This is a genomic window from Streptomyces sp. NPDC048001 (genome assembly GCF_043203115.1).
GTDB classification, from domain to species: Bacteria; Actinomycetota; Actinomycetes; order Streptomycetales; family Streptomycetaceae; genus Streptomyces; species Streptomyces sanyensis.
In genome coordinates this window covers 112,680-170,350 of record NZ_JBIDBN010000009.1, presented here as the reverse complement: position 1 = coordinate 170,350, position 57,671 = coordinate 112,680, and the positions used below count along the sequence as shown (strand labels likewise).

Here is a 57,671-nt window from a genome sequence, read left to right as displayed (position 1 = left end):
CTACACCGAGGTCTCGGCCTTCGCCTCCGCCATCCGGTCGGCCGCGGCCGGACTGTAGGACCGGCCCGGCCCCCGTGTCCTGTTCGGGGCGGGGCGGCGCCCCAGCCGCCGCGCCCCCGGCGCGGGGGCCGCGGCCGCGGTGCCGGGGCGGGCGGCGGCCCGCCCCGGCTCGTGCCGCCCCCGACGCGTCCCGGAGCCCGGGCACCCGAAGACCGCGCCGGCTCTTCGACGTAAGCTCGCTGACCATGACCACGAAGGACATCGACGAGAACGTACGCGCCGAACTCAACCGCCTGCGCGAGAGCATCGACAACATCGACGCCGCGGTCGTGTACATGCTTGCCGAACGCTTCAAGTGCACCCAGCAGGTCGGCCACCTCAAGGCCGAGCACCAGCTCCCCCCCGCCGACCCGGCCCGCGAGGCGCGCCAGATCGAGCGCCTGCGCCACCTCGCCGAGAGCGCGCGGCTCGACCCCGCCTTCGCCGAGAAGCTGCTGAACTTCATCATCGCCGAGGTGATCCGCCACCACGAGACCATCGCGGAGAACGTCCCTCCCGGGGACGGCTGACACCCCCGGGCCGCCGGCGGTGCCCGCGGCCGCCGGCGACCCCGCGAGCCCCGCCCCCTCGCCGCCCGCCCCGTCCCCGCGGCACCCGCCCGCACCCCCCACGCCCCGTCCGCGGCGCCGGAGCGGCCCCCTCCGACCTGCCCGTGCGCCCCCGAAAGGCCCCCGTCGCGCCTGTGCGCCCGCCCCGTGCGGGCCTGTGCGCCCACAGCGCACGGCACCCCCGTGTACCCGGCGGCACTCATCGGGCAGCATGACCCCATGTCCGTACTGACGCGCGACGAAGCGCAGACCCGAGCCCAGCTGATCGACGTGCACCGCTACGCGATCGACCTCGACCTCACCACCGGGGACGAGACCTTCGCGTCGAGGAGCCTGATCCACTTCACCGCGCGTTCCGCCGGGGACACCTTCGTCGAGCTCAAGCCCTCCGCGCTCCACTCCCTCACGCTGGACGGACACGCCCTCGACCCCGAAGCCCTCGACGGCAACCGGTACCCGCTGACCCTCGAACCCGGCGAGCACCGGCTCCAGGTCGAGGCGCTGATGGACTACTCGCGCACCGGTGAGGGCATGCACCGCTTCACCGACCCCAGCGACGGCGAGACCTACGTCTACAGCCAGATGTTCATGGAGGACGTCCAGCGGGTCTTCGCCGCCTTCGACCAGCCCGACCTGAAGGCCGTCTTCGAACTCGCCGTCACCGCGCCCGAGGGCTGGACGGTCCTCGGCAACGGCGTCGCCGCCCACCACGGGGCGGGCCGCTGGAGCTGCGCCGCCACGCCGCCGATCTCCACCTACCTGGTCGCCGTGGCCGCCGGCCCCTGGCACTCCGTCCGCACGGAGCACGCGGGGCTGCCCTTCGGACTGCACACCCGCCGCTCGCTGGGCCCCCACCTCGACGCCGACGCCGACGAACTGTTCGAGATCACCCGCCAGTGCTTCGACCGGTACCACGAGAAGTTCGAGGAGCCCTACCCCTTCGACTCCTACGACCAGGCGTTCGTACCGGAGTTCAACGCCGGCGCCATGGAGAACCCGGGACTGGTGACCTTCCGGGACGAGTTCGTCTTCCGCTCCGCGGTGACCGACACCCAGCGCCAGACCAGAGCCATGGTCATCGCGCACGAGATGGCCCACATGTGGTTCGGCGACCTGGTCACCCTCGCCTGGTGGGACGACATCTGGCTCAACGAGTCCTTCGCCGAGTACATGGGCTACCAGACCCTCACCGAGGCGACCCGCTTCACCGACACCTGGGTCGACTTCGGCATCGCGCGCAAGGCATGGGGCTACGACGCCGACCAGCGACCCTCCACCCATCCCGTGGCACCCGACCCGGACGCGGTCCCCGACACCGCCTCCGCCATGCTCAACTTCGACGGCATCTCCTACGCCAAGGGCGCCTCCGCCCTGCGGCAGCTGGTCACCTGGCTCGGGGAGAAGGACTTCCTCGCCGGGATCAACACCCACTTCCGGCGCCACCGGTTCGCCAACGCCACCCTGGCCGACTTCCTCGACTCGCTCGCCGCCGCCACCGACCGCGACGTCCACGGCTGGGCGAAGAGCTGGCTGCGCACCACCGGGGTCGACACCCTGACCCCGCAGGTCACCGACGGCCCCGGCGGCTGGACCCTCGCCGTCGACCGCGACGGCGGCCGCCCGCACCGCATCACCGTCGGCGCCTACGACCGCGACCCCGTCCGCCCCGGGTCCCTCGTGCTGCGCGACCGCATCGACGTCGACGTCCCGCTCACCGGGGGCGAGCCCCACCCCGGCCGCCGTCCCGCACTGGTCCTCCTGAACGACGGGGACACCACCTACGCCAAGGTCCGCCTGGACGCGGAGTCCTGGGCCACCGCCCTCGGCTCCCTCTCCGGCATCCCCGACCCCCTGACCCGCGCCGTGGTCTGGAACGCGGCCCGCGACATGGTCCGCGACGGCGAACTCGCCCCGGCGGCCTACCTGGAGGCCGCCCGCGCCCATCTGCCCGGGGAGACCGACCTCGCCGTCGTCCAGGGCGTCCTGTCCTTCGCCGCGACCCAGATCGCCGACCGCTACCTCGCCCCCGGTCGACGGCCCGCCGCCCTCTCCCTCCTCACCGACACCTGCCGTGCCCTGCTGCGCCGCACCGAGGACGGCAGCGACCCGGGCATGCGGCTGACCGCGGTGCGCCACTTCGTCGACGCCGCCGCCCACTCGGCCTCCATCCAGGAATGGCTGACCGACGGCAGCGTCCCCGGAGGCCCCGAACTCGACCCGGAGCTGCGCTGGCGCATCCTCACCCGGCTCTGCGTGCTCGGCGAGGCCGGGGAGCCCGAGATCACGGCCGAACTCGCGAGGGACCCCAGTGCCACCGGCCGGGAGGGCGCCGCCCGCTGCCGCGCCGCCCTGCCCTTCGCGGAGGCCAAGGCGGCCGCCTGGACACGGATGTTCGAGGGGGAGGAGCTGTCGAACTACCTCTTCGCCGCCACCGCCCAGGGCTTCTGGCAGCCCGAGCAGGCCTCCCTGACCCGGGAGTACGTGGGCCGCTTCTACGCCGACGCGGTGGGGCTGGCCGACCGCCGGGGGCCCGCCATCGCGGAGGCCGCAGGGCGGCACGCCTTCCCGGCCCACGAGGTCACCGCCGAGGCCCTGCGGCAGGGGCGCGACTGCCTGGAGGGCACCGGGATGCTGCCCGCGCTGCACCGCAAGCTCGCCGACCAGCTCGACGACCTCGCCCGGGCGCTGCGGGTGCGGGGCGTCTGAGGGGCGCCCGGACCCGCAGCGGCGTAGCGGCGGCGGCCCCGGGACGGGGGGGGTGCGGGCCGCTCGGCAGGCCCGGGACGGCGGGGGGTGCGGGCGGTCCGTACCCCCGTGCCCGAAAGGCGTCGGCCCCCCGCCGGCCGGCGCCTTCGGCCCGCGCCCGGCCCCCAACCGCGCGCCCCGGCCGTGCGCGGCACACCCCGGCACACCCGGTGCACCACCCTGTGCGCCGTGCGCGCCCCGGCGGGCGGGCGCCGGGCCGGTACCCCGCCGCCCCCGGCTCGTTGGGCACACGGGACGCCGAGTGCTCCGGGTCCCGCCCGCGACCGCCGAAGGACCCCGATGCGCGCAGAGCCCCCGTCCCCGCCGCCCCTCGCCGGCGGGACCGACGGCCCCGCGGCCCTGCGCCCCCTGGTCCGCACGGTGCTCGACGCCCTGGGCTCCGGCGCGAGGAGCCGCGGCGGCCCGCTGCCCCCCGGCGGCCCCGAGGCCGTCGACTCCGCCCTCGCCCGGGCTCTCGGGGACCCGCTGCCCGAAGACGGCCTGGGCCCCGACTCCGCCCTCCGGGACCTCGTCGAGGCCCTCGCGCACGGCTCGGCGGACCCCGCCGACCCCCTGTGCGCCGCGCATCTGCACACCCCTCCGCTGGCGCTCGCCGCCGCCGCGGAACTCGCCGCCGCCGCGCTCAACCCGTCGATGGACTCCTGGGACCAGGCACCCGCCGCCTCCGCCCTCGAAGCCGCCGTCGCCCGGTCCCTGGCCCGGGAGGTCTTCCCCGGCGGCGCAGCCCCCGACGCCCTGGTGACCGGCGGCGGCACCGAGTCCAACCAGCTCGCCCTGCTCCTGGCCCGGGAGCGCCGGGGCGCGGTGCAGGTGCTGTGCGGCGAGGACGCCCACCACTCCGTCCACCGCGCCGCCTGGCTCCTCGGCCTGCCCGCCCCCCGCACCGCGCCCCTCCGGGACCCCGCCGCGCTCGACCGGGCCCTGGCCGCCGCCCCGGGCCCCGTCCTGGTCGCCGCCACCGCGGGCACCACCGACAGCGGCCGGATCGACCCGCTCCCCGGGATCGCCGAGACCTGCGCCCGCCACGGCGCCGCCCTCCACGTCGACGCCGCCTACGGGGGCCCGCTCCTGTTCAGCGACGCCCGCCGCCATCTGCTGGCCGGGCTCGACCGGGCGGACACCGTCACCCTCGATCTGCACAAGCTGGGCTGGCAGCCCGTCGCCGCCGGGCTCCTCGCCGTCCGCGACGCCGCCCTCCTCGCCCCTCTCGGCCACACGGCCCACTACCTGAACGCCGAGGACGACACCGAGGCCGGACTGCCCGACCTCCTCGGCCGCTCCCTGCGCACCACCCGCCGCCCCGACGTACTGAAGATCGCGGTCACGCTCCGGGCGCTCGGCCGCCGCGGGTTGGGGGACCTGGTCGACCGCGTCTGCTCGACGGCGCAGGACCTGGCCGACCTCGTCGAGAAGCACCCCGCTCTCGACCTCCACGGGCGGCCCGCGCTGTCCACCGTGCTCTTCCGCCCCCGCGGCGCCTCCGACGAGCGCACCGCAGCGATCCGCAGGACCCTGCTCCTCTCCGGCCGCGCGGTCCTCGGCCGCGCCCGCGCCGACGGACGCGTCTGGCTGAAGGCCACCCTGCTCAACCCCCACACCACCCCGGACCACCTGCGCACCCTGATCACCCTCGTGGAAGGCAGCACCCCCGATGACGGCGACGCCCGCACCCGATCCCGCTCCTGACGCGGCAGCCCCCGGACCCGACCGGCCCCTCGACCTCGTCGGCATCGGCATCGGCCCGTTCAACCTCTCCCTGGCGGCCCTCGCGGACCGCGTGCCGGAAGGGCCGGCGACCGCCTTCTACGAGCAGCGGCACGAGTTCCGGTGGCACCCCGGACTCCTGATCGACGGCGCCACGCTCCAGGTGCCCTTCCTCGCCGACCTGGTCACCCTCGCCGACCCGGCCAACCCCTACTCCTTCCTGTCCTACCTCCGGGCCCGGGAGCGCCTGTTCCCCTTCTACTTCGCCGAGACCTTCCACATCCAGCGCGCCGAGTACGAGTCCTACTGCCGGTGGGTCGCCCGGTCCCTCCCCGCACTCCACTTCGGCCACCAGGTCGACGCCGTGCGCTGGAACCCCGAACGCGACCTTTTCGAGGTCGACTTCACCCAGCTCGACGCCGCCGGCGGGGCCGAGGCGCTCTGCCGCACCCACACCCGCAACATCGTCCTCGGCATCGGCACCGAACCCTGGGTCCCGGAACCCCTGCGCCCCCTCGCCGACGCCCCCGGCGTCCCCGTCGTCCACTCCGCCGACTACCTGGCCCACCGCGAGGCACTGCTCGCCGCGGGGCATGTGACGGTCATCGGCTCCGGGCAGTCGGGTGCCGAGGTCTTCCTGGACCTGCTGCGCGGCCGCCCCCGGGGGGCGGAGGGGCTCCACTGGCTGGCTCGCACGGAGGCCTTCGCCCCCATGGAGTACTCCAAGCTCGGACTGGAGCACTTCACCCCGGACTACACGCGCTACTTCCACGCCCTGCCGGAGCGGGTGCGCGACGCACTGCTGCCCCGCCAGTGGCAGCTCCACAAGGGCATCGACGCGGCGACCGTCGAGGCGATCCACCGCGAGCTGTACCGGCGCAGCCTGGACGGCGGCTGGCCCGAGGCGGTGATGACCCCCGGGGTGCACGTCCGCACCGCCGGCCGGGTCGCCACCACCAAGGTCGAACTCCACCTGGAGCACGTCCAGCAGGGCACCCGCTCCCGGCTCACCACCGACGCCGTGGTGCTCGCCACCGGCTACCGCGAGCGCCCCCTCGGGCGGCTCCTCGCCGGGCTGGACCCCTATATGCGGCGCGACGCCGGGGGCCGCCCGGTCATCGACGCGCAGTACCGGATGAAGCTCGACCCCTCCGTCACCGGGTCCGTCTTCGTGCAGAACGCCGAACGCCACAGCCACGGTGTCGGCGCCCCCGACCTCGGACTCGCGGCGTGGCGGAGCGCGTCCATCCTGAACACCCTCACGGGCACGGAGCCCTACCCCCTGCCCCGGCGCACGGCCTTCACCAGTTTCGGACTCGACAAGCGGGAGGCCCCGGTCATCCCCGGCCAGGCCCCCGCCCTCACCCCCCTGGAGGCCTGACCGGCCCCGGACTCTGCGCAGCGTCGACCAGGCGCGGCGCGCTGACGGGTACGGGCTGTACGCGTGGGCGGTGGGCTTGTGCGCGGCGCGGGGCGTGTCCGATGTCCGCGAGCGCAGGTTGGGCCGGGGTCGGTGGCTGTGGCGGTGGTACGGGAGGAGCGGCGGCGTGAGCGACGAGGATCGGCAGCCGGAGGGCGAGGGAGCCACGGGCCTGCTGTTCGTGTTCGGGCGGCAGTTGAAGCTGTTCCGCGAACGGGCGGGGATGGACCGTGCGGGCTTCGGTTCGCTGACCGGGTACTCGGCCTCCACCATCGCGGCGTTCGAGCAGGGGAGACGCATTCCCCCGCCGAGGTTCATCGACCAGGCGGACGAGGTCCTGGGAGCGGGTGAGGTCCTGCGCGCGGGCAAGGAGGAGGTGGCGCGCGCTCAGTACCCTGCGTTCTTCCGCGACGCGGCCAGGCTGGAGGCCGAGGCCGTCGTTCTGCACGTGTACGCCACCCAGGCTGTGCCGGGGCTCATGCAGAGCGAGGAGTACGGGCGCGCGGTGTTCGCCATGTGGCGACCGCAACTGGAGGAAGAGGTCATCGAGCAGCGTCTGGGTGCCCGATTGGCGCGGCAAGGGATCTTCGACCGGCGGCCGTCTCCGTATCTCAGCTTTGTGATCGAGGAGGCGGTACTGCTGCGTCCACTGGGTGGTCGGTCTGTATGGCGGGGGCAGCTGGAGCAGCTCCTGTTGATCGAGGAGAAGCGGAACGTAGAGGTTCAGGTGATGCCGCTCTCCCGTCGGGAACATGCCGGATTGGCTGGCCCGTTCACCTTGATGGAGATGAAGGATGGGCGCAGGATCGCGTATGCGGAGGTGCAGGGCGACAGCCGGGTTCACACGCAGCGCCAGAAGGTCCGGGAGCTTGAACGTACGTACGGGTCCCTGCGCGCGCAGGCCCACACTCCGGCAGAATCGCGTGCGTTGATCGAGAAGCTGCTGGGAGAGAGATGAGCGGGGAAGAGACCGGGCTTGACCTGGACCAACTGGCATGGTTCAAGAGCAGTTACAGCGCCGGTGACGGCGGCGAATGCGTCGAGGTGGCCGCCGCCCCCGGCCGGGTCCACGTCCGGGACTCGAAGGACACGACCCGCGCCGCACTGGCCGTGGACTCCACCGCATGGACCGTGTTCGTCCGGTTCGCGGCACTCTGACCGGGCAGGGACCTCGGCGGCCCCCCGCTGCCGGGGCCCGCACCTGTCCGCCGTGCGCAGCACCCGGCGCAACATCCCCGTGCCGCGTTTGCGGCCTTCGCCCAGGCGGAGGCGGGAGGGTCCCCAAGCGGCACCGGAACCGCCCCTGGATCCTGGCGCAACGGCCCCGCCGTACGGAAGGGTTGGCCGCACACACGGCCCGCGCACCCGCGCGGCCCGCACGCCGACCCGGGAGGGCTGCATGACCGGCGCCACCGACGACCACTCCGCTTCCCCCGGCACGCCCGGGGCCCCCCGGGTCGCGGTCCGCGGCGAGGCGCGGCACCGGGTCGACCCGGAGGTCGCGACCCTCGGCGTCCACGTCACCGCCCGCGGCCGCGACCGGCGTGCCGCGCTGGAGGACCTCACGCGGCGCAACACGGCCGTCCTGGAGCTGATCCGCTCCTACGGGGACGCCGTCGAGAAGCTCTCCACCGGCTCCTTCTCCATCAGCCCGCAACTCGCCCAGCACGGGCGGGGCGAGCGGGTCCGCGCGTACCACGGCGGTGTCCACATCACCGCCCGGCTCACCGACTTCACCGCCCTCGGCGAGCTCGTCACCCGCCTGGCCGACCTGGAACTCACCCGGGTGAGCGGTCCCTGGTGGTCCCTGCGCCCCGACTCGCCGGCCCATGCGGAGGCGCGCCGGGCCGCCGTCCACGACGCGGTGCGCCGGGCGCGCGAGTACGCCGAGGCCCTCGGCGGACGGCTCGACGCGCTGCTCGAACTCGCCGACATCGGCGCGGAGGCGCACGACCCCTACGGGGGCCACCCGGCGGCCGCGGCCCCGCGCGGCTTCGGAGGGGCGGTCCAGGCGGAGGCGGCTCCCGCACTCGACCTCGAGCCGCAGCAGCAGACCGTTGTCGCGCAGGTGAACGCGCGGTTCACGATGACACCGCCGAGCCTGTGAGAAATGCTCATCGGAGCACCCCTCTGCACAATTCAACAGTTGTCAATAAGCCTTCATGCAAAGGTTGTTGGGCGGACACGAGAGGCTGATTCTCTACCCGCCGGTAAGCCATAGGCTCGAATCATGCGCCGAGCAAAGATCGTCTGCACCCTGGGACCCGCCACCGACACATACGACCAGATCAAGGCTCTGGTCGAAGCAGGAATGGATATCGCCCGCTTCAATCTGAGCCACGGGGCCCATGCCGACCACGAGCAGCGGTTCCGGCACGTCCGCAAGGCGGCCGACGAGACCGGCCGCAGCGTCGGCGTGCTGGCGGACCTTCAGGGCCCGAAGATCCGCCTCGGCCGGTTCCTCGAGGGCCCGGTACTTCTCGAACGCGGCGACGAGTTCACCGTGACCGTCGAGGACGTCCCCGGTGACCGCGGCATCTGCGGCACCACCTACCGGGGGCTCGCCGCGGACGTCGCCCCGGGCGAACGCATCCTGGTCGACGACGGCAAGGTCGCCCTGGAGGTGACCCGGGTCGACGGCCCCCGCGTCCACACCACCGTCGTCGAGGGCGGGATGGTCTCCGACCACAAGGGGCTCAACCTCCCCGGCGTCGCCGTCTCCGTACCGGCGCTCTCCGAGAAGGACGTCGAGGACCTGCGCTGGGCCCTGCGGACCGGTGCCGACGTCATCGCGCTGTCCTTCGTGCGCAGCGGCCGGGACATCGAGGACGTGCACCGGGTGATGGACGAGGAGGGCCGCCGGCTCCCCGTCATCGCCAAGGTGGAGAAGCCCCAGGCCGTCGAGTGCATCGACGACATCGTCGCCGCCTTCGACGGGATCATGGTGGCCCGCGGGGACCTCGGCGTCGAGATGCCCCTGGAGCAGGTGCCCATCGTCCAGAAGCGCGCGGTCAAGCTGGCCAAGCGGAACGCCAAGCCGGTCATCGTCGCCACCCAGATGCTGGACTCGATGATCGACAACAGCCGTCCCACCCGCGCCGAGGCCTCCGACGTGGCCAACGCCGTCATCGACGGCACCGACGCGGTGATGCTCTCCGGCGAGACCAGCGTGGGCAAGTACCCGATCGAGACCGTCCGGACGATGAGCAGGATCGTGACGGCGGCCGAGGAGGACCTGCTGGCACGCGGCCTGGCGCCCCTCACCGAGCGGAACAAGCCCCGCACCCAGGGGGGTGCCGTCGCCCGCGCCGCGGCCGAGATGGGCGACTTCCTCGGGGCGCGGTTCCTGGTGGCCTTCACCCAGTCCGGCGACACGGTCCGCAGGCTGTCCCGCTACCGTTCGCCGATCCCGCTGCTGGCCTTCACCTCCGACCCGGCCACCCGCTCGCAGCTCAGCCTGACCTGGGGCGTGGAGACCTTCCTCGGGCCGCATGTGGACTCCACCGACGCGATGGTGGCCCAGGTCGACGAGGAGCTGCTGCGGATCGGGCGCTGCCGGCCCGGCGACATCGTGGTCATCACCGCGGGCTCCCCGCCCGGGGTCTCCGGTTCCACCAACCTCGTGCGCGTCCACCGGATCGGGGAGAGCGTGCGCTGAAGGGCGGTCCCGTCATCGCCGGCGGTTCCGGCCCGCGCGGGGGAGCTGGTCCGCCGCGCGGGGGAGGCGGCGCGCCGCCTCCGTGACGGCCCGGCGGGATTCCGGCCCGCCGCCGCGGGGGCGCTCACACCTTCGTGTGAAATGGCCCGGGGTGATGTGCGAGGGCTCGCCAGGGCGGGGATTCACCCGACCGAAGGTGACCTTGGAAAGCGAGATAAAGTACCCCGGGTCGGATTCGAACCGACGCTGGATGGTGTTTGAGACCATTGCCTCTACCGCTGGGCTACCGGGGCTCCCTTGGAAATGAAGGAACAAGCAATCCGCTCGTCCCCCAACCATACAGGAGCTGGGTAGGCTCATGAGGAGCACCCTGATTGAGAACGAGGAGCCTTCCGTGACCGCCCCCGAGTCGCCCCAGCCGATCGCCGACGACACCGCGCACGTACCTCCGATGACGACCCGTGTGGTGATCGCCGAGGACGAGGCGCTCATCCGGCTCGACCTGAAAGAGATGCTGGAGGAGGAGGGCTACGCGGTCGTCGGGGAGGCGGGGGACGGGCAGCGCGCCGTCGAGCTCGCCCGGGAGCACCGGCCGGACCTGGTGATCCTGGATGTGAAGATGCCCGTCCTGGACGGCATTTCGGCGGCCGAGAAGATCGCCGAGGAGTCCATCGCCCCGGTGCTGATGCTGACCGCCTTCTCCCAGCGCGACCTGGTGGAGCGGGCGCGTGACGCGGGTGCGATGGCCTACCTGGTGAAGCCGTTCTCCAAGAGCGACGTGGTCCCCGCCATCGAGATGGCCGTCTCCCGGTTCACCGAGCTCAAGGCCCTGGAGAAGGAGGTCGCCGACCTCGCGCAGCGCCTGGAGACCCGCAAGCTGGTCGACCGCGCCAAGTCCGTCCTGCAGACGCAGTACGGCCTCACCGAGCCCGCCGCCTTCCGCTGGATCCAGAAGACCTCCATGGACCGGCGGCTGTCCATGCAGCAGGTGGCCGAGGCGGTCATCGAGGACGCGGAGGAGAAGAAGGCCGCGAAGGGGCAGTAGCTCCCGCTCCGGTTGCCGGGCGGTCCCACCGGACCCCGGGCGTCGGCCGCCCGCCTCGTGGCGGCCCCGCCGGGCCCCGGACTCCGGCCGCTCGCCTTCCCGTGCCGTACCGGCAGGCCCGGCTCGGGGTGCCGGGCGCCTTCGGACCCCCGCCGCGCCCGTCGGGTGCGGCGGGGGTCCTGCCGGTTCCGGGTGTGGAGAAACCGTGGAGACCGTGAAGGGGCGGGGGCCGGGCGGCCGGCCGGAGTGCCTCGCCGCGCCGCCGCCGGGGTCCGCGGCCGCCTCGGCGCTGACTCCGTGTAGCGGCACGGGCGCCAGGGCGCCCGCCGGGCCCGGTGCGGAGGTGCGGCGGGCCCGTGTCGCCGGATGAGACGGCGGCTCCACCCGAACAGGACGTCCGCTCTCCGGACAGGGGGAATTCGGCCATTTACCGGACGCGGGCCCGCCGGTCCGCATACCGTGGTCCCCTCGGGGGGTACGGCTCTGAGCTGCGAGGTTGCCCCGGGGTCGCCGAACCGCGGCGGCCTGCCGGCCCGTCGGCTCGCGAGCGTGAGCGAGTTGTCGGGATCTTGTGGATCCCGGATGACATGTCCGGTCGCCGGTAAGGAGTGTTCTGTTTCCGGCGCATGACTCAGGTCACAGGGCGATCACACATCGTCTCCTCACCTACCCCTGCGCCCGAACGCGCGATTACATTCCCGGCACACCGCGCGGACAAGCGGTGTCCTGCGAGAGGCGACTGCAACTGCCCTCGTAGACAAGATCGTTCGGGCGGCTCCAAGGGGTTCGTAGTGCTGAACAAGACCATCGTCAAGCTGGCCATTCCGCTCGCCGTGGGCGCTCTGGCGTTGACCGGATGCGGCTCTGACTCGGGCGGCGACGGCGATGCCGTGAAGATCGCCTTCCAGGGCCCGCTCTCCGGCGACAACGTCGCGCTGGGCGAGAACATGCAGAACGGCGTCAAGCTGGCCATCGACCAGGCGAACGCCAAGGGCGACCTCGACTTCACCCTCGAGTACGTCCCCGGTGACGACCAGGGCCTGCCGGACAAGGCCACCGCCACCGCTCAGAAGATCATCGACGACGAGAGCGTCCTCGCCGTGGTCGGCCCCGCCTTCTCCGGCCCGACCAACACCGCCTCCCCGCTGTACGCGGAGTCGGGTCTCGTCACGGTCTCGCCGTCGGCGACCAACCCGAACCTCACCGACGAGGCGAACGGTTTCACCTCCTTCCTGCGCGCTGTCCCCAACGACAACCAGCAGGGCGCCGGGATGGCGACCTACTACGCCAAGAAGGTCCAGGCGAAGAAGGTCTACCTGATCGACGACAAGACCGACTACGGCGTGGGCCTGGCGACCGTGGCCGAGAAGAACCTCAAGGACGCCGGCATCGAGGTCGTCAAGAAGTCCGTCCCGCAGAAGACGCCGGACTACTCGGCCACCGCGAAGGACGTCGTCAACTCCAAGGTCGACGCGCTCATCTACGCCGGCTACTACCAGGACGCCGCCCCCTTCGCGAAGAAGCTCGCCGAGGCCGGCTACAAGGGCGCCGCGATCTCCGGTGACGGCACGAACGACATGAAGTTCGTCGAGCTCGCCGGCGACGCCTCCGAGAACTGGTTCCTCACCTGCCCCTGCACCGACGCCACCGTCGAGGCGGGCACGAAGAAGTTCGCCGAGGACTACCAGAAGGCCTTCGGCCGGGCGCCCGGCACCTACTCCGCCGAGTCCTACGACGCGGCGAACATGATCATCGAGGAGATCCGCAAGGCCGGCGGGGACGTCGACCGCGAGACGCTGCGCGACACCCTCAAGAAGGCGTCCTACAAGGGCCTGACGAAGACCTTCTCCTTCGAGGCGAACGGCGAGTTCAAGGGCACCGACGTCTACCTGTACCAGGTCAAGGGCGGCAAGATCGGCTACCAGGGCAACATCAACGAGCTGGTCGGCTGACACCGGCTCGCATGACCGGGGGCCGGGAGACGGCAGTTCTCCCGGCCCCCGTCCATGAAGCAGGGCCCCTCTCCCCGCCCTCTTCGCATCGATCGTTCCGCCCGCGGGCCGACCCCGTCGCCACGAGCGCGCGGGTCCGCTCGGCTCCCACAAGGAAGTCTGCTCCATGTCCCTTCAGGAATTCTGGGACTACCTCGTCCTAGGGGTGATGCTCGGCTCGCTGTACGCCGTCATCGCCATCGGCTACACCCTCGTCTACGGCGTGCTCCAGCTGATCAACTTCGCGCACAGCGAGGTGTTCATGCTCGGCGCCTACGGCAGCCTCATCGTCCTTCAGCTCGTCAGTCCGGGGGACAACCCGTCCGTCATGGCGTCCATCGGCTTCGTCGCGCTCGCGATGGCGGGCTCGGCGCTGTTCGGCGGTGTCACGGCGTACGGCCTGGAGAAGGTGGCCTACCGGCCGCTGCGCAGGCGCGGTGCTCCGCGCCTGATCTTCCTGATCACCGCGATCGGCGCCTCGTTCTTCCTCTACAACCTGGCCGGCAAGCTCTTCGGGCGCGACCCGCTGCCGCTGCCGGAGATGTACGAGAACCGCGAGATCTTCTCGCTCTTCGGCGCAGGGGTGAACATCACCCAGCTGCTCCAGTTCGCGACCGCGGTGGTCATGATGGTCCTCCTCGACCTCGTGGTGAACCGCACCAAGCTCGGCATGGGCATCCGCGCGGTGGCGCAGGACGCCGAGGTCGCGGGCCTGATGGGGGTGAACATCGACAAGGTCGTGTCGCGCACCTTCATCATCGGCGGCGTCCTGGGCGGTGTGGCGGGCTTCCTGTTCGCCAACCTCAACCAGGTCTCCTACACGATGGGCTTCATCCCGGGCATCACCGCCTTCGCCGCCGCCGTCGTCGGCGGCATCGGCAACATCCGCGGTGCGATGTTCGGCGGCGTCCTGATCGGCATCGTGGAGACGATGACGGTGCCGCTGCTCGGTGACGAGTGGCGCAGCGTCTCCGCCATGGTGGTCCTGATCCTGGTGCTGATGTTCCGCCCGATGGGCATCCTCGGCGAGCGAGTGGGGAGGGCGGCATGAGCACGGTGGACACCTCGCAGAACCTGACGCCGTCCGCTGCGGCGAAGCTGCGCCGCACGGCGTGGTACCGGACCGAGCGCTACACCCGCCTGTGGGCGATGGTCGCACTCGGCCTCCTGCTGGCCCTGGTCACGGGCGAGCAGGGCAACACACGGGACATCTTCTACTCCATCACCCACACCCTCACGGGCGTGAACCTGTGGGTCTGCCTCGGCGCCACGGTGGGCGTCTGGGCCCTGCGCGAGTTCGCCGCCACGCCCATCAAGAGCGCGGTGTCCGCGGCGCGCGGCTCGGCCGCGGCCGCGGCCGGCGGCCCGGCCGGCTCCCTCCGGGCGCGCTTCCAGGCCGACAAGCGGCTGCGCCTGGGCGCCTACGGTGTGCTGCTGATCCTGGTGCTCGTGGTCCCTTCGGGCCTGGAGCGGAGCTGGCAGACCGTGCTGGTCGACCAGATCGCGATCTTCGCGCTCCTGGCCATCGGCCTCAACGTGGTGATCGGCTGGGCGGGCCTGCTCGACCTCGGCTTCTTCGCCTTCTTCGCGGTGGGCGCCTACTCCACCGCCTTCTGGACGGGCCGGCTCCCGATCGAGCCCCCGGTCGTCCTGAACAACTTCTGGGTCATCCCGGTCGCCGTGCTCACCTGCCTGGCCTGCGGCGTGCTGCTGGGCGCCCCGACCCTGCGGCTGCGCGGCGACTACCTGGCCATCGTGACCCTCGGCTTCCACGAGATCATCTACCTGGTCGCGAAGAACGCGGACGGCATCACGGGCGGCCCGCAGGGCGCCCGCCTCATCCCGGACTTCTCCATCGACTTCGCGGGCATCGAGTACACGTGGTCCATCAAGCCGCTGCCGTACTGGTACCTGCTCGTCTTCTTCATCGTCCTGGTGATCATCCTCTTCTCGCGGCTGGAGCACTCCCGGGTGGGCCGCGCGTGGACGGCGATCCGCGAGGACGAGATCGCGGCCGCGGCCAACGGCGTCAACACCGTGCAGTTCAAGCTGATGGCCTTCGCGATCGGCGCCTCGACCTCCGGCGTGGCGGGCGTGATCTTCACCAGCAAGTACGGGTACATCAACCCCGAGGTCTTCCCGCTCCTGCAGTCCATCCTGATCCTCGCCTACGTCATCTTCGGCGGCATGGGCTCGATCCCGGGTGTGCTGATCGGCACGGCGATCCTGGTGTGGCTGCCCGAGGCGCTGAAGGACTGGGTGGACCCGTCCGACCGCTACATGTACCTGGGCGCACTGCTCGTGGTCATGATGATCTACCGGCCGCAGGGAGTCTGGCCGTCCCGCCGGAGACAGCGCGAGCTGAAGTTGGCCGAGGAAGGCAGCGGCGACGCGGTCGCGACGTCCGAGCCGGCGGGAGGCAGGAACTGATGGGCACCGAGGTGAAGAACGACACGGCGGCCGCATCGCCCTCCGGGGCGGAACCGGACCTGGTGCTGAAGGCGTCGGAGCTGACCCTGCGGTTCGGCGGTCTGACCGTGCTGGACAAGGTCGACGTGAACATGCGCCGGGGCGAGGTCCTGGCGGTGATCGGGCCGAACGGCGCGGGCAAGACCTCGCTGTTCAACTCCCTCACCGGGGCGTACACCCCGCAGGAGGGGAAGATCGTCTTCCGGTCGACGGACGGCGGCGAGAAGTCGCTGCTGGGCAGCAAGCCGCACATCGTCAACCGGATCGGTCTGGCCCGCACCTTCCAGAACATCCGCCTGTTCTCGGCGCTCACGGCGCTGGAGAACGTCAAGATCGCGGCGGAGACCCGGCTCAAGGCCGGTCCCGTGTCGATCATGCTGGGGCTGCCGAGGGCCCGCAAGGCCGAGCGGCTCAGCGACGAGCGGGCGCACAAGCTCCTGGCCTTCGTCGGGCTGGAGGAGAAGCTCAACGAGATCGCCGGCAGCCTCTCCTACGGCGACCAGCGCAGTCTGGAGATCGCCCGGGCCCTGGCCACCGAGCCGCAGATCCTGCTCCTGGACGAGCCGGCGGCCGGTACCAACCCCACGGAGAAGCTGGAGCTCGAACGGCTGATCCGCCGGATCAACACCGAACTGGGCGTCAGCGTGCTGCTCATCGAGCACGACATGCGCCTGGTGATGTCGGTGGCGGACCGGGTGATGGTCCTCAACTTCGGCAAGCGGATCGCCGAGGGGGAGCCGGGCGAGGTGCAGCAGCACCCGGCGGTGATCGAGGCCTATCTGGGGGCGTCGGCCGACACGGAGCAGGTGGCCCAGGCGGTGATCGCCGAGCAGCGCTCGCCCGCCGAGGGCGAGTCCGTCCCGGAGGAGCCCTCGGCCGGGGATGCCGGGGATGCCGGGGATGCCGGGGATGCCGGGGATACGGCGGACTCCGGGGGTTCCGGGGATTCAGGCGACTCCGATGACTCCGGTGACTCCGGGGACACGGCGGGTTCCGAGGGCTCGGGCGACTCCGAGGGCTCCCGGGACACGGCCGACTCCGAGGGGCCCGGGGACTCCGGGACCACGGGGGACGCCCCGGAGGCCGCCGGGCCGTCGGACGGGGCCGGTGGCGGCGAGACCGCGTCGAACGAGGAGAGCGGCAAGTGAGCACGACGACCGAGCTGCGCGAGGACACCGGCACGCCGGACTCCGCCGAGGAGACGCTCCTCGAACTCTGTTCCATGCACGTCTTCTACGGGGCCATCGAGGCGCTCAAGGGCATCGACCTGACGGTGCGCAAGGGCGAGATCGTGGCCCTGCTCGGAGGCAACGGCGCGGGCAAGACCACCACGCTGCGCACCATCTCGGGCATGCTCCAGCCCCGCCAGGGCGAGGTGCGGTACCGCGGGGAGCGCATCGACGGGATCAAGTCCCACGAACTGGTCCAGTTCGGCATCGGGCACGTCCCCGAGGGCCGGCGGGTCTTCGCGACGATGACCGTCCGCGACAACCTGGAGATGGGCGCCTACCGGTTCAGCTCGGTGGACTCCGCCGACATGGACCGCGTGTTCACCCTCTTCCCGCGCCTCGCGGAGCGCCGTTCGCAGCTGGCGGGCACGCTCTCCGGCGGCGAGCAGCAGATGCTGGCGATCGGCCGCGCCCTGATGGGCAAGCCGGAGCTGCTGCTGCTGGACGAGCCCTCGATGGGACTCGCCCCGCTGATCGTCCAGCAGATCTTCGAGATCATCGAGGAGATCAACAAGCAGGGCACCACGGTGCTGCTCGTCGAGCAGAACGCCACCCAGGCCCTGGGTCTGGCGAACCGGGGCTACGTGCTGGAGACCGGCTCCGTGGCCATGTCGGGACCGGCCGCCGAACTGCTGTCCGACCCGCGTATCCGGGAGGCCTACCTGGGCGAGGGTGCCGCCTGACACGGGCACCCGCGGCGGCGGTCCGCCCCGCACCCTGAACCGGCGGAGGGCCGGGAGGCGACCGCCTCCCGGCCCTCCGCCGCGACCGCCCGCCCCGGTGCCGCACCGGGGCGGGCGGTCGCGGGCTCAGGACTGCGGGGCGTCGCGCAGCAGGCAGGTGAGCCGGGCGGTGCAGACCCGCCGGTCCTGCTCGTCGGAGATCACGATCTCGTACGTGGCGGTCGAGCGCCCGCGGTGCACGGGGGTGGCGACCCCGGTGACCATCCCGGAGCGCAGCCCCCGGTGGTGGGTGCAGTTGAGGTCCACACCGACGGCGATCTTCGAGGGGCCGCCGTGGAGCATGGAGCCCACCGAGCCGAGCGTCTCCGCCAGCACCGCCGAGGCGCCCCCGTGCAGCAGGCCGTAGGGCTGGGTGTTGCCCTCCACCGGCATGGTGCCGACCACCCGGTCGGCCGCCGCCTCGACGATCCGCACCCCCATGCGCTCGCCGAGATGGCCGGCGGAGAAAAGGGAGGGGAGGTCGACACCGAGCGCCGCGTACTCGTCGATGACCTCCTGCGGGAACTTCACGGTGGTGTTCTCGCCCATGGGCGTGCTCCGATCGTCGTACGGCTGGTCCCTGCTGCCTGAGCGAACGCTTAGACGGTCGGTGATTGTTCCAGACGGACCACCACGGACTTGCTGGCGGGGGTGTTGCTGGTGTCCGCCGTGGCGCCCAGCGGGACCAGCACGTTCGTCTCGGGGTAGTAGGCGGCCGCACAGCCCCGGGCCGTCGGGTAGTGGACCACCCGGAACCCCGGGGCCCGCCGCTCGACGCCGTCCTCCCACTCGCCCACCAGGTCCGCGTAGTCGCCGTCGGCGAAGCCCAGCGCGAGGGCGTCCGCGGGGTTCACCAGGACCACCCGGCGCCCGCCGCGCACCCCCCGGTAGCGGTCGTCCAGACCGTAGACCGTGGTGTTGTACTGGTCGTGGGAGCGCAGCGTCTGCAGCAGCAGGCGCCCCTCGCCGACCACCGGGTACTCCACGGGCGCCGCCGTGAAGTTGGCCTTCCCGGTGGCCGTGGGGAAGCGCCGCTCGTCGCGGGGGGCGTGCGGCAGCGTGAACCCTCCGGGGCGGGCGATCCGCGCGTTGAAGTCCTCGAAGCCGGGCACCACGCGGGCGATCCGGTCGCGGATCGCGGCGTAGTCGCGCTCGAACTCCTCCCACGGCGTCGCGGAGCCCGGGCCGAGCACCGCGCGGGCCAGACGCGCCACGATCGCCGGCTCGGACAGCAGCCGCGGTCCCGCGGGCGGCAGGTTGCCGCGGGAGGCGTGCACCATGCCCATCGAGTCCTCCACGGTCACCACCTGCCTGCCGCCGGCCTGCACGTCCCGGTCGCTGCGCCCGAGGGTGGGCAGGATCAGCGCCCGGCGTCCGGTCACGGCGTGCGAGCGGTTGAGCTTGGTGGACACCTGGACCGTGAGCCGTGCACGCCGCACGGCGGCCTCCGTGACCGCGGTGTCGGGCGAGGCACCGACGAAGTTGCCGCCCATCGCGAAGAAGACCTTGGCGCGGCCGTCGCGCAGCGCCTCGATCGACCGGACCACGTCGAGGCCGTGGTGCCGCGGCGGGGCGAAGCCGAACTCCTTCTCCAGCGCGTCCAGGAAGGCGGGGGAGGGGCGCTCGAAGATCCCCATGGTGCGGTCGCCCTGCACGTTGGAGTGCCCGCGGACGGGGCAGACGCCGGAACCCGGCCGCCCGACGTCGCCCCGCAGCAGGAGCAGGTTGACCACCTCGCGGATGGTGGCGACGGAGTGCTTGTGCTGGGTGAGGCCCATGGCCCAGCACACGACGGTGCGCCGCGAGGACAGGACCATGGCCAGGGCCCGCTCCACCTCGTCGCGCGCCAGGCCCGTCGCGGCCAGGGTCTCCTCCCAGTCGGCGGAGCGGGCCGCCTCGGCGAAGGCCTCGAAGCCGTGGGTGTGCTCGCGCACGAACTCCTCGTCGACGGCCCCGGGGGTTTCCAGCACCAGCTTGTTGAGCAGCCGGAACAGGGCCTGGTCACCGCCGATGCGGATCTGCAGGAAGAGGTCCGTGAGCGCCACCCCCCGCACCGCTCCGAGCGGGCTCTGCGGGTTCCTGAAACGCTCCAGCCCCGCCTCGGGCAGCGGGTTGACGGAGATGATCCGCGCGCCCCCGGCCTTCGCCTTCTCCAGGGCCGACAGCATCCGGGGGTGGTTGGTGCCCGGGTTCTGCCCGGCCACGATGATCAGTTCCGCCCGGTGCAGGTCCTCCAGGGTGACACTGCCCTTGCCCACCCCCAGGGTCTCGGTGAGCGCCGAGCCGGAGGACTCGTGGCACATGTTGGAGCAGTCGGGGAGGTTGTTGGTGCCGAACTCCCTGGCGAACAGCTGGAGCAGGAAGGCGGCCTCGTTGCTGGTGCGCCCCGAGGTGTAGAAGAGGGCCTCGTCCGGCGAGTCCAGCCCGCGCAGCTCCTCGGCGATCAGCGCGAAGGCGCGGTCCCAGCCGACCGGCTCGTAGTGGGTGGCGCCCTCGGCGAGGTACACGGGCTCGGTGATACGGCCCTGCTGGCCCAGCCAGTAGCCGCTGCGCCCGGCCAGCTCGGCCACCGGGTGCGCGGCGAAGAACCCGGGGGTGACCCGGCGCAGCGTCGCCTCCTCGGCAACCGCCTTCGCCCCGTTCTCGCAGAACTCGGCCGTGTGCCGCCTGTCCTCCTCGGGCCAGGCGCAGCCGGGGCAGTCGAAGCCGTCCTTCTGGTTCACCCTGAGCAGGGTGCGGGCCGTGCGCGCGACGCCCATCTGCCGCTGCGCGGCGCGCAGGGTGTGTGCGATCGCGGGCAGCCCGGCCGCGGCGTGCTGGGGGGCGGTGACCTGCGGCGCGTCCTGGACCGGATCGTCTGCGGGCGGCTTGCTGGCCATCGCGCTCTCCTTCGAGCCTCGTCTCCTGCGGTACGCCTCCGATCCTGTCACGGGACGGCGGAGCGGGCGTGCCCGCGGTCGGCACCGGACGGGAATGTCAGCGGTGCATGGCAGGATCGGGGGCGTGGCTGAGACGGCATCGCAGAAGACGGCAGACAACCGACCCCGCCTGCTCCTCATGGACGGGCACTCCCTGGCGTACCGGGCGTTCTTCGCCCTGCCCGCGGAGAACTTCACCTCCGCGAGCGGCCAGACGACGAACGCCGTCTACGGCTTCGCCTCGATGCTGGCGAACACCCTGCGCGACGAGGCGCCCACGCACTTCGCCGTCGCCTTCGACGTCTCCCGCGCCACCTGGCGCTCGGCCGACTTCCCCGAGTACAAGGCCAACCGCTCCAAGACGCCCGACGAGTTCAAGGGGCAGGTCGAGCTGATCGGCGAGCTGCTCGACACCATGAACGCGGTGCGGTTCGCGGTCGACGGCTTCGAGGCCGACGACATCATCGCCACCCTGGCCACCGAGGCCGAGCGGGCCGGCTTCGAGGTGCTGATCGTCACCGGCGACCGGGATTCGTTCCAGCTGGTCAGCGAGCACACGACGGTGCTGTACCCCACCAAGGGCGTCTCCGAGCTGACCCGGTTCACCCCGGCCAAGGTGGAGGAGAAGTACGGCCTGACCCCGCGGCAGTACCCGGACTTCGCCGCCCTGCGCGGCGACCCGTCCGACAACCTGCCCGGCATCCCCGGGGTCGGAGAGAAGACGGCCAGCAAGTGGATCAAGCAGTTCGGTTCCTTCGCGGAACTCGTCGAGCGGGCCGAGGAGGTCAAGGGCAAGGTCGGGCAGTCCCTGCGCGACCACCTGGAGGCCGTCAAGCTCAACCGCCACCTCACCGAGCTGGTGCGCGACGTCGAGCTGCCCCGGACCGTCGCCGAGCTGGAGCGGGCCCCCTACGACCGCGCCGCCCTCAAGGGCTTCCTGGAGGTCCTGGAGATCCGCAACCCGAGCCTGCGCGAGCGGCTGCTCGCCGTCGACCCGGGAGCGGCCGAGGAGGAGCCCCCCGCGCCCGCCGCGGGTGTCGAGATCGACGGCACCGCCCTGGCCACCGGCGAGCTGGCACCCTGGCTGGCCGAGCACGGCGGCCGTCCGCTGGGGGTGGCGATCGTCGCGGGCTGGGCGCTGGGCGCGGGCAGCGTGAGCGAGATCGCGCTCGCCGCCGCGGACGGGAAGGCCGCGTGGTTCGACACCACCCGGCTCGACGAGGCCGACGAGCGCTCCTTCGCCGCGTGGATCTCCGACCCGGCGCGGCCGAAGGTCCTGCACAACGCCAAGGAGGCCCTGCGGGTGCTCCCCGAGCACGGCTGGCGGCTCGACGGCATCACCATGGACACCGCCCTCGCCGCGTACCTGGTCAAGCCCGGCCGCAGGTCCTTCGCCCTCGACGCCCTGTCGGTGGAGTACCTCCACCGCGAGCTGGCACCCGCCGCCGCCGACGGGCAGCTCGCCTTCGGCACGGAGGACGAGCACGCCGAGGCCGACGCGCTGATGGCCCAGGCCCGTGCCGTCCTCGACCTGGGCGAGGCGCTCGGCGAGCGGCTCGCCGAGGTCGGAGCGGCGGAGCTGCTGCACGGCGTGGAGCTGCCCACCTCGGTGCTGCTGGCACGCATGGAGCGGCACGGCATCGCCGCGGACCGGCCCCACCTGGAGGCGATGGAGCAGCAGTTCGCCGGCGCGGTGCAGCAGGCCGTCAAGGAGGCCCACGCCACGGTCGGCCACGAGTTCAACCTGGGCTCCCCCAAGCAGCTCCAGGAGGTCTTCTTCGGGGAGCTCAACCTGCCGAAGACCAAGAAGACCAAGACCGGCTACACCACCGACGCCGACGCCCTCGCCTGGCTCGCCTCCCAGACCGACCACGAACTCCCGGTGATCATGCTCCGGCACCGGGAGCAGGCCAGGCTGCGGTCCACGGTCGAGGGCCTGATCAAGACCGTCGCGGGCGACGGCCGCATCCACACCACCTTCAGCCAGACCGTCGCCGCCACGGGCCGGCTGTCCTCCACCGACCCGAACCTGCAGAACGTCCCGGTCCGTACCGACGAGGGCCGCGCGATCCGCCGGGGCTTCGTCGTCGGCGAGGGCTTCGAGTCGCTGATGACGGCCGACTACAGCCAGATCGAACTGCGGGTGATGGCCCACCTCTCCGAGGACGAGGGCCTGATCGAGGCGTTCACCTCGGGGGAGGACCTCCACACCACGGTCGCCTCGCAGGTCTTCGGCGTGGAGCGGTCCGCCGTGGACGCCGAGATGCGGCGGAAGATCAAGGCCATGTCCTACGGGCTGGCCTACGGGCTCTCGGCATTCGGTCTCTCGCAGCAGCTGGGCATCGAGCCCGCCGAGGCCAGGGTCCTGATGGACACCTACTTCGAGCGGTTCGGCGGCGTGCGCGACTACCTGCGGAGAGTCGTCGACGAGGCGCGCGCCACCGGCTACACCGCCACCATGCTCGGGCGCCGCCGTTATCTGCCGGACCTCAACAGCGACAACCGGCAGCGCCGCGAGGCGGCCGAGCGGATGGCGCTCAACGCGCCGATCCAGGGGACGGCCGCCGACATCGTCAAGGTCGCCATGCTCAACGTGGACCGGGCGCTGACCGAGGCCGGGCTCGCCACCCGTCTGCTGCTCCAGGTCCACGACGAGATCGTGCTGGAGGTCTCCCCGGGCGAACGCGAGCAGGTGGAGGCGCTGGTGCGTCAGGAGATGTCGTCGGCGGTCACCCTGCGCGCCCCGCTGGACGTCTCGGTCGGCGTCGGCCCGGACTGGGAGTCCGCCGCCCACTGAGGGCCCCCGCCGGGCGGGGGCTCCCATGCCCCGGCCCGGCGCCACCGGGCCGCCGGGCCGGTCCGGGCGGCGGCCCCGTAGAGCAGGAGGCCCGCGGCCAGCCCGGCGCCACCGCCGAAGCACGCCGTCGGGACGATGTCGAGGACGGTCTCCACCCGCCCTCCGTGCCCGTACCAGACCAGGCAGCGGTGGAGGACGCCCGCGGCCACGCACAGCCCCACCACCGCCGCGGCGAGGCGGCGCTCACCGCGCCGCGCCCGCGGCCACCGCGGGACCGCGGGCTCCGTGCGCCGCACCGCGGAAGCCGCGGCCCAGGCCAGCAGCAGCAGGGCCGCCGCCGAACTTCCGTACTGGACGAAGGTGTAGAGGGGGAAGCCGGCCACCTGCTCGTCGAGCACCGGCAGGAGGCGCACCCCCCACCGGCCGGGGTGGGTGAAGGCATCCCACACCACATGCGTCGACGCGCCGATCACCGCGGAGGCGTAGAACGCCGCCGCCCGCACCAGCGGCGGCCGGCGCCGGGCCGCCCGCCCGAGGGCCCCGGCCGGCACCGGGTGGGTCCGGGCGCGCCAGCGGCCCGGCAGCAGGGCCACCAGCGGGTCGCGGACCAGCAGCCAACCCGCGAACAGCAGGGCGGCCACCGCGGCGTCGACCGTGAACACGCCCGCGGGGCTGTGGGTGACCGCGCCGAACTCCATGGCACCGGGTACGAAGCTCGCGGCGAAGTAGGTCGCGTCGGGGGCCATCGTGCCGAGCACGAGCCCGGAGGCCACCAGCGGCCCGCGTGCCGAGCCGTCGCGCCGCAGCAGGGGCAGCACCGCCGCGGCATGGCTCAACGTGAACGGCATCCTGCGACTCCCCCTGTGCCGGTCGGTTCCCTCCGCCGCGCCCAGTATGCGCGACCTTTGACGGGGCTCCCGCTCCGCCACGGCCGGGACTCCGGACGCGGTGTTGGTGCCGAACCGGTGAATACCGGTCAGGAGGCAGTGCCGAGGACCCCGCGGTGGACTAGTGTCGCGTCGGACTCGTGCAGGGGAGCGCGGGACGCCGCCTCAGGGGAGGGTTCTGACCATGGCAGCGCAATTCGGCCGCCGTCTGCGCAAGGGGGCGACCACCACAGCCGTCGCCGCGGCCGCGGTGGCCGCACTGTCGGCCTCTCAGCCGCCGGGCATAGCGCCGGCGACCTCGGGGGACAGCCAGGGCACCGCGGATGCCACGCCCACCCCGGACACGCCCGCCACCGGCAACTCCCCGTACTACACGGACCTTCCACCGCTGAACTCGCCGAACAGCACCAACCCGCCCGTGGGGACGGTCCTGGCAGGCACCGGCGAGGCGGGCATCCCGGCGACGGTGCTCGACGCCTACCGGCGGGCCGAGAGCACGGTCGCCGACACCGACCCCGCCTGCCGCCTCCCGTGGCAGCTGCTCGCCGCGATCGGCAAGGTCGAGTCCGGCCAGGCCCGCGGCGGCCGTGTCGACTCCGAGGGCACCACCGTCGGACGCATCCTCGGCCCCGTCCTCAACGGCGTCGGCTTCGCCAACATCTCCGACACCGACGACGGGGCCTACGACGGCGACACCGTGCACGACCGCGCCGTGGGGCCGATGCAGTTCATCCCGTCGACGTGGAAGACCTGGGGGCAGGACGCCAACGGCGACGGCCGCAAGGACCCCGACAACATCTACGACGCGGCGCTCGCCGCCGGACGGTACCTCTGCCACGGGGACCGCGACCTGACCGTCCAGGACGACCTGGACCGGGCGGTCCTGTCGTACAACCACTCCCGGGAGTACCTGCGCACCGTGCTCTCCTGGTTCGAGTTCTACCAGCGGGGCACGCACGAGGTTCCGGACGGCTCGGGCGTCCTGCCGTCCAGGCCGAGCCCGGACAGCTCGCCGCAACCCGCCCCCGCACCGGTGCAGCCCGCCCCGCCCGCGCGCAAGCCCTCGCCGGCGCCGCCCCGGCCGGGAAACCAGCCGAGCCCCGTGCCGTCGGAGCCCGGCAAGGAAGGCACCCCCAAGCCCAAGCCCACCCCGACCCCCACTCCCACCCCCACGCCGACCCCCAAGCCCAAGCCCACGCCGACACCGACCCCTACTCCGACTCCGACGCCCAAGCCGACGCCCAAGCCCACGCCCGTCACGGCAGCGACGGTCGAGGACGCGGGGACCGGCCCGCTCACGGCGACGGCCGGCCAGGTCTTCACCGCGAAGGCCACCGTCCGCGTCCTGGACTCCTCGGGCGCCCCTGTCGCGGACCATCCCGTCCACTTCACCGTCGTCGGTGAGACCGACGCCCGCTTCCCCGACGGAGCCACCGAGGCGGCGGCCACGACCGATGCCGACGGCAGGGTCGCCGCACCCGCCCTGCGCGCGGGTGAGAAGACCGGCACCTTCACCGTCCGCGCCGCGGTCGAGAACCCGCGGATCGCCCCTGTGGACTTCGAGGCGACCGTCACCGAGCGCCTCGCCGACACACTCGGCACCGAGCAGGCGCGGCCCGTCGCGGCGCCCGGCGAGGTGTTCGGGCCTCTCACCGTCCGGGCCGTCCACAAGGGCGCCCCCGCCCCGCGCGTCGCCGTCACCGCGACGATCACCCGGCCCGAGCCCGTCGAGGGCGAGGACCGGGGCGAGGGCACCGACGAGGCAGGTCCCTACTTCGAGCGCGTCGGCGGCGGCGCCCCGGTCCGCTCCGTCACCCTGCTGACGGACGAGCAGGGACGCCTGGTCCTCTCGGGTATCCACGCGGGCGAGGCGGAGGGCACCTTCGTCCTGCGCCTGACCACGCCGGGTGGCGGACTGCTCGACATCGAGTTGACCGTCGAGGCCCCCTCACCCGCGGACCCCGCGCCGACCGCCCCGGAGACCTCGCCGTCCCCCGAGGCCTGACAGCCGCGGAGACCGAACGCTCCCGCCGCCTCGCCCCTGCGGCCCGCGCCCCACTCCGGGAGGTCCGCACGGGCGGTGCGGTGCGTGGCGTCTCCCTGCCGGGCACCGCCCCGAGCCGTGGACGGCCGCCGGGGAAGGTCCCCTGCCGCCGCGGGGCGGCAGGGGCACCCCGCTAGAGGCGGGCCCGGTGGGCGACTCCCGCGCCGCAGCGGGGGCGCCCCGGCCCGCGGTCCCCGCTGCGGCACCGCTCCCCGGCGCCCCGGCCCCGCCCGCCGGAGCCGCCGCTACGGGGCGCGCCGCTCCTGGCGGGCCTTGGTGGAGCGTGTCGCCTCGGCCGCGGAGGGGTCCTCGGGCCAGGGGTGCCTGGGGTAGCGACCGCGCAGCTCGGCCCGCACCGCCCGGTAGCCCTCCTGCCAGAACGAGGCGAGGTCGGATGTCACCGCCGCAGGGCGCCCGGCGGGCGACAGCAGATGCACCACGACCGGAACTCCCGCGATGCGCGGTGTCTCGCGGAGGCCGAACAGCTCCTGGAGCTTCACCGCCAGGACGGGCTGATCCCCGGCGTAGTCCACGCGGACACGCGACCCGCTCGGCACCTCCAGACGCTCCGGTGCCAAGGCGTCCAGCCGGGACGCCTCGCCCGTGGCCCACGGCAGCAGGCGCCGCAGCGCCTCCCCGGCGGCGATGCGCCCGAGGTCCGCCCTCCGCCGTGCCCGTGAGAGCTCGGGCTCCAGCCAGTCCTCGGGCCGGGAGAGCAGGGCCTCGTCCGACACCTCCGGCCAGGGCGGCCCCAGTACCCGGTGGAGGAACGCCAGGCGCTGACGCAGCCCCTCCGCCTCCCTGGTCCAGCGCAGCAGCCCGCAGCCCTCCCGCCGCAAGCCGTCCAGCAGGGCCCGCCGAACCAGCCCCGCGTCCGGCGAGGAGAGGGGAGCGGCGGCCAGCTCCACCGCCCCCAGCCGCTCCACGCGCCGCGCCACGACGTCGCCGCCGTCCCAGCCCACCTCCTCGACCTCCGTCAGCAGATGCGCCGCCGCCGCGCGGGCAGCCTCCTCGGTGACCGCCGCCGCCAGACGCACCCGAGCCGACGCGGCCGACAGCGGACGGTCCGCCACCGCCACCGCGAGCCACGGCTCACCGCGCAGGGGGGACGCGGCCCCGAGCTCCGCGCGGGTTCCCGAAGCCATCAGGAAGGTGCCTGCGCCGCGTGAGGAGGCGACCCGCTCCGGGTAGGCGAGGGCGGCGACCAGCCCGACGGCCGCCTCCCGCCCGGAGGCCCCCTGCCCTGCTCCCGCTCCCTCCGGCGTACCGGACCGTCCGGAGCGGGCATCCGGGGGCAGGGAGGCCAGCGCTCCCTCCAGGCGGCGGGCCTCCGCCCGCCAGCGTGCCGCATAGGCGTCCCCGCCCCGCCCCGCCGCGCGCCACGCGCCGGCCAGGTCGTCGCCGTACTCCCGGGGCGGCTCCTCGCTGAGCAGGGCGACGGCCTCGGCGGTGCGGCGCGTGCCCAACTGCTCGGAACCGTCCAGAAGCGCCCTCGCCAGCCGCGGATGGACACCCAGGCGGGACATCGCCGTGCCCCTCCGCGTCGCCCTGCCTTCCGCGTCGACCGCCCCCACGGCCGCGAGGACGGAGCGGGCCGCCGCCATGGCCCCGGCGGGCGGCGCGTCCGGCAGCGCCAGACCCGCCGCCTCCGGATCGCCCCAGCACGCCACCCGCAGGGCGAAGGCCGCCAGGTCCGCGACCGCGATCTCCGGGGAGGGGAAGCGGGGCCTGCGGGCATCGTCGGCAGCCGACCAGCAGCGGTAGACGATCCCCGGCGCCTCACGGCCCGCCCGCCCGGCCCGCTGCTCGGCGGCCGCCGCCGAGACGGGAACCGTGGCCAGCGAGCCGAGACCCCGGGCGTGGTCCACGCGTGGCTCGCGGGCCAGACCCGAGTCCACGACGACGCGGACCCCGGGCACCGTGAGGCTCGATTCGGCCACCGAGGTGGCCAGGACCACCCGCCGCCCCTCGCCACCGCGCAGCACCGCCTCCTGGACGCCGGCCGGGGCCCGGCCGTGCAACTGCAGCACCTCGGCGCCGACCCCTTCGAGCAGGCCCGCCGTGCGGGCGATCTCGCCCGTCCCCGGGAGGAAGCAGAGCACGTCCCCGGTGTGCTCGTGGAGGGCGCGACGCACCGTGGCCGCGACGTGCCGCAGCAACTGCGGGTCCACCCGGGTGCCGTGGGCGGGACGGATGCCCGGGGGAGGCGGAGCGGACCGGAACTCCACGCCGTGGCTCTCGCCCCCGCTGCGGACCACCGGTGCCGGTGAGCCCGCCTCCGGGGACAGCAGACGTGACCAGGTGCCCGTGTCGCTCGTCGCCGAGGCGGCCACCAGCCCCAGGTCCGGCCGCAGGGTGGCGCGGACGTCGACGAGGAAGGCCAGGGCGGTGTCGGCGTCCAGATGGCGCTCGTGGCACTCGTCCAGGAGCACGGCGCCGACGCCCGGCAGCTCGGGGTCGCGCTGGAGCCGCTGCAGCAGCACCCCCGTGGTGACCACCTCGACGCGGGTGCCCGCGCCAACGCGCCGCTCCCCTCGCACCGAGTAGCCGACGTCGCCGCCCACCTCCTGCCCGAGGAGCCAGGCCATCCGGCGGGCCGCGGCCCGCACCGCCATCCTGCGCGGTTCGGCCACGACCACGGAGCGAGCCGAGGCTCCCGACGGCCCGCCCGCGGCCGGGCCCGCCCCTATGAGGCCCGCGAGCGCCAGCGGCACCAGCGTGGTCTTGCCGGTACCGGGCGGGGCATGGAGCACGGCGACACCCTGTGTGTCGAGCGCGGTGAGCAGCCCGGGCACGGCATGGCGGACGGGCAGGCGGTCGAGTACGTCGGTTCGGATCACGCCCTCAGTCTCGTACGACCGGCGGAGGCGGGGGCGCGCTTGTCCACAGGCTCCGTGCGTCATCGGATCGTAGGATTTTCGGTTCTTCGGGCGGGGTGGCCTCCGGTCACCGGCCCGCACCGTCCGCAGGGGCGTCCCGGCCGTCCCCGGCGCACCGCGCCCTCCGCCCTGCGACCGCGCCGGGTCCCGCCCCGTCTCCCGCCCCGGCGCCTGCAGCCACGGGCCCGCCGCACGGGCGTCCGCAGCGCGGGAGCCGCACCGGCGCACTCCCCTCCGGGAGCCGGCCCGGTCCCGCGCGAGCGCTGGTTCCGGTCCCGCGCGAGCGAGCGGTTCAGTCCCGATCGCAGACGAAGACGGCCGTTCCGGGGATCAGGTTGCCCCGCAGCGGTGACCAGCCTCCCCACTCCTGCACGTTCCACGAGGGCCACTCCGGCTCGACCAGGTCCACCAGCCGGAACCCGCCGGCCACCACGTCCCGCACCCGGTCCCCCAGCGTCCGGTGGTGCTCCACGTAGACGGCCTCGCCCCGTTCGTCCTGCTCCACGTAGGGCGTCCGGTCGAAGTAGGAGGCGGCCACCGACAGGCCCTCCGGTCCGGGCTCGTCGGGGAAGGCCCAGCGGATCGGGTGCGTCACCGAGAAGACCCAGCGCCCACCGGGCCGCAGCACCCGCCGCACCTCGCGGAAGACCGCGACCGGGTCGGCGACGAACGGGACCGCGCCGTAGGCGGAGCAGGCGAGGTCGAAGGAGCCGTCCGCGAAGGGCAGGGCAGTGGCGTCCGCCTCCACCAGCGGCACGTCCCCGCCGATGCGCAGGGCGTGCTGGAGCTGCCGGTGGGAGAGGTCCAGGGCCACGGGCCGGGCCCCCCGGGCGGCCAGCCAGCGCGAGCACTGGGCGGCGCCGGCGCCGATCTCCAGGACGTCGAGTCCCGAGAGCGTGGCGACCGGTCCCAGCAGGGCGGCCTCCTCCTCGTCGAGTCCCTCGGGCCCCCACACGAACCGGTCGTCCCCGAGGAAGGCGCCGTGCTCGTGCTGGTACTCGTCCGCGTTCCGGTCCCACCAGCCGCGGTTCGCCCGGCTGCTCTCCGCGTCCCCCGCGTCACGGCGGGTGGCTTCCGGTTCGAAATCTTGGCTCATCGTCACCGTCGTTGTAGTTTGCGTACCGCGCAGCGGGGCCGGAGCGGTCCGTGCCGCGCGGGGCTGCCGTGGCCTCGGTGAACACGAGTTGTGCCGGATATGCGGCGCTGCGTCCCCGGTGGGCCGCTTCGCGCATTGACCGTCTCCTGCTGCCCCCGTATGCTACAAGTTGCGCTGCGGGCCTGCGTGCCTCGGACGGAGCAGGCCGCGCTCGCATCTGTATGTATGTCCCCTCGGTTCACGAGGCGCCCCGGATTCCCGGACGGCGCTTCCTAGGCTGTCCGGCTTCTGCAGCTGCGATACGGGCTCACGGCGTAGCAGTACCTACGACTTCAATGTCCGTACCGGAGCCCTTTCCCACATGACGAGCAGCACCGAGACCACCGCCACCACCCCGCAGGTTGCGGTCAACGACATCGGTAACGAGGAAGCCTTCCTCGCCGCGATCGACGAGACGATCAAGTACTTCAACGACGGCGACATCGTCGACGGCGTCATCGTGAAGGTCGACCGGGACGAGGTCCTGCTCGACATCGGTTACAAGACCGAAGGTGTCATCCCGAGCCGCGAGCTCTCGATCAAGCACGACGTCGACCCGAACGAGGTCGTCAAGGTCGGCGACGAGATCGAGGCCCTCGTCCTCCAGAAGGAGGACAAGGAAGGCCGCCTGATCCTCTCGAAGAAGCGCGCCCAGTACGAGCGTGCCTGGGGCACCATCGAGAAGATCAAGGAAGAGGACGGCATCGTCACCGGTACCGTCATCGAGGTCGTCAAGGGTGGTCTCATCCTCGACATCGGCCTCCGCGGCTTCCTTCCGGCGTCCCTCGTCGAGATGCGCCGTGTCCGCGACCTCCAGCCCTACGTGGGCAAGGAGCTCGAGGCCAAGATCATCGAGCTGGACAAGAACCGCAACAACGTGGTCCTGTCCCGCCGCGCCTGGCTGGAGCAGACCCAGTCCGAGGTCCGCCAGACCTTCCTCACCACCCTGCAGAAGGGCCAGGTCCGCTCCGGCGTCGTCTCCTCGATCGTCAACTTCGGTGCGTTCGTGGACCTGGGCGGCGTCGACGGCCTGGTGCACGTCTCCGAGCTGTCCTGGAAGCACATCGACCACCCGTCCGAGGTCGTCGAGGTCGGCCAGGAGGTCACCGTCGAGGTCCTCGACGTGGACATGGACCGCGAGCGTGTCTCCCTGTCGCTGAAGGCGACGCAGGAGGACCCGTGGCAGCAGTTCGCCCGCACCCACCAGATCGGCCAGGTCGTCCCGGGCAAGGTCACCAAGCTGGTTCCCTTCGGTGCGTTCGTCCGCGTGGACGAGGGCATCGAGGGCCTGGTCCACATCTCCGAGCTGGCCGAGCGCCACGTGGAGATCCCGGAGCAGGTCGTCCAGGTCAACGACGAGATCTTCGTCAAGGTCATCGACATCGACCTCGAGCGTCGCCGGATCAGCCTCTCGCTGAAGCAGGCCAACGAGTCCTTCGGTGCCGACCCGTCCGCGGTCGAGTTCGACCCGACCCTGTACGGCATGGCCGCGTCCTACGACGACCAGGGCAACTACATCTACCCCGAGGGCTTCGACCCCGAGACCAACGACTGGCTGCCGGGCTACGAGGCCCAGCGCGAGGCGTGGGAGACCCAGTACGCCGAGGCGCAGCAGCGCTTCGAGCAGCACCAGGCCCAGGTCATCAAGTCCCGCGAGGCCGACGAGGCCGCCGCTGCCGAGGGTGGCAACGCCGCTCCGGCCGCTGCGCCGACCGGCGGTTCCTACTCCTCGGAGTCGGACGACAACTCCGGCGCCCTGGCGTCGGACGAGGCGCTCGCCGCCCTGCGCGAGAAGCTGGCGGGCGGCCAGAGCTGACGCTCCGGCCTCGGCCACCGCACCGCTGAGGTACGGCCCGCTCCCCACCGGGGGGCGGGCCGTACCGCTTTTCCCGGTTCCCCCGCCGACCGTCCCGGCGCAGGACCCTTTCACGGGAATGCCGCACCGACACCGCGCGTTGTCGCAGTCGACACGAGGAGGAGCGGTAACCGTGCTTGATCCGCAGGGACTGTACGAGTGGGACCCCAAGGGGCTCGCGGTGGTCGACATGGCTCTCGCGCAGGAGTCGGCGGGGCTCGTCATGCTGTACCACTTCGAGGGGTACATCGACGCGGGAGAGACCGGTGAGCAGATCGTCGGCCACCTGCTGGACACGCTTCCGCACCAGGTCGTGGCCCGCTTCGACCACGACCGCCTGGTCGACTACCGTGCCCGCCGGCCGCTGCTCACCTTCCGGCGCGACCGCTGGACCGCCTACGACACACCGACGCTGGAGCTGCGTCTGGTCCAGGACGCGACGGGCGCCCCCTTCCTGCTGCTCTCCGGCCCCGAACCGGACGTCGAGTGGGAGCGCTTCGCCGCGGCGGTCCGCCAGATCGCCGAGCGGCTGCGGGTGCGCCTCGCCGTCAACTTCCACGGCATCCCCATGGGCGTCCCGCACACCCGTCCCGTCGGGCTCACCCCTCACGGCAACCGCGCCGACCTGGTCCCGGGCCATCGCAGCCCGTTCGACGAGGCACAGGTCCCCGGCAGCGCCGAGGCACTGGTGGAGTACCGGCTGATGCAGGCCGGCCGGGACGTCCTCGGGGTCGCCGCCCACGTGCCGCACTACGTGGCCCGCTCCGCCTACCCGGACGCGGCCCTCACCGCACTGGAGGCGATCACCGCGGCCACCGGGATCGTGCTGCCCGGCGTCGCGCACGCGCTGCGTACCGCGGCGCAGCGCACCCAGACGGAGATCGAGCGCCAGATCCGCGAAGGCGACGAGGAACTCACCGCCCTCGTCCAGGGTCTTGAGCACCAGTACGACGCGATCGCGGGTGCCGAGACGCGCGGGAGCCTGGTCGCGGAACCGGTGGACCTCCCCTCCGCGGACGAGATCGGCAGGGAGTTCGAGCGCTTCCTGGCCGAACGGGAGGGCGATTCGGGGTGATCGGCTAGGCTGCGGGCGCCGCCGCCGGCAGGTGTGTGGAGGACCCAGCTGCCGCAGCCGGTGGGGCCCGCCCGGCGCCGTGCGGGGCGGAACAACCGTCGAGCGTGGTGGAGGCAGGGCGTGCTGACCGTGGGCCTGACCGGTGGGATCGGCGCCGGCAAGAGCGAGGTGTCCCGGCTCCTCGCCTCGTACGGTGCGGTCCTGGTGGACTCCGACCGCATCGCCCGGGACGTCGTGGAGCGCGGGACCCCGGGGCTCGCCGCGGTGGTCCGGGCGTTCGGCACGGACGTTCTGCTGCCGGACGGAGCGCTGGACCGGGCGAAGCTGGGGGCCGTGGTGTTCGGCGACCCCGAGCGGCTGGCCGTCCTCAACGGCATCGTGCACCCGCTCGTCCGGGCCCGCTCCCAGGAGCTGCAGGACGCCGCAGGCCCCGGAGACGTGGTCGTCCACGACGTCCCCCTGCTCGCCGAGAACGGCCTGGCGGACCTGTACGACCTGGTGGTGGTCGTGGACGCGGATCCGGCCACCCAGCTGGACCGGCTGGTGCGGCTGCGCGGCATGGCGGAGCCGGAGGCCCGGGCCCGGATGGCGGCCCAGGCCACCCGCGAGCAGCGGCTCGCCGTCGCCGACATCGTGATCGACAACGACGGTCCGCTCGACGCGCTCGAACCCCGGGTGCGGGCCGTGTGGGAGGAGCTGGCGGCCAGGACGGTGGGAGGGTAGCCGGCCCCGGCGCCGGTGACCACCGCCTTCCGGGGCCGGAATATCCCGTGCCCCGGGCCGTGTTGGAAAACGGCAGCCGAGGGGAAGGATCCGAAGGTGCCCATGAGCGATCCGGAAACGCACGTCATCGACTTCCGTGCCGCCGAGCAGCTGCTCGCCGCACGGGACCCGCGGGGTGCCGTGAAGCTGCTGGACTCCGTCATCGCCGCTCACCCGGAGAACACCGCGGCGCGGCTGCTGCGCGCCCGGGCCTTCTTCGCGGCCGCGCAGCTGCGGCCCGCCGAGTTGGAGTTCGAACTCGTCCTGGAGCGGGAGCCGGACAACGCCTTCGCCCACTTCGCCCTCGCCCGGACCTTCGAGAGATCCGGCAAACCCGAGCAGGCGCAGCGCCACTTCCGACTGGCCGCCGCCCTGGACCCCAAGCCCGAGTTCCTGCGAGCCGCACGCTTCGACGACGGGGCGGCCTGACGCGCGGCCCCTCCCGGTTCCGCGCCGGTGCGGGGCGGGGGACTGCCGCCGGGAGCCCCGCGCGGAACCGGGCGGCCGGGCGCAGCGCGTGCCGAGGGCCCTGGGTGCCTCCGTCGGCCTCCTTCCGCGGCGTCGCGACCTCAGCCGTGGTCGGGCTCGTAGGGCGGCACATCGCGGCCCGGCTGGTAGTGGGGCCCCTGACGGATACGGCGCACCACGAGGCCCACGTCCACGGCCGCCACGAGGAAGAGCGCCGCACAGAGCGCCGACCATCCGGGGTGGTCCGCCAGGGCGAAGGCCGCCGCCGCCCCGCCGAAGAAGACCAGGCCCCAGATCCCCAGGCCCAGGCGCAGGCGGAGCGGGCTCCGGGCGTTGACCGGCTCGTTCCCGCTGCGCATGCCATCACCTCCCCTTCCAGGGTGCACCCGGTTCGGGAGCGGGTTCCGGCGCCTGCCGATCCCGACCGGCGGCGCCCCGGGGCGCCGCCGGTCGGGATCGTGGGGGCCTCCCGCATCCGTGCGCCGTATGAATCACGTAATACAGGGCATAAGGGTCATATGGCGCAGTGAAGCTGCGGTATCAGGGCAGGGGGTGCCCCCATGGTCGAGGAACTGATCGTCGTCGGCACGACGGTCGCGGCTGCCTGCGGGGTCTACGTGATGGCGGCCGCCCGGGTCGTCAGGCAGTTCGAGCGCGGCGTGGTACTGCGCCTGGGAAGGCTGCGCCGTGAGGTGCGCCGCCCGGGATTCACGCTGATCGTGCCCGTGGTCGACCGGATGCACAAGGTCAACATGCAGATCGTCACCATGCCCGTCCCCGCCCAGGAGGGGATCACCCGCGACAACGTCACCGTCCGGGTCGACGCCGTCGTGTACTTCCGTGTCGTGGACGCGGTCAACGCCGTGATCGAGGTCGAGGACTACCGCTTCGCCGTCTCGCAGATGGCCCAGACCTCCCTGCGCTCGATCATCGGCAAGAGCGACCTGGACGACCTGCTGTCCAACCGGGAGAAGCTCAACCAGGGGCTCGAGCTGATGATCGACAGCCCCGCCGTGGGGTGGGGCGTGCAGATCGACCGTGTGGAGATCAAGGACGTGTCCCTGCCCGAAGCCATGAAGCGCTCGATGGCCCGGCAGGCCGAGGCGGACCGCGAGCGCCGCGCCCGGGTGATCAACGCGGACGCGGAGCTCCAGGCGTCGAAGAAGCTCGCCGAGGCCGCCGGGGAGATGTCCAAGCAGCCCGCGGCACTCCAGCTCCGCCTGCTGCAGACGGTCGTCGCGGTGGCGGCCGAGAAGAACTCCACCCTGGTCCTGCCCTTCCCCGTCGAACTCCTGCGCTTCCTCGAACGAGCCCAGCAGGGAGCGCCCGAGGCCGACCGGCCCGCTTCCCGGGAGGAGCAGCCCGCTCCCCCGGAGAAGCCCGCTCCGCCCCAGGAACTCGCCCCCGGGCCCGGGGCCGGGGGCGGGACCCCGGTCCCGGAAGCCGAAGCCCCCACCGGCAGACGGCCCACCGGGGACCCGGCCGAGGCTCCGCCGCCCCGGCCGACGGCCGCCTGAACTTCCCGCCCTCCGGCGCGCCCGGACACCGCCCCGGCCGGCGCCGGGAGCGGCCCGCGGGGCCGCGGCCCGTCGATGTCAGTGCCCGCCCGTAAGGTCGAAGGACACGGTGCGCACCGCGTACCACCCCCAGCCTGCGGGAGGAGGCGCCACCATGACCGGCCGAAGCGCGTCCGCACCTCCCCGTGCGCCGCACGCACCGGAAGGCGCCCGCCCCCTGCCGCTCGCGCCCCCGGCCGAGCAGGCCGGGCCGCTCCTCCGCTGCGCTCCCGTTCTGCTGCCCGGCGCGCTGCCCCGTGAGGGGCGGTTCGCCTTCTGGTCCCCCGGCGCGGACGAGGTCCCGGGAGCCGAGGACCGGATCACCGTCGTACGGGCCCACGGCTCCGGCATCCGCCGCCGCACCGTCCCGGCCCGGCTGGTCCCCGTCGTCGAGGCCCTGCCGCTGCTGGTCCGGGCCGCCGCGGAGCCCCGGTCCCACCCGGCCGCGGCCTGCTGGGGGGCGGCCGCCCGCCATGCCCTCCACCTGGTGGCCCGCGGGCGCCTCCTGCCCGGTCTGGACGCCGGCGACCTGGACGTCTGGCGAGCCGGGCCCCTCGACGCGGAGGACATCGCCCAACTGCGCGCCATCGCCGCGGCCATGCCGCCGGAGGCCCACGCCGTGCCCGTCCCCGGTTCCTCCCCCGCACGGCTCGCCGACCCAGAGTTCCTGGTGCGTCAGCTCTTCGACGCCGTTGCCGACGTCCTGCCCCGCACCCCGGCCGCCCCGCACGCAGCCGGCCCCGCCTTCGCCGCGCAGTCCGCCCGGCACCTGCCCCGGGCGCGCGGCTGGGCGGCGGAGGCGGCGGCCGCCATGGACGCCGGCGTCAGGGTCTCCCTCCGCCTCGACCTCTCCGCCTTCGCGCTCTTCGACACGGCCGGAGGCGTCCCCCCGGACGGGCAGCCGCGCAGCGCGGCCGCTGCCGTGGTGCAGGTCCACAGCCTCGCCGACCCGACGCTCGTCGCCGACGCGGCGGCCCTGTGGGCCGGCACGGCCGGCGAACGCATGGGGCCGCGGGCCCGTATCGACGCCATGCTCGCCCTGCGCGGCGCCGCACGGGTCTGGGCGCCCCTCGCCCGGCTCCTGGACCAGCAGGTGCCGGACGTCCTCGCCCTCACCGAGGACGAACTGTACGAACTGCTGGGACCGGCGGCCGCCCGGCTCGACGCGGTCGGCGTCGCCCTCCACTGGCCCCGTGAACTCGCGCGCACCCTCAGTGCCGCCGCCGTGGTGCGCCCCGCACCGGGCTCCGCCACGGACGGCACCCCCTTCTTCGACGGCAATGAACTGCTGCGCTTCGACTGGCGGCTCGCCCTCGACGGAGACCCGCTGACCGAGGCGGAGATGGACGTGCTGGCCGAGTCCCACCGGCCGGTCGTACGGCTCCGCGACCGCTGGGTGGTCGTCGATCCCGACCTCGTCCGCAAGGCCCGCAAAAGGGAGCTGGGCCTGCTGGAGCCGCCCGCCGCCCTCGCCGTCGCCCTGACGGGCACCGCCGAGGTCGACGGGGAGACGGTCGAGGCCGTGCCCACGGGTGCGCTGGCCGCACTGCGGGACCGGATCACGGCCGGACCCGTCGCCGTCGACGCCCCCGAGGGGCTCACCGCGACCCTGCGCGACTACCAACTGCGGGGGCTCGCCTGGCTGGAGACGATGACCTCGCTCGGGCTCGGCGGCTGCCTCGCCGACGACATGGGCCTCGGCAAGACCGTCACCGTCATCGCCCTGCACCTGCGCCGCGCCCGTTCGGAGCCGACGCTCGTGGTCTGCCCCGCCTCCCTGCTCGGCAACTGGCAGCGGGAGATCACCCGCTTCGCCCCCGGCACCCCCGTCCACCGCTTCCACGGTGCCGACCGCGCCCTGCCCGACTCCGGCGGGTTCGTCCTGACCACCTACGGCACCATGCGCACCAGCGCGGAGCGGCTGGCCGCGCACACCTGGGGGATGGTCGTCGCCGACGAGGCCCAGCATGTGAAGAACCCGAACGCGGCCACCGCCAAGGCGCTTCGGAGGATTCCCGCGCCCGCCCGTGTGGCCCTCACCGGCACCCCCGTGGAGAACAACCTCTCCGAACTGTGGGCCCTCCTCGACTGGACGACACCCGGGCTCCTCGGCCCCCTCGCGTCGTTCCGGGCCCGGCACGCCCGCCTCGTGGAGAGCGGCGAGGACCCGGAGGCGGCCGAACGACTCGCGCGCCTGGTGAGGCCCTTCCTGCTGCGCCGGCGCAAGTCCGACCCGGGCGTCGTGCCCGAACTCCCACCGAAGACCGAGACGGACCACCCGGTGCCCCTCACCCGCGAGCAGGCATCCCTCTACGAGGCCGTGGTGCGCGAGTCCATGGCCGCCGTCGAGGCGGCGGACGGGATGGCGCGCCGCGGTCTGGTGATGAAGCTGCTGACCTCCCTCAAGCAGGTCTGCAACCACCCGGCCCAGTTCCTGCGCGAACGCGGGGGACCTCCCGGGGCGCTGCCCGGCACGAACCTCCGCCTGGCCGGACGCTCCGGGAAGGTCGCCCTGCTGGACGAACTCCTCGCCACGATCCTCGCCGAGGACGGCGCCGTCCTCGTCTTCACCCAGTACGTGGCCATGGCCCGGCTGCTCGCGGAGCACCTGGCCGCCCGCGCCGTACCCTGCCAGCTCCTCCACGGCGGCACGCCCGTCGCCGAGCGGGAGCGCATGGTCGACCGCTTCCAGTCGGGGGAGGTTCCCGTCTTCCTCCTCTCGCTCAAGGCCGCGGGGACCGGTCTCAACCTCACCCGGGCGGGCCATGTCGTCCACTTCGACCGCTGGTGGAACCCGGCCGTCGAGGAGCAGGCCACGGACCGCGCCTACCGGATCGGCCAGACCCGGCCCGTCCAGGTCCACCGCCTGGTCACCGAGGGCACGGTCGAGGACCGGATCGCGGAACTGCTCGCCGCCAAGCGGGCCCTCGCCGACGCCGTGCTCCGCGGCGGGGAGGCCGCGCTCACCGAACTGACCGACCGCGAACTCGTCGACCTGGTCGCGCTCCGGAGGCCGCGGTGACCCCGCTCCGGGGCCGGGAGCCCCGCGGCCACAGCCTCTCCGGCGACGACACACGGCGCACCTTCTCCTCCGCCGCACTCTCCGCCGGTGGGCCCACGGCACCGACCTGGTGGGGCACGGCATGGGTCGAGGCCATGGAGGACGCCGCCCTGGACCGCGCCCGCCTGGAACGGGGCCGCTCCTACGCCGGGAGCGGGCGAGTCGCCTCCATCACGGTCACCCCGGGGCGCGTGACCGCCTACGTGCAGGGCGGCCGCCCCCGCCCCTACCGCACCGAACTCCGGCTGCGGACCCTGGGCGACGGTGAGTGGGACGTCCTGCTCGACGCGGCCGCCGCCCGCCCCGAGCACATCGCCGCCCTCCTCGACAAGGAGGTCCCGCACACCCTCGCCTCCGCCGCCGAGCTGCTGCCGGGCCCCGGTGACCTCGTCCCGGACTGCTCCTGCCCCGACGACGGCATGCCGTGCAAGCATGCCGCGGCCCTGTGCTACCGCACCGCGGCGCTGCTGGACGAGGACCCCTTCGTGCTCTTCCTCCTGCGCGGCCGGGGCGAACGCCAGGTGCTCGCCGCCCTCGCCCACCGCAACGCCGACCGGGTGGCCGGGGAACGCCCCACCGGAGGCGCACCCGGCGCGACGCCCTCCGTCGCCGCACGCGATGCCCTGCACAGCGGTGACAGGCCGCCGCTGCCGCCGCCTCTCCCCGCTCCGTCGCGGCCCGGCCGCCCGCCCGCCTACCCTCACGCCTCCGGCGCCCCCGATCCCCTCTCCCTGGACCTGCTCGCGGGCGAGGCCGCGGCCCGCGCCCATGCGCTGCTGACGACCGGCCGCGATCCGGTCGCCGGGCTCACGACCTGGCAGGACGCCGTGCGCCTCGCCGCGGCCCACCCGGGGGCCGGACTGGCGGCCTCCACCCGTGCGCTGTACCGGGACCTCGCGGCCGCGACGGGGCGCGCCCCGGTCGAACTGGCCCGCGCCGTCGCGGCGTGGCGGCAGGGCGGACCGGCGGCCCTGCGCGTCCTGGAGGAGCCCTGGGACCCGCCGGCCGGTCCCTTCGACCGCGCCCGCCCCGCGCTCACGGCAGCCGGTCTGCCGCCGTTCCGACCCTGGCGCAACCATCTGACCTCCCCGGCGCTGCAACTGCGCCTGGGGCAGGACGGACTCTGGTACGGCTACGAGTCGGAGACGGGGCGGGAGGACTGGTGGCCCCGGGGCACCCCGGAGGAGGACCCGGTCGCCGCCCTCCGCGGCGCCGCGCGGCCTGCCGACAGCCTTCCGCGAAGGGGGTGAGGGCCTCGCACCGCCCCGCCCGCCGTCGGCCCCTGCCCGGCTGCGGCCCGGGGCGGTTCCCGGTCGCGGCCCCCGCCGAGGCACCGGGCCGGCGCCGTGCAGCCACCGGTGCGTCCCGGGCCGGGGTCCCGAGGCAGGGGCCGGGGCGCTGGCGGCCGCCGGGAGTCCACCCGTTCGAAGGCTTCCCCTCGAACGGGTGAATGGGCCGTTCGCCAGAACCCTTCGGCACCCCTTGGGCGTTAAGCCCGGTACGGGCACATGCCCGGCCGTCGACTTCCTGAAGGCAGGGACCCATGAGGCAGGTTCACCGCAAGGGCCTGGCCACCGTGATGCTCACGGGTGGCGCACTGGCCATGGCCACCGGTTACGCCCACGCCGACGCATCGGCGAACGGCGCCGCCGTCGGGTCCCCGGGCGTACTGGCGGGCAACGGCGTCCAGTTGCCCGTGCACCTCCCCGTGAACGCCTGCGGCAACACGGTCAACGTGGTGGGCCTGCTCAACCCGGCGGCGGGCAACTCCTGCGCGAACACCTCGGCGGGCGGCGGCGCCGACGGCACCCGGTCCGGCGGGTCGCCCGCGGGCGGGACCCGAGCCGGCGCTGCCGAGGCCGACGGCGCGGACCGGGGCGGTGCGCAGACGGGCGGTGCGGGCGCCGCCTCCGGGGCCGGAGCCTCCAACGGGGGCGGCGCCGCGGCCCAGGGAGAGGCGGCGGGCTCCCCGGGCCTGCTCTCCGGCAACGGCATCGCCCTGCCCGTCGACCTCCCCGCCAACGTCAGCGGCAACTCGGTCAACGTGGTCGGTATCGGCAACCCCGTGATGGGCAACACCTCCGTCAACGTCTCCGAGCAGCCCCCGACCGAGACCGAGCCCACCACGCCCCCGGTGGTGGAGGAACTCCCCGACCCCGAGCCCGAGCCCGTCGTCGAGGAGCCGGTCCGGACCCCGGCCCCGGCCGCGCCCTCCATCGACGCCCTCGCCCACACGGGTGCGGACACGGCGGCCTATGCGCTCTCCGCCGGTGCCGCGATGCTGCTCGGCGGAGCGCTGCTCTACCGCCGTTCCCGCGGCGGATCCTCCGCCTGACCGCCCGGGCCCTGCGCTCCCCTGCCGGAAGCCTCCGGTGGCACGGCGCCGACCGGGTCCTGTACGGCGGCTCGGCGCCAGGTGTCCAGGACACCCTCCACGTCCGGTGCCACCCGCGCCCGTGCCTCGCGCCGGGGCACTCCGGCAGTGAGAAGGGCGTCGTACTCCGTGTCGAGATGGCGTATCGAGGCCCGCACCGCCGCCGTCACGGCCGCGCCGTCCAGGGCGCGGCCCGCGGAGCTCCGGCCCACCCTGCCGCTGCCCCTGAGGGAGGTATGGGCGGCGATCCCGGCCGCCCGGTCCTTCGGGCAGCCGGGAAAGAGGCGGCGGATCTCTCCGGTGAGAGCCGCGGTGAACCGGACGTCCTCGGCGGCCCTGCGCTCCGCGTCGCGTCCGCGGCGCCTCGCTCGCAGTTCCGCGTCCGCCCGGCATGCCTCCTCGGCCCGGGCCAGGGCCCCGCGCTCCACCAGGAGCCCCAGACGCTCCGGGCGATCGTGCCGCCGGTCGTGGCGGACGACCACGGCGAAGAGTGAACTGCCCTCGCGGGCCCGGCGGGTGAGTGCCGCATCACCACGCGGCAGGTAGACCAGATGTCCCAGGTCCGCGCAGTCGAGGCACACCGGCACCCCCGACTCGACCACATGCATCGTCAGCGGGCCCCGGCGGCAGGCGGCGCAGTGCCGACCCCGCCGCGGCCGTACGACCGTCCGCCCCATCCGCGGAGCCTACCCGCGAAGGGCGCTCGGCTCCCTTGCGCCGGCGCGGGGCGGTTCGCCACACCTGCCGGGCGTGCCCTGACCCGCACCGGCCGGAGCGTCCCGGGCGACGGCGTCCGGGCCCGCGCCCTCCGGAGGCAGCCGACCACCGGGGGTGGACCGGCGGCCGCCGACGGCGGCCGCCAGAACCCCTCGCAAAGGGAGAGCGCACCCCACCTCGTCGGGAGGCCCTGCCGGTCGAGGCGCCGGCCGCGGCCACGGGGACTGCTGCGGCCAAGCCGTCGAGGGCATCGGGGCCTTCCCGGGCCGGGGCCGGTAGGGGAGCCCGGCGCTGCAGGCGACCACGCAGGGTCTTGGCGCCTCCGGCTCCCGACGCCGAGCGGGAGTGCGCCGGGTGGGAGGACGCGGGCGACGGGAGGGACCGTCCCGTAAATCCGTTCGAGTTGCCCGGGAGGGATTGTTAGGTTCGTCCGCGTGGCGAAACTCAACCAGATCATCGCAGTGGAGAAGGGCGTCAAGACCAAGGCGCACCACGACCTGACGGCCGCCCACCACGGGCTCCAGAAGCCCGCGCTGCTCGCCGGCATCTCCCGCACCTACCAGCCCAAGGACGAGGAGGGCGAGCAGCTCCCGCCCGAGTCCACCCGGGTGCAGGTGCAGGCGGAGGAGGTCCTGCGGGACACCGCCAGGACCCTGACGCGGCTGTTCGACGTGACCGCCACCAAGGACTGGGCCAACTGCACGGCACGAGCGGATGTCACCGTGGACGGCCGGGCCCTGCTCACCGGGGTGCCCGTCTCCTATCTGCTCTTCCTGGAGAAGCAGTTGACGGACATCGCCACCTTCGTGCGCAAGCTGCCGGTGCTGGACGCCTCCGAGTCATGGGTCCACGACCCGTCGACGGATGCGTGGAAGACGGACCCGGTGCGTACGGTCCGCACCAGGAAGGTGCCGCGCAACCATGTGAAGGCCGAGGCCACGGAGCACCACCCGGCCCAGGTCGAGGTCTACTACGAGGATGTCCCGGTCGGCTACTGGACGACCGTGAAGTTCTCGGGGGCGCTTCCGGCCCGCCGTCTCAACGAGCTGACGGAGCGGCTGGAGAAGCTCCAGCAGGCCGTGAAGTTCGCCCGTGAGGAGGCCAACGGCTGTGAGGTGGACGACCGGCGGGCAGGTGATGCCGTGTTCGGCTATCTCTTCGGATAGCCGCTGACGACTCTCCGGGCGCCGAGGTGCGTCCGGGGTGCGCGAGGAGCGCAAAGCTGAAGCTGAAGTTCGTCGTGATCAGGCGGTGACGGAGGAGGTTCGAATCCTCCCCCCGGCACTCGTGCCGGGGTGGCCCATGTCAGGCAGAGGCACACCGCGTCAATCTCAGACTCTCGCTCCAGACTCAGCATTCGCCGCCGATCGCCGGATCGACCGGACCTGGGCTCCGGACGTCGAAGTGCCGGTTCAAGTCCGGCCCGCGCAGCTCGATGCGCGGTGGTCCAAAGGCAGGACGCGACGACATCAGACTGACCCGGGTTCTCAAGCGTGCCGGCGTGCCGTTCGGGCGGCAACCACGGGGCTCGGGGGTCGGCTACACCCCCGGGCCCGCCTCCTCCACCGGCGGAACACGTCCCTCGGGTCCGTGCCCGGCTCCGCTACTGCCGGTAGCCGCCGAGGAAGCGCCCGATCCGGCTGATGGCGGCGTCGAGGTCGTCGGCGTGCGGCAGCGTCAGGATTCGGAAGTGGTCGGGGCGCGGCCAGTTGAACCCTGTGCCCTGGACGACCTGGATCTTCTCCCGCAGGAGCAGGTCGAGCACGAACTTCTCGTCGTCGTGGATCGGGTGGACCTTCGGGTCCAGCCGGGGGAAGGCGTAGAGGGCACCCTTGGGCTTGACGCACGACACGCCCGGGATCTCGTTGAGCCGCTGCCAGGCGCGTTCGCGCTGCTCGTGGAGCCTGCCGCCGGGCGTCACCAGCTCCTGGATGGACTGGCGCCCGCCGAGGGCGGCCTGGATGGCGTACTGGGCGGGGGTGTTGGGGCACAGCCGCATGGAGGCCAGCATGGTCAGGCCCTCCAGGTAGTCCCTGGCGTGTCGGCGGGGGCCGCTGACCACGAGCCAGCCGGAGCGGAAGCCGGCGACACGGTAGGTCTTGGACAGGCCGCCGAAGGTCAGGACCACCAGGTCGGGTGCCAGCACGGCGGCGGGGTGGTGCACCGCGTCGTCGTAGACGATCCGGTCGTAGATCTCGTCGGCGAACACCATGAGGCCGTGGCGCCGGGCGAGGTCGAGGATGCCCTCGACGACCTCCCGCGGATAGACCGCCCCGGTGGGGTTGTTGGGGTTGATGATCACCACGGCGCGGGTGCGGTCGGTGATCTTCGCGGCCATGTCCGCGAGGTCCGGGTTCCAGTCGGACTGCTCGTCGCAGAGGTAGTGCACGGCCTTGCCGCCGGACAGTGTGGTGGCCGCCGTCCACAGGGGGAAGTCGGGTGCGGGGACGAGGACTTCGTCACCGTCCTCCAGCAGGGCCTGGACGGCCATGGAGACCAGTTCGGAGACGCCGTTGCCGAGGAACACCGAGTCGACGTCCACGTCGTCGAGGCCCATGGCCTGGTAGCGCTGCGCGACGGCACGACGGGCGGAGAGGATGCCGCGGGAGTCGGTGTACCCGTGGGCCCGGGGCAGCATCCGGATCATGTCCTGGACGATCTCCTCCGGAGCCTCGAACCCGAACAGGGCCGGGTTGCCCGTGTTCAGGCGGAGGACGCTGTGGCCCGCCTCCTCCAGCGCGTTGGCGTGCTCCACCACCGGTCCGCGGATCTCGTAGCAGACCTCGCTGAGCTTGCTCGACTGCCGGAACTCCATGGTGTGGCCCTCCCTTGACCGATGTACTGCTTGGTTTTACCAAGTTCAAGCTTGGAAAGTCCAACAACATGTCTAGACTGCGTCGCATGCCACGTGAGACCCGCCGCCGGAGTTACGACCAGTACTGCGCCGCCGCCCGTGCGCTCGACACCGTCGGTGACCGCTGGACCCTGCTCGTGGTCCGGGAACTGCTCGCCGGACCGCGCCGCTACAGCGACCTCCACGCCGACCTGCCGGGAGTCAGCACCGACGTCCTGGCCTCGCGGCTCAAGGAGATGGAGCAGTCGGGCCTGGCCCTGCGCCGCCGACTCGCGCGTCCCTCGTCCGTCCAGGTGTACGAACTCACGCCCCGGGGGCGCGCCCTGCTCCCGGTACTCGACGCCCTCGCCGCCTGGGGTGCGCCCGACCTCGCCGGGCGCCGCCCGACGGACGCGGTGCGGGCCCACTGGTTCGCCGTCCCGCTGCTGGGCGTGCTCACCCCCGCCGCCGCCTCGGCCGGCCGCCGCGGTGCCGTCGAGGTGCGCATCGACGAGGGCGTGTTCCACCTCGTCCTCGGCCCCGAGGACCATGAGGACCCCGAGGAGGACGGGAGCCCCGAGCACCCCGAGCCGGCCGTCGCCGTGGGACACGAGGGCGCCCCGGCTCCCGCCCCCGCCCCCGCCTACGGAGACGGTCCGGCACCGGCCCCCGCGGCCGTGCTCACCCTCACCACGGACACCTGCACCGCACTGGTCACCGGTGCGCTGACCCTCGCGGAGGGGGTGCGCTCGGGCCGCATCGCGGTGGAAGGGGACGGCGGCCTCCTCGGGGTCGGCGTCCACCAGGGGGCGTGCCCCTGACGCTCCCCGGTCCGGCTCGCCCGGAGACCGATCGCCGCCGGCACCGCGTCCGTGCGGGAACGCTCCCGGACCCGGCGCCCGTGCCGCGGTGCCCGGCCGGGCGCCCGAACGGGGCGGAGCACCCGTGGTTCAGGGGCGGCCGCCGACGAGGGTCACCGCCCGCGCCCCTGCCGAGCAGCCCTCCACCGCTGCCGTCCGGGTGTCCGCGCCGCGCAGCCGGGCGGCCAGGAACGCCCCGGTGAAGGCGTCACCGGCGCCCGTGGTGTCCAGCGCACGGGCGGCGGGTGCGTCCACCCGTGCCGTCACCGCTCCCCGCTCGGCGACCACCGCGCCCCGCCGCCCGAGGGTCACCGCGGTGAGCGGGAACAGGCGGCTCAACTCCGCCGCGGCCTCGGCCGGATCGGCCCGGCCGCCGAGGAGCCGGGCCTCGTCGGCATTGGGCAGCAGCACGTCCGCCCCCCGGAACGCCGCCAGCATCCGGGGGACGCCGTAGCCGGTGATGAAACCGGCCGAGGCCGGGTCCACGGAGACCGGGACGCCCCGCTCCCGTGCCGCCCGCAGTGCCCTGCGCGCCGCCTCGGCGCCGGTCGGCGTGAAGAAGAGGTAGCCCGACAGGTGCAGATGCCCCACACCGTCCAGCAGCCCGGGCGACCAGTCGTCCGGACCCAACCGGTGCACCGCGCCGCTGTCCGTGAGGAAGGTCCGCTCGGCGGACGGGTCCACGAGGGCGATCACGGTGGCCGTGGGCGCCGCCGCGTCGGGCACCAGGAGGGGGCGCACCCCCGAGGAGCGGAGCCCCTCGGCGTGCCACCGCTCGTCACCACGCCCCACCCGGGCGAGCAGGCGCACGTCGCCGCAGCCCCGGTGCGCCGCCCAGCAGGCCACGTTGGCGCCTGCGCCGCCCGGCAGGATCCGGATGCGGGCGGCGGTGTCGGTGCCGGGCGAGAGCGGTGCCGTGTGCCGGGCGACCACGTCCGTGACCACTTCCCCCACCACCAGCAGCCCGCCCGCCCCGGTCCCGCCGGCCGGGGGGAGGGCCGTCCCCCCGGTCATGCGTAGGCAGCGGCGACACGCGCCGCCAGGGTGACGTTGCCGCGGACGGCCGCCAGGTTGGCCTCCAGGGAGGCGCCCTCGGTCCAGCGCGTCAGCCGGTCGAGGAGGAAGGGTGTGACCGCCTGCCCGGACACCCCTTCCCGGTCCGCGGCCTCCAGCGCACGGGCGAGCACCCGGTCGTGCAGCCCGGGGTCCAACTGGTCCTCGTCCGCGACGGGGTTGGCGACGACCAGCGACGCGCGCGGCCCGCCGAGGGCGTCCTGCGCGCGCATCACCGCCGCCACCTCCTCGGGGGTGTCCGTGCGCCAGTCCACGGGCTCGCCGGAGGAGGCCAGGTAGAAGCCGGGAAAGTGGTCCGTCCGGTAGCCGACCACACCCACGCCCAGCGTCTCCAGCCGCTGCAGTGTGGCGGGGACGTCCAGGATCGACTTGACTCCGGCGCACACCACGGTGACGCCCACCTCGGAGAGCAGCCTGAGGTCGGCCGACTCGTCCTGTGTCTCGGCCCATCCCCGGTGCACGCCCCCGAGCCCGCCGGTGGCGAAGACGCGGATCCCGGCCGACGCGGCGACGAAGGCGGTGGCGGACACGGTGGTCGCCCCCGAGGCCCCCGAGGCCAGCGCGGGTGCCAGGTCCCGATGCCCCAGCTTGCGCATCGAGGGGTCCCGGGCGACGCGCTCCAGCCCCTCGTCCGCCAGGCCGACGCGGACCCGCCCGTCGAGCACGGCGATCGTCGCGGGCACCGCCCCCGCTGCTCTGACCCGCTCCTCCAGTTCACGGGCGACGTGGAGGTTGCGCGGCCGCGGCAGCCCGTGGGCGATGATGGTCGATTCCAGGGCCACCACGGGGGTGCCGGATGCGAGGGCCTCACGGACCTCGGGGGACAGGTCGGTCGCGGTGTTCGGCATGTCCTCATCCCTGGCACCCGGGACGGCCGCCCAAACACGCGTCCGAGGGGCATCGGCCGACACCCCTCGGGGCGGCCCGCCCGCATCGCCCCGCCGCGCGGGCGTGTTCCGGACGTCGGCGCTTCCCGGCGGGACCGTCGACGGCCGGGACGCTCAGCGGTCGGCGGTGGCCCGCCGGACGGCCAGCACCGCCAGCGGGAGCAGCAGCATCGCCCCCAGCGCGTTCAGCCATCCGTAGCCCGCCTTCGCCACGACCAGGCCGGCCGCGGCCCCGCCGACGCCCGCCGCCGCGTTCATCGTGAGGTCCGACAGCCCCTGGACCGCCGCCCTGGCGGGCTGCGGCACCGACTCGGTCAGCAGGGCCGAGCCGGCGACCAACGCGGCCGACCAGCCCAGGCCCAGCGCGAACAGCCCCAGGGCCGTACGCCCGTGGCTCGGCCCCGCCGTACCGGCCAGCGCCGCGGCCACGGCGAGCAGCGCGACCGCCAGGCCGATCACCGAGAGCCGGCCGACGCGGTCCGCGAGCCAGCCCATCACGGGAGAGAAGGCGTACATCCCCGCGATGTGCCCGCTGATCACCAGCCCGATGAGTTCGATCCCCGCTCCGTGGTGGCTGAGCGCGACGGGTGTCATCGACATGATCGACACCATCGCCGTGTGCGAGACGGCGATGGTGACCAGCGCCAGCCGGGCCATGGGCGAGTTCCGCACGGCCTGTGCGCCGGCGCGCAGCGAGTGGCCGCCGGGGGAGTGGGGCTCCCCGGCCAGCGCCCGCGCCGTCAGCAGCGGGTCGGGACGCAGCAGGGCGAAGGTCAGCAGCGCCGCGAGGAGGAAGACGGCACCGGCCCACACGAACGGCCCTGCCGCGACGGGTATGCCGAGGCCCGCGACGCTGCGCCCCGCCGGTGAGGCGATGTTCGGGCCGAGGACGGCGCCGACCGTGGTCGCCCAGACCACCGTGGAGATCGCTCGTGCCCGCTTGTCGGGCTCCGCCAGGTCGGTGGCGGCGAACCGGGCCTGGAGCGTGGCGAGGGAGCCGGCTCCGAACCCGGCCATGCCGAGCAGGAGCAGGGGGAAGCTGCCGAGGACGGCGGCCAGCACGACCACCCCGGCTCCGAGCGCCCCGATCAGATAGGCCAGGACCAGACCCGCGCGCCGCCCCCGGGCCGTCATCAGCGCCGCCAGCGGTACCGACAGCGCGGCCGTGCCCACCACGGTGGCGGTCGGCGCAAGCCCCGACAGCGCCTCCGTGCCGCTGACCTCCTGCGCCAGGACGGCGGCCAGCGCGATACCCGAGGCCACGCCCAGACCTCCCAGGATCTGCCCGGCCGTCAGCACCGTGCTGACCCGGCGGCGCAGCGCGGCAAGCTCGGCGGCACCGGGGGCCGCCTCGGACGAGGTGTCAGGAGCGTCAGGTCTGATGGTCACGGACGCAGTCTGTCAGGGCCCCGCCATGCCGGGAATCGGCCCGGTGCCCGCCGGGCCCCTTCCGGGCACGCCGGGCTTCCGTACCCTGCCGGGCCCCTTCCGGGCACGCCGGGCCCTTTCCCTACCCCGCCGGGTGCCTTCCGGCCGCGCCGCCCGAGGGGGGACGCCTCAGAACAGGGGCTCGGGCAGGACCCCTTCCAGGGCCAGCAGCCTACGCTTGGTCTCCCGCCCGCCGCCGAAGCCGCCCAGCGCGCCGTCCGTCTCGACGACCCGGTGGCAGGGCACCACCACGGGGAGCGGGTTCGCACCCATCGCCGCCCCCACCGCCTGCGCGGCACCCGGCTGCCCCACCCGGGCGGCCAGCTCCCCGTAGCCGACGACCGAGCCGAACGGCGCCGCGGCCGGCAGGGCACGCAGCACCCGGCGGTTGAAGCCGGACACCAGGGACCAGTCCAGCCGCAGGTCGACATCCCGCAGCTCGCCCGCGAAGTACGCGGACACCTGGCGTATCGGCTCCGTGAGGCGGTGGGCTCCGGACGCCACGGGCTCGGCGGCCAGCCGGCTCCCGAGGAGGGCCAGTGCCCGGTCCCGCACCGGCCGCTCGGCGTGGAAGACCACGTGCACCAGGCCCTCGGCGCTCGCGGCCAGCAGCAGCGGCCCGACCGGGGTCGCGACGACGTCCCACTCGACGGTGTTCATGCCCCCACGGTAGGACCCGCCACCGACAGGACCCCCGGCCCCCTCGGGGCCACTCCGGCCTGCAAGCTCTCCGGGCGTACCCGGAGGCGCCCCGGTACGCGGTCAGCACGGCCCCGGCCCGCCCGGGCCGGGGCCCCGGGGTCGGCGGCCCGGGCGCCTGCGGGGGGCGGGGAGTCTCCGCCGGGACGCCGGGCGGGGCGGTGGACCCGCACGGGCGCGCCGGCGGGATTCCCGGGGCCCTGCCGGAACGGGCCCTGCCGGACGGGACCGGGTCCGAACCACGCCCCCGGGCCCGCCGCACGCGCGGGAAGCGGGCGGTCGTCGGCCAGGGCGTCGGCGGTGGCGAGCAGGGCCCGCCGCCGCGCGGTAACGGGCGCCGAGCACGCGGTGTGGGCACTTCCCGGGCGCGCCGAGGGGCACCGCGCCTCCCGGCCCGCCCGGCGGCCCCGGACCGCAGCCGCCCGCCCCGCCCGGCGGAGCCGATCGACGCGGTGCCGTAGGCATCCGCCGCCATGGGCCGTAGTGTCGCCCGGAAACGGACGTCCCGTCAGTGACCGCGGGGGCCGCGGGCGGGACGCCGGGGATCGAAGGGGCCTGCGGTACCAGCGGGCAGTGGGGAAGCACTCGGGGCGGCGGAAGGCGTGCGGATGCAGGGCACGGTGGACGGATTCAGCTACGGAATGGCCACCCCGGTGGCCGCCTACCTCTTGGCCTGCCTCGGCGGCGCTCTCGGCCTGCGCTGCGCCCGGCGGTCGATACGCGACAGCGGGCGCTCCCGGGTCGTGTGGCTCGCCCTGGGCAGCGCCGCCGTCGGCACCGGCGTGTGGACCATGCACTTCGTCGCCATGACCGGTTTCTCCGTCGCCGAGACGCCTGTGTCCCACGACGCCCCCACGGCCTTCGCCTCGCTGGCCGTCGCCGTCGTGATGACGGGCATCGGCGTCTTCATCGTCGGCTACCGGGGCGCCGCCCCGATGGCACTGGTCACCGGGGGGACGCTGACCGGGCTCGGCATGGCCTCCGCGCACTACCTGGGGATGGCCGGTCTGCGCCTCCAGGGCGCCGTCGAGTACGACACCCCGCTCGTCGCCGCATCCGTGCTGATCGCCGTGGTCGCCGCGACCGCCGCCGTATGGACCGCCGTCTCGACGCGCGGCCTGCTGACCGGCATCGCCGCGAGCCTCGGCATGGGCGTCGCGGTGAGCGGGATGCACTACGTCGGGATGGCCGCCGTCACCGTACGGCTGGATTCCGTCACCGTGCCGGCGGACGCCGCCGACTCGCCTGCCGCACGCCTCGCCCCGCTTCTCGCGGGGCCCGTGCTCTTCCTGCTGCTCGCCGCCGTGGTGGTCCTCTTCGACCCCCGGCTGGTCGCGGGCGAGGTGCGGGGCCCGGAGGAGAGCCCGCTCCCGGGCATCCCCGCGCAGCGCACCGGGCGCCCCGCCCGGAGGCAGGCCGCCTGGGCCCTCGAAACCGCGCGGCAGGACCTGCCCCGAGGGCCCGGCGGGGGCTGACGCCCGCGGGCACCGCGAGGGCCCCGGGGGCGCGGTGCGGCAGCGGCGGCCCGGGGCCGGGCGCGCCGGCCGGCGCCCCGTCGCGACGGCCGGAACCCGCGGGGCGGCCTCGATGTCGGTGCCGGGTCGTACGGTGGACACCATGCGGCCCGTTTCCAAGATCGAACGCTCGGTGGCGCCTTTCGAGGTCGTCAGCCCGTACCAGCCCAGCGGCGACCAGCCCACTGCCATCGCCGACCTGGAGCGGCGCATCCGCGCCGGGGAGCAGGACGTCGTCCTCCTCGGCGCGACCGGTACGGGCAAGTCGGCCACCACCGCCTGGATGATCGAGCGGCTCCAGCGCCCCACCCTGGTGATGGCCCCCAACAAGACCCTCGCGGCCCAGCTGGCGAACGAGTTCCGCGAGCTGCTCCCGAACAACGCGGTGGAGTACTTCGTCTCGTACTACGACTACTACCAGCCCGAGGCGTACGTACCCCAGTCGGACACCTACATCGAGAAGGACTCCTCGATCAACGAGGAGGTGGAGCGGCTGCGCCACTCCGCGACGAACTCGCTGCTGACCCGGCGGGACGTGGTCGTCGTCGCCTCCGTCTCCTGCATCTACGGCCTGGGCACCCCGCAGGAGTACGTGGACCGCATGGTCAGGCTCTCCGTGGGCGAGGAGATCGACCGGGACACCCTGCTGCGCCGCTTCGTGGACATCCAGTACACGCGCAACGACCTGGCCTTCCAGCGCGGCACCTTCCGGGTCCGCGGCGACACCATCGAGATCTTCCCGGTCTACGAGGAGCTCGCCGTGCGCATCGAGATGTTCGGCGACGAGATCGAGGCCCTCTCCACCCTCCACCCGCTCACCGGCGAGATCATCAGCGACGACAGCTCGCTCTACGTCTTCCCCGCGAGCCACTACGTCGCCGGCCCCGAGCGCATGGAGCGCGCCGTCAACGACATCGAGCGGGAGCTGGAGCAGCGCCTCGCCGAGCTGGAGAAGCAGAGCAGGCTCCTGGAGGCCCAGCGGCTGCGGATGCGCACCACCTACGACATCGAGATGATGCGCCAGATCGGCTCCTGCTCGGGCATCGAGAACTACTCCATGCACTTCGACGGCCGTGAACCCGGCTCGCCCCCCAACACCCTCCTCGACTACTTCCCCGAGGACTTCCTGCTGGTCATCGACGAGTCGCATGTGACCGTGCCGCAGATCGGCGCCATGTACGAGGGCGACGCCTCGCGCAAGCGCACGCTGGTCGACCACGGCTTCCGGCTGCCGTCCGCCCTCGACAACCGGCCGCTGAAGTGGGAGGAGTTCCAGGAGCGGGTGGGGCAGACGGTCTACCTCTCGGCGACCCCGGGCGCCTACGAGCTGTCCCGCTCCGACGGCTTCGTGGAGCAGATCATCCGGCCCACCGGGCTCGTCGACCCGGAGGTGGTGGTCAAGCCCACCGAGGGCCAGATCGACGACCTGGTGCACGAGATCCGGGTGCGCACCGAGAAGGACGAGCGGGTCCTGGTCACCACGCTCACCAAGAAGATGGCCGAGGACCTCACCGACTACTTCCTCGAACTCGGCATCCAGGTCCGCTACCTGCACAGCGACGTCGACACCCTGCGCCGGGTCGAGCTGCTGCGCGAGCTGCGCGCCGGCGAGTACGACGTCCTGGTCGGCATCAACCTGCTGCGCGAGGGCCTGGACCTCCCGGAGGTGTCGCTGGTGGCCATCCTCGACGCGGACAAGGAGGGCTTCCTGCGCTCGGGCACCTCGCTCATCCAGACCATCGGCCGCGCCGCGCGCAACGTCTCCGGCCAGGTCCACATGTACGCCGACAAGATCACCCCGGCCATGGAGAAGGCGATCGAGGAGACCAACCGGCGCCGGGAGAAGCAGATCGCCTACAACACCGAGAAGGGCATCGACCCGCAGCCGCTCCGCAAGAAGATCAACGACATCGTCGCCACCATCGCCCGGGAGGAGGTGGACACGGAGGAACTCCTCGGCACCGGCTACCGCCGCACGGCCGACACCTCCGGCAAGGCGGCCGCAGCGCCGGTCCCCGCCCTCCGCAAGGGTGCGGGCAAGGGGCCCGCGGAGCCCACCGACCGCCCTGCGGCCGAACTCGCCGCCGTCATCGAGCAGATGACCGAGCGGATGAGGGCGGCGGCAGCGGAGCTCCAGTTCGAGGTGGCGGCCAGGTTGCGCGACGAGGTCGGCGAACTGAAGAAGGAGCTGCGCCAGATGAAGGAGGCGGGGCTCGCCTGAGCCCGGTGCGGAGGCAGTGTTGCAGGACCGACACAAATTCGGGCGGACGGTACTGTCCGCCCGCCCGAACTGCGTAGGGTGCACGTCAACCACCGGTGGAAGCGGTGGCCATTCCGGAGAAGGGGACAGCGCGTGACGGTCAATATGACCAAGGGGCAGGCCATCAGCCTGCAGAAGAGCGACGGGGGCACCCTCACGGCTGTCCGGATGGGGCTCGGGTGGCAGGCCGCCCCCCGGCGCGGTCTGTTCGGCTCGCGGACCCGCGAGATCGACCTGGACGCCTCGGCGGTGCTCTTCGCCGACAAGCAGCCGGTGGACGTGGTCTTCTTCCGCCACCTCGTCAGCGACGACGGCTCGGTCAAGCACACCGGCGACAACCTGGTCGGCGGCGCCGGCTCGGGCGGCGACGACGAGGCGATCCTGGTGGACCTCCAGCGGGTCCCGGTGCACATCGACCAGATCGTCTTCACGGTGAACTCGTTCACCGGCCAGACCTTCCAGGAGGTGCAGAACGCGTTCTGCCGCCTGGTCGACGAGACGAACGGGCAGGAGCTGGCCCGCTACACCCTGGACGGCGGCGGGCAGTACACGGCGCAGATCATGGCCAAGGTCCACCGGGCGGGCAGCGGCTGGCAGATGACGGCTCTCGGCAACCCGGCCAACGGCCGCACCTTCCAGGACCTGATGCCCTCGATCCTGCCGCACCTGTAACAGCGCCGGCCCGGGCGCGGTACGCCGAGCGGGGCACGCGGCTCCCGGCCCACGACCGCCGGGAGCCGCGCCGCTTCGCCTCCGGGCCGCCGCCGCCCCGGTGGGCCGGTGTCCGACCGCCTCCGGCCCACCGCCGTGCGGAGGGACGCCCGCGCGGACGCGCCCTCCGGACCGCGGTGCCCCGTCCGGGCCTGCGCCCGGGCCGCGCCGTAGCGCCCGCAGGGCGCATCGACCACCGACCAGCCGGCCACCGGCACCGCAGAGCGGCACGACGAGGGGAACAGAGCGATGACGGCCGAGCTGGTCCGCGGGCAGAACCACCCGCTGTCCCACACCCGCCTGGAGATCAGGGTGTCGACCGGCCATCCGGTCCTGGCCTGCGTCTCCTGCGCGGACGCGGGAGGGGTCACGCGCGAGGACCTGGTGGCCCACCCCGCCTCGCCCGTCCTGCCCGGTGTGGCCGTGCCCGCGGAGTCCGGCAGCACCTCGCGCTGCACCCTCGACCTGGACGCCGTCCCCGAGGGCGTGGAGCAGCTGAGCGTCCTGCTCGCCCTGCCCGGCCGGGCCGTCCCCGAGCGCTTCGGCGCCACGGCGGCCCCCTTCGTCTCGGTGGCCGCGGCCGACGGGGAGGAGCTCGCCAGCTTCACGGTGTCCGGGCTCGGCGCCGAGACCGCCGTGGTCGCCGTCGAGGTGTACCGCCGCAACGGCATCTGGAAGGTCCGGGCGGTGGGCCAGGGCTACGCGGGCGGGCTCGCCGAGTTCTTCGCCGACCAGGGGCTCGCCACCGCCCGGGAGTTCGCCGGGGCCGTCACGGCCGCGTCGGCCCCGGCCGACGCACGCACCGAGCCCGCCCGGCTGGGCACCCACGGCGACACGGCGGGCGCGTCGGCCCCCGGTGCCGGCCAGGCCCCCGCCGCGGGTGCCACCCGTCCCGGAAACACCCCCCTCGGCGACCCCGCGCCGCCGTCCGGGCCCGGCACGTCCGCCGCCGCCCCCGCGTCCGTCCCGGAGCCGGATCCGGGCCCCCGCCCCCGCGGACCGATCGACTACTCCCACCCCGGGCGCCGCACCGCGGCCCCGCCGCCTCCTCCGGCCGCCCCGGAACCCGCCGCGCCCGGCACCCCGCCGGTCCCGGTGGCCGGCGACGCGTCGGGCTGGTCCATGGAGGAGCGCCTCTACAACCAGGTGTGGGGCATGTTCGAGGACCTGGCACGTGCCGTGGCCGCCTACCGCAGCGCCGTGGAGTTCGCCGAGTCGCGGATGGACAAGGAGCTCGACCAGGCGCTGGCCGACCCGCGCGCCCGTATCGGCAGCGGTGGCGAGGCGGCACGGGCCGCCGCCCGGGCGAAGTGCGAGGAGCTCACCGACCGGGCCCGCCAGGCCCTCGACCGGGACCTGGCCCAGCTCACCGCGGAGAGCGGGGTGGTCGAGCCCGCCCTGCCCGCGGCCTACGCCCGCTGGGACAACCCCGTCTGGCACGCCTACCGCGTCCCCATGGAGATCCCGATGGCCCTGCGCATCGGCGACATCCACCTGCCGGAGGACACCCGTCTGCGCCTGCCCCTGCTCGTCCGCCTGCCCCTGGAACGGGGGCTGTGGGTGGACGGGGGGCGGTCCGGCTCGGACGCGGGCACGGCCCTGGACGAGGGCACGCTGCGCCGGCTGGCGGCCGAGACGGCCGTGGCCCTCGCCGCCCGGCTGATCGCGGTGTACCCGCCGGGTGAGTTCTCCGTCCATGTCATCGACCCGGCCGGCTCGGCGGAGGGACCCCTGGCCCCGCTGGTCGAGACGGGGGTGCTCGCCTCGCCCCCGGCGCGGGGCGCCGAGGGCGTGCGCTCGGTGCTCGCCCGGCTGACCGAGCGGGTGGACCTGGTGTCCATGGCGGTCCGCGGTGGTGCCGCCGACGCCCTCCCGCCCGGCGTGGACACCTCGGAGCAGCTGCTGATCGTCAACGACTTCCCGCACGGCTTCGACGACCGTGCGGTCAACCAGCTGCGCTATCTGGCGGACGAGGGGCCCTCCGTGGGCGTGCACCTGCTGATGGTCGCCGACCGCGAGGACGCACTCGCCTACGGCCCGGTCCTCGACCCGCTGTGGCGGTCCCTGCTGCGGATCACCCCCGTGCCGGACGACCACCTCGCCGACCCCTGGGTGCGCCACTGCTGGACCTTCGAGCCGGCCGCGGTGCCCGCCGGCAGCACGGTGCTGCACCAGGTGCTGGAGCAGGTCACCGCCGCCCGGCGCTCCTGGGGCCGCTGAAGCCGCCCCGGGGCCGGTCCGGGGGGTGCGGCCTCCAGCTCTCCGCGAGGCGGCGGGCCAGTCCCTGACCAGCTTCTTTACCCTCTTCTTTACCTTTCCTTGGTCTTCCCTGTACTGTCTCTTGGGCGGAGGGGAGTACTCCCGTCTCGCGGTGCACCCGTCAGTACGGGCCGTCCGAACGGCCCCGGGTCACCGGCCCGGCCGCATGCCGCCGGGTGGAGGAGACCTCCGGCAGCGACGACGCTGATCCATAGCCGTACGACGCCGGAGGCGCAGTGGACGTATCAATGACTGTCTGGGTGCTGACCATTCTCGGTCTGAGCGCCCTCATCGCCGTCGACTTCTTCATCGGGCGCAAGCCCCACGACGTGTCGATCAAGGAAGCCGGGATCTGGACCGTGGTCTGGATCGTGCTCGCGGTGCTGTTCGGCATCGGACTGATCCTCGCGGGCGAGACCCAGGCGTCCGGGGAGTTCTTCGCGGGCTTCATCACCGAGAAGTCGCTGAGCGTGGACAACCTCTTCGTCTTCGTCCTGATCATGGCGAAGTTCTCGGTGCCCTCCCACCTCCAGCAGCGGGTGCTGCTGATCGGTGTGCTGATCGCCCTGGTGCTCCGCGCGATCTTCATCGCGGCCGGTGCCGCGATCATCGCCAGCTTCTCCTGGGTCTTCTACATCTTCGGCGCCTTCCTCATCTACACCGCCTGGAAGCTCATCCAGGAAGCCCGTTCGGACGAGGACGAGGAGGAGTTCGAGGAGAACCGGCTGCTGAAGTCGATCGAGAAGAAGTTCGGGGTCGCCGACCGCTACCACGGCACCAAGCTCTTCATCCGGGTCAACGGCAAGCGGATCCTGACCCCCCTGATGGTCGTGATGCTGGCCATCGGCACCACGGACGTCCTCTTCGCCCTGGACTCGATCCCCGCGATCTTCGGGCTCACCCAGGACCCGTACATCGTCTTCGCCGCCAACGCCTTCGCCCTCATGGGCCTGCGGCAGCTGTACTTCCTGATCGGCGGCCTGCTCAAGAAGCTGGTGCACCTCAG

44 protein-coding genes and 1 tRNA gene (2 of these 45 cut by a window edge) are annotated in these 57,671 nt (G+C 73.6%); 32 read left to right on the top strand and 13 right to left on the bottom strand.

All coding sequences use genetic code 11. The features are described from left to right. The 9 genes from ACGF15_RS18430 to pyk form a co-directional block, all read left to right on the top strand. On the top strand, window positions 1-58 hold the final stretch of the coding sequence (locus ACGF15_RS18430; RefSeq protein WP_392800152.1) for a serine protease. The gene continues 716 nt to the left of window position 1, outside the view; only the last 58 of its 774 coding nucleotides appear in the window; its start codon lies off the left edge, out of view; the stop codon is at window positions 56-58. A gap of 187 nt (window positions 59-245) precedes the next feature. Then, on the top strand, window positions 246-569 hold the full coding sequence (locus ACGF15_RS18425) for a chorismate mutase (RefSeq protein ID WP_345614685.1): 324 nt from the start codon (window positions 246-248) through the stop codon (window positions 567-569). Between the two features lie 258 nt (window positions 570-827). Next, a complete protein-coding gene (gene pepN / locus ACGF15_RS18420) occupies window positions 828-3,314 on the top strand; it encodes an aminopeptidase N (RefSeq protein WP_392800148.1) in 2,487 nt (828 codons plus the stop codon). 339 nt (window positions 3,315-3,653) lie between these two features. After that, complete coding sequence (locus ACGF15_RS18415; RefSeq protein WP_392800145.1) at window positions 3,654-5,060, top strand: pyridoxal phosphate-dependent decarboxylase family protein; 1,407 nt, start codon at window positions 3,654-3,656, stop codon at window positions 5,058-5,060. Then, a complete protein-coding gene (locus tag ACGF15_RS18410) occupies window positions 5,026-6,459 on the top strand; it encodes a lysine N(6)-hydroxylase/L-ornithine N(5)-oxygenase family protein (protein ID WP_392800142.1) in 1,434 nt (477 codons plus the stop codon). The genes ACGF15_RS18415 and ACGF15_RS18410 overlap by 35 nt, the downstream gene beginning before the upstream one ends. Before the next feature lie 166 nt (window positions 6,460-6,625). Beyond that, entirely contained in the window at window positions 6,626-7,456 is an 831-nt protein-coding gene (locus ACGF15_RS18405; protein WP_362611518.1) for a helix-turn-helix transcriptional regulator, read from the top strand. Then, entirely contained in the window at window positions 7,453-7,656 is a 204-nt protein-coding gene (locus ACGF15_RS18400; protein WP_345614691.1) for a DUF397 domain-containing protein, read from the top strand. Before ACGF15_RS18405 ends, ACGF15_RS18400 begins: the two co-directional genes overlap by 4 nt. Before the next feature lie 241 nt (window positions 7,657-7,897). Continuing rightward, window positions 7,898-8,605 carry an SIMPL domain-containing protein gene (locus tag ACGF15_RS18395; RefSeq protein WP_345614692.1) on the top strand — a complete coding sequence of 236 codons (708 nt, stop codon included), beginning with the start codon at window positions 7,898-7,900 and terminating at the stop codon, window positions 8,603-8,605. A 123-nt stretch (window positions 8,606-8,728) separates the two neighbouring features. Next, entirely contained in the window at window positions 8,729-10,156 is a 1,428-nt protein-coding gene (gene pyk, locus ACGF15_RS18390) for a pyruvate kinase (RefSeq protein ID WP_362611513.1), read from the top strand. Window positions 10,157-10,376: 220 nt separating this feature from the next. On the opposite strand, the gene ACGF15_RS18385 is transcribed toward pyk, so the two are convergent. Beyond that, window positions 10,377-10,449, bottom strand: a tRNA-Leu gene (locus ACGF15_RS18385). Window positions 10,450-10,550: 101 nt separating this feature from the next. On the opposite strand from ACGF15_RS18385, the gene ACGF15_RS18380 reads away from it, so the two are divergent. From ACGF15_RS18380 to ACGF15_RS18355, 6 genes are all read left to right on the top strand, one after another. Beyond that, window positions 10,551-11,201: an ANTAR domain-containing response regulator gene (locus ACGF15_RS18380; protein ID WP_256526370.1), complete on the top strand. Its 651-nt coding sequence runs from the start codon at window positions 10,551-10,553 to the stop codon at window positions 11,199-11,201. A 791-nt stretch (window positions 11,202-11,992) separates the two neighbouring features. After that, window positions 11,993-13,153 (top strand): branched-chain amino acid ABC transporter substrate-binding protein, encoded by a 1,161-nt coding sequence (locus tag ACGF15_RS18375; RefSeq protein WP_345614694.1) that lies wholly within the window; start codon window positions 11,993-11,995, stop codon window positions 13,151-13,153. Between the two features lie 166 nt (window positions 13,154-13,319). Next, window positions 13,320-14,243 carry a branched-chain amino acid ABC transporter permease gene (locus ACGF15_RS18370; protein ID WP_256526372.1) on the top strand — a complete coding sequence of 308 codons (924 nt, stop codon included), beginning with the start codon at window positions 13,320-13,322 and terminating at the stop codon, window positions 14,241-14,243. Then, window positions 14,240-15,622: a branched-chain amino acid ABC transporter permease gene (locus tag ACGF15_RS18365; RefSeq protein ID WP_345614695.1), complete on the top strand. Its 1,383-nt coding sequence runs from the start codon at window positions 14,240-14,242 to the stop codon at window positions 15,620-15,622. Before ACGF15_RS18370 ends, ACGF15_RS18365 begins: the two co-directional genes overlap by 4 nt. Next, a complete protein-coding gene (locus tag ACGF15_RS18360) occupies window positions 15,622-16,809 on the top strand; it encodes an ABC transporter ATP-binding protein (RefSeq protein ID WP_392800134.1) in 1,188 nt (395 codons plus the stop codon). The genes ACGF15_RS18365 and ACGF15_RS18360 overlap by 1 nt, the downstream gene beginning before the upstream one ends. Before the next feature lie 74 nt (window positions 16,810-16,883). After that, window positions 16,884-17,573 (top strand): ABC transporter ATP-binding protein, encoded by a 690-nt coding sequence (locus ACGF15_RS18355; RefSeq protein ID WP_345614745.1) that lies wholly within the window; start codon window positions 16,884-16,886, stop codon window positions 17,571-17,573. A 126-nt stretch (window positions 17,574-17,699) separates the two neighbouring features. On the opposite strand, the gene ACGF15_RS18350 is transcribed toward ACGF15_RS18355, so the two are convergent. Then, window positions 17,700-18,161, bottom strand: a complete 462-nt coding sequence (locus ACGF15_RS18350) for a PaaI family thioesterase (RefSeq protein WP_256526375.1) — start codon at window positions 18,159-18,161, stop codon at window positions 17,700-17,702. A gap of 50 nt (window positions 18,162-18,211) precedes the next feature. Further along, on the bottom strand, window positions 18,212-20,491 hold the full coding sequence (locus ACGF15_RS18345) for an FdhF/YdeP family oxidoreductase (protein WP_392800130.1): 2,280 nt from the start codon (window positions 20,489-20,491) through the stop codon (window positions 18,212-18,214). Between the two features lie 178 nt (window positions 20,492-20,669). Here ACGF15_RS18345 and polA point away from each other — a divergent pair, with 178 nt between their 5' ends. Next, window positions 20,670-23,327 carry a DNA polymerase I gene (gene polA, locus ACGF15_RS18340; RefSeq protein WP_345614746.1) on the top strand — a complete coding sequence of 886 codons (2,658 nt, stop codon included), beginning with the start codon at window positions 20,670-20,672 and terminating at the stop codon, window positions 23,325-23,327. On the opposite strand, the gene ACGF15_RS18335 is transcribed toward polA, so the two are convergent. Then, the gene (locus tag ACGF15_RS18335) at window positions 23,240-24,175 is read right to left on the bottom strand and encodes a DUF4184 family protein (protein ID WP_392800127.1); all 936 of its coding nucleotides are present in this window, start codon (window positions 24,173-24,175) and stop codon (window positions 23,240-23,242) included. The genes polA and ACGF15_RS18335 overlap by 88 nt on opposite strands. 223 nt (window positions 24,176-24,398) lie before the next feature. Here ACGF15_RS18335 and ACGF15_RS18330 point away from each other — a divergent pair, with 223 nt between their 5' ends. Further along, entirely contained in the window at window positions 24,399-26,219 is a 1,821-nt protein-coding gene (locus ACGF15_RS18330; RefSeq protein WP_392800125.1) for a lytic transglycosylase domain-containing protein, read from the top strand. Between the two features lie 284 nt (window positions 26,220-26,503). Here ACGF15_RS18330 and hrpB read toward each other — a convergent pair whose 3' ends face one another. Then, window positions 26,504-29,098, bottom strand: coding sequence for an ATP-dependent helicase HrpB (hrpB, locus tag ACGF15_RS18325; protein WP_392800122.1), 2,595 nt, complete (start codon window positions 29,096-29,098; stop codon window positions 26,504-26,506). Between the two features lie 331 nt (window positions 29,099-29,429). Further along, a complete protein-coding gene (locus ACGF15_RS18320; RefSeq protein ID WP_345614701.1) occupies window positions 29,430-30,233 on the bottom strand; it encodes a class I SAM-dependent methyltransferase in 804 nt (267 codons plus the stop codon). 361 nt (window positions 30,234-30,594) lie between these two features. Between ACGF15_RS18320 and rpsA the strand changes: the two genes are divergently transcribed. From rpsA to ACGF15_RS18300, 4 genes are all read left to right on the top strand, one after another. Further along, complete coding sequence (rpsA, locus tag ACGF15_RS18315) at window positions 30,595-32,088, top strand: 30S ribosomal protein S1 (RefSeq protein WP_256526381.1); 1,494 nt, start codon at window positions 30,595-30,597, stop codon at window positions 32,086-32,088. A 172-nt stretch (window positions 32,089-32,260) separates the two neighbouring features. After that, entirely contained in the window at window positions 32,261-33,202 is a 942-nt protein-coding gene (locus ACGF15_RS18310; RefSeq protein WP_345614702.1) for a PAC2 family protein, read from the top strand. A gap of 120 nt (window positions 33,203-33,322) precedes the next feature. Next, complete coding sequence (gene coaE / locus ACGF15_RS18305; protein WP_392800117.1) at window positions 33,323-33,925, top strand: dephospho-CoA kinase; 603 nt, start codon at window positions 33,323-33,325, stop codon at window positions 33,923-33,925. 96 nt (window positions 33,926-34,021) lie between these two features. After that, window positions 34,022-34,393 (top strand): tetratricopeptide repeat protein, encoded by a 372-nt coding sequence (locus ACGF15_RS18300; RefSeq protein ID WP_392800114.1) that lies wholly within the window; start codon window positions 34,022-34,024, stop codon window positions 34,391-34,393. A gap of 140 nt (window positions 34,394-34,533) precedes the next feature. On the opposite strand, the gene ACGF15_RS18295 is transcribed toward ACGF15_RS18300, so the two are convergent. After that, entirely contained in the window at window positions 34,534-34,791 is a 258-nt protein-coding gene (locus ACGF15_RS18295) for a DUF6343 family protein (protein ID WP_345614704.1), read from the bottom strand. 201 nt (window positions 34,792-34,992) lie between these two features. Here ACGF15_RS18295 and ACGF15_RS18290 point away from each other — a divergent pair, with 201 nt between their 5' ends. The 4 genes from ACGF15_RS18290 (at window position 34,993) to ACGF15_RS18275 (ending at window position 41,384) form a co-directional block, all read left to right on the top strand. Continuing rightward, entirely contained in the window at window positions 34,993-35,949 is a 957-nt protein-coding gene (locus ACGF15_RS18290; RefSeq protein WP_392800111.1) for a slipin family protein, read from the top strand. Window positions 35,950-36,103: 154 nt separating this feature from the next. Then, entirely contained in the window at window positions 36,104-39,010 is a 2,907-nt protein-coding gene (locus tag ACGF15_RS18285; protein ID WP_392800108.1) for a DEAD/DEAH box helicase, read from the top strand. After that, a complete protein-coding gene (locus ACGF15_RS18280; protein WP_392800105.1) occupies window positions 39,007-40,299 on the top strand; it encodes an SWIM zinc finger family protein in 1,293 nt (430 codons plus the stop codon). The genes ACGF15_RS18285 and ACGF15_RS18280 overlap by 4 nt, the downstream gene beginning before the upstream one ends. A gap of 293 nt (window positions 40,300-40,592) precedes the next feature. Continuing rightward, window positions 40,593-41,384 carry a chaplin gene (locus tag ACGF15_RS18275; RefSeq protein ID WP_345614708.1) on the top strand — a complete coding sequence of 264 codons (792 nt, stop codon included), beginning with the start codon at window positions 40,593-40,595 and terminating at the stop codon, window positions 41,382-41,384. On the opposite strand, the gene ACGF15_RS18270 is transcribed toward ACGF15_RS18275, so the two are convergent. Further along, complete coding sequence (locus ACGF15_RS18270) at window positions 41,351-42,100, bottom strand: DUF2293 domain-containing protein (RefSeq protein ID WP_392800102.1); 750 nt, start codon at window positions 42,098-42,100, stop codon at window positions 41,351-41,353. The genes ACGF15_RS18275 and ACGF15_RS18270 overlap by 34 nt on opposite strands. A gap of 474 nt (window positions 42,101-42,574) precedes the next feature. Here ACGF15_RS18270 and ACGF15_RS18265 point away from each other — a divergent pair, with 474 nt between their 5' ends. Continuing rightward, complete coding sequence (locus tag ACGF15_RS18265) at window positions 42,575-43,306, top strand: hypothetical protein (protein ID WP_362611539.1); 732 nt, start codon at window positions 42,575-42,577, stop codon at window positions 43,304-43,306. A 437-nt stretch (window positions 43,307-43,743) separates the two neighbouring features. Here ACGF15_RS18265 and ACGF15_RS18260 read toward each other — a convergent pair whose 3' ends face one another. Further along, entirely contained in the window at window positions 43,744-44,955 is a 1,212-nt protein-coding gene (locus ACGF15_RS18260; RefSeq protein ID WP_345614711.1) for a pyridoxal phosphate-dependent aminotransferase, read from the bottom strand. A gap of 68 nt (window positions 44,956-45,023) precedes the next feature. Here ACGF15_RS18260 and ACGF15_RS18255 point away from each other — a divergent pair, with 68 nt between their 5' ends. Then, a complete protein-coding gene (locus tag ACGF15_RS18255; protein WP_362611543.1) occupies window positions 45,024-45,794 on the top strand; it encodes a helix-turn-helix domain-containing protein in 771 nt (256 codons plus the stop codon). A gap of 129 nt (window positions 45,795-45,923) precedes the next feature. Here ACGF15_RS18255 and ACGF15_RS18250 read toward each other — a convergent pair whose 3' ends face one another. The 4 genes from ACGF15_RS18250 to ACGF15_RS18235 form a co-directional block, all read right to left on the bottom strand. Next, window positions 45,924-46,847, bottom strand: a complete 924-nt coding sequence (locus ACGF15_RS18250) for a PfkB family carbohydrate kinase (protein ID WP_345614713.1) — start codon at window positions 46,845-46,847, stop codon at window positions 45,924-45,926. Next, window positions 46,844-47,755 (bottom strand): pseudouridine-5'-phosphate glycosidase, encoded by a 912-nt coding sequence (locus ACGF15_RS18245; RefSeq protein ID WP_345614714.1) that lies wholly within the window; start codon window positions 47,753-47,755, stop codon window positions 46,844-46,846. The genes ACGF15_RS18250 and ACGF15_RS18245 overlap by 4 nt, the downstream gene beginning before the upstream one ends. Window positions 47,756-47,908: 153 nt before the next feature. Next, complete coding sequence (locus ACGF15_RS18240; protein ID WP_376428338.1) at window positions 47,909-49,183, bottom strand: MFS transporter; 1,275 nt, start codon at window positions 49,181-49,183, stop codon at window positions 47,909-47,911. 168 nt (window positions 49,184-49,351) lie between these two features. Then, the gene (locus ACGF15_RS18235; protein WP_345614715.1) at window positions 49,352-49,882 is read right to left on the bottom strand and encodes a methylated-DNA--[protein]-cysteine S-methyltransferase; all 531 of its coding nucleotides are present in this window, start codon (window positions 49,880-49,882) and stop codon (window positions 49,352-49,354) included. Between the two features lie 647 nt (window positions 49,883-50,529). On the opposite strand from ACGF15_RS18235, the gene ACGF15_RS18230 reads away from it, so the two are divergent. The 5 genes from ACGF15_RS18230 to ACGF15_RS18210 all read left to right on the top strand — a co-directional run. Further along, window positions 50,530-51,396, top strand: a complete 867-nt coding sequence (locus tag ACGF15_RS18230; protein WP_392800095.1) for an MHYT domain-containing protein — start codon at window positions 50,530-50,532, stop codon at window positions 51,394-51,396. 142 nt (window positions 51,397-51,538) lie between these two features. Beyond that, window positions 51,539-53,656, top strand: coding sequence for an excinuclease ABC subunit UvrB (uvrB, locus tag ACGF15_RS18225; protein ID WP_362611549.1), 2,118 nt, complete (start codon window positions 51,539-51,541; stop codon window positions 53,654-53,656). Window positions 53,657-53,788: 132 nt separating this feature from the next. Beyond that, the gene (locus ACGF15_RS18220) at window positions 53,789-54,367 is read left to right on the top strand and encodes a TerD family protein (RefSeq protein WP_256526397.1); all 579 of its coding nucleotides are present in this window, start codon (window positions 53,789-53,791) and stop codon (window positions 54,365-54,367) included. A 288-nt stretch (window positions 54,368-54,655) separates the two neighbouring features. Next, window positions 54,656-56,626, top strand: coding sequence for a TerD family protein (locus ACGF15_RS18215; RefSeq protein ID WP_392800091.1), 1,971 nt, complete (start codon window positions 54,656-54,658; stop codon window positions 56,624-56,626). A gap of 275 nt (window positions 56,627-56,901) precedes the next feature. After that, a protein-coding gene (locus ACGF15_RS18210; RefSeq protein WP_345614719.1) for a TerC/Alx family metal homeostasis membrane protein crosses the window boundary here: on the top strand, window positions 56,902-57,671 show its 5' portion. The gene runs 250 nt beyond the window's last position; only the first 770 of its 1,020 coding nucleotides appear in the window; the start codon lies at window positions 56,902-56,904; the stop codon falls past the right edge of the window.

Excerpts from the sequence above, each read along its gene's own strand:
- ACGF15_RS18395 (WP_345614692.1), top strand. The coding sequence starts at position 7,898 with ATGACCGGCGCCACCGACGACCACTCCGCTTCCCCCGGCACGCCCGGG.
- ACGF15_RS18245 (WP_345614714.1), bottom strand. The coding sequence starts at position 47,755 with ATGCCGAACACCGCGACCGACCTGTCCCCCGAGGTCCGTGAGGCCCTC.
- ACGF15_RS18425 (WP_345614685.1), top strand. The coding sequence starts at position 246 with ATGACCACGAAGGACATCGACGAGAACGTACGCGCCGAACTCAACCGC.
- pepN (WP_392800148.1), top strand. The coding sequence starts at position 828 with ATGTCCGTACTGACGCGCGACGAAGCGCAGACCCGAGCCCAGCTGATC.
- ACGF15_RS18365 (WP_345614695.1), top strand. The coding sequence starts at position 14,240 with ATGAGCACGGTGGACACCTCGCAGAACCTGACGCCGTCCGCTGCGGCG.
- polA (WP_345614746.1), top strand. The coding sequence starts at position 20,670 with ATGGACGGGCACTCCCTGGCGTACCGGGCGTTCTTCGCCCTGCCCGCG.
- pyk (WP_362611513.1), top strand. The coding sequence starts at position 8,729 with ATGCGCCGAGCAAAGATCGTCTGCACCCTGGGACCCGCCACCGACACA.
- ACGF15_RS18230 (WP_392800095.1), top strand. The coding sequence starts at position 50,530 with ATGCAGGGCACGGTGGACGGATTCAGCTACGGAATGGCCACCCCGGTG.
- ACGF15_RS18335 (WP_392800127.1), bottom strand. The coding sequence starts at position 24,175 with ATGCCGTTCACGTTGAGCCATGCCGCGGCGGTGCTGCCCCTGCTGCGG.
- ACGF15_RS18370 (WP_256526372.1), top strand. The coding sequence starts at position 13,320 with ATGTCCCTTCAGGAATTCTGGGACTACCTCGTCCTAGGGGTGATGCTC.
- ACGF15_RS18320 (WP_345614701.1), bottom strand. The coding sequence starts at position 30,233 with ATGAGCCAAGATTTCGAACCGGAAGCCACCCGCCGTGACGCGGGGGAC.
- ACGF15_RS18400 (WP_345614691.1), top strand. The coding sequence starts at position 7,453 with ATGAGCGGGGAAGAGACCGGGCTTGACCTGGACCAACTGGCATGGTTC.
- ACGF15_RS18360 (WP_392800134.1), top strand. The coding sequence starts at position 15,622 with ATGGGCACCGAGGTGAAGAACGACACGGCGGCCGCATCGCCCTCCGGG.
- ACGF15_RS18295 (WP_345614704.1), bottom strand. The coding sequence starts at position 34,791 with ATGCGCAGCGGGAACGAGCCGGTCAACGCCCGGAGCCCGCTCCGCCTG.
- ACGF15_RS18330 (WP_392800125.1), top strand. The coding sequence starts at position 24,399 with ATGGCAGCGCAATTCGGCCGCCGTCTGCGCAAGGGGGCGACCACCACA.
- ACGF15_RS18270 (WP_392800102.1), bottom strand. The coding sequence starts at position 42,100 with ATGGGGCGGACGGTCGTACGGCCGCGGCGGGGTCGGCACTGCGCCGCC.
- ACGF15_RS18345 (WP_392800130.1), bottom strand. The coding sequence starts at position 20,491 with ATGGCCAGCAAGCCGCCCGCAGACGATCCGGTCCAGGACGCGCCGCAG.
- ACGF15_RS18275 (WP_345614708.1), top strand. The coding sequence starts at position 40,593 with ATGAGGCAGGTTCACCGCAAGGGCCTGGCCACCGTGATGCTCACGGGT.
- ACGF15_RS18250 (WP_345614713.1), bottom strand. The coding sequence starts at position 46,847 with ATGACCGGGGGGACGGCCCTCCCCCCGGCCGGCGGGACCGGGGCGGGC.
- ACGF15_RS18235 (WP_345614715.1), bottom strand. The coding sequence starts at position 49,882 with ATGAACACCGTCGAGTGGGACGTCGTCGCGACCCCGGTCGGGCCGCTG.
- ACGF15_RS18410 (WP_392800142.1), top strand. The coding sequence starts at position 5,026 with ATGACGGCGACGCCCGCACCCGATCCCGCTCCTGACGCGGCAGCCCCC.
- ACGF15_RS18215 (WP_392800091.1), top strand. The coding sequence starts at position 54,656 with ATGACGGCCGAGCTGGTCCGCGGGCAGAACCACCCGCTGTCCCACACC.
- ACGF15_RS18255 (WP_362611543.1), top strand. The coding sequence starts at position 45,024 with ATGTCTAGACTGCGTCGCATGCCACGTGAGACCCGCCGCCGGAGTTAC.
- uvrB (WP_362611549.1), top strand. The coding sequence starts at position 51,539 with ATGCGGCCCGTTTCCAAGATCGAACGCTCGGTGGCGCCTTTCGAGGTC.
- ACGF15_RS18290 (WP_392800111.1), top strand. The coding sequence starts at position 34,993 with ATGGTCGAGGAACTGATCGTCGTCGGCACGACGGTCGCGGCTGCCTGC.
- ACGF15_RS18260 (WP_345614711.1), bottom strand. The coding sequence starts at position 44,955 with ATGGAGTTCCGGCAGTCGAGCAAGCTCAGCGAGGTCTGCTACGAGATC.
- ACGF15_RS18355 (WP_345614745.1), top strand. The coding sequence starts at position 16,884 with ATGCACGTCTTCTACGGGGCCATCGAGGCGCTCAAGGGCATCGACCTG.
- ACGF15_RS18285 (WP_392800108.1), top strand. The coding sequence starts at position 36,104 with ATGACCGGCCGAAGCGCGTCCGCACCTCCCCGTGCGCCGCACGCACCG.
- ACGF15_RS18415 (WP_392800145.1), top strand. The coding sequence starts at position 3,654 with ATGCGCGCAGAGCCCCCGTCCCCGCCGCCCCTCGCCGGCGGGACCGAC.
- rpsA (WP_256526381.1), top strand. The coding sequence starts at position 30,595 with ATGACGAGCAGCACCGAGACCACCGCCACCACCCCGCAGGTTGCGGTC.
- ACGF15_RS18350 (WP_256526375.1), bottom strand. The coding sequence starts at position 18,161 with ATGGGCGAGAACACCACCGTGAAGTTCCCGCAGGAGGTCATCGACGAG.